The 57,671-nt window shown below is 35.4% G+C and carries 59 protein-coding genes and 4 pseudogenes (2 of these 63 cut by a window edge); 46 read left to right on the top strand and 17 right to left on the bottom strand.

Going from position 1 to position 57,671, the window contains the following annotated elements:
• A protein-coding gene (locus PY770_RS06950) for an NCS2 family permease (protein WP_275045907.1) crosses the window boundary here: on the bottom strand, positions 1–1,164 show its 5' portion. It extends 147 nt beyond the left edge of the window; the window shows 1,164 of its 1,311 coding nt (coding positions 1–1,164); the start codon lies at positions 1,162–1,164; its stop codon lies beyond the left edge, outside the window.
• A gap of 156 nt (positions 1,165–1,320) precedes the next feature.
• On the opposite strand from PY770_RS06950, the gene PY770_RS06945 reads away from it, so the two are divergent.
• From PY770_RS06945 to addA, 3 genes are read left to right on the top strand one after another with little or no spacing between them, the layout of a single operon-like run.
• Positions 1,321–1,878 carry an NAD(P)H-binding protein gene (locus tag PY770_RS06945; protein WP_103450578.1) on the top strand — a complete coding sequence of 186 codons (558 nt, stop codon included), beginning with the start codon at positions 1,321–1,323 and terminating at the stop codon, positions 1,876–1,878.
• A gap of 9 nt (positions 1,879–1,887) precedes the next feature.
• Positions 1,888–5,445 (top strand): PD-(D/E)XK nuclease family protein, encoded by a 3,558-nt coding sequence (locus PY770_RS06940; protein WP_275045906.1) that lies wholly within the window; start codon positions 1,888–1,890, stop codon positions 5,443–5,445.
• Positions 5,438–9,163 carry a helicase-exonuclease AddAB subunit AddA gene (gene addA, locus PY770_RS06935; protein ID WP_163601176.1) on the top strand — a complete coding sequence of 1,242 codons (3,726 nt, stop codon included), beginning with the start codon at positions 5,438–5,440 and terminating at the stop codon, positions 9,161–9,163. The genes PY770_RS06940 and addA overlap by 8 nt, the downstream gene beginning before the upstream one ends.
• A 55-nt stretch (positions 9,164–9,218) precedes the next feature.
• Here the strand turns inward: addA and PY770_RS06930 are convergent, their stop codons facing one another.
• On the bottom strand, positions 9,219–10,064 hold the full coding sequence (locus PY770_RS06930) for a LysR family transcriptional regulator (RefSeq protein ID WP_163601175.1): 846 nt from the start codon (positions 10,062–10,064) through the stop codon (positions 9,219–9,221).
• Positions 10,065–10,175: 111 nt separating this feature from the next.
• Here PY770_RS06930 and PY770_RS06925 point away from each other — a divergent pair, with 111 nt between their 5' ends.
• The 4 genes from PY770_RS06925 (at position 10,176) to PY770_RS06910 (ending at position 13,064) form a co-directional block, all read left to right on the top strand.
• Complete coding sequence (locus tag PY770_RS06925) at positions 10,176–11,186, top strand: YeiH family protein (protein ID WP_163601174.1); 1,011 nt, start codon at positions 10,176–10,178, stop codon at positions 11,184–11,186.
• Between the two features lie 172 nt (positions 11,187–11,358).
• Positions 11,359–12,276 (top strand): ABC transporter ATP-binding protein, encoded by a 918-nt coding sequence (locus PY770_RS06920; RefSeq protein WP_163601173.1) that lies wholly within the window; start codon positions 11,359–11,361, stop codon positions 12,274–12,276.
• On the top strand, positions 12,273–12,821 hold the full coding sequence (locus PY770_RS06915) for a hypothetical protein (RefSeq protein WP_103428571.1): 549 nt from the start codon (positions 12,273–12,275) through the stop codon (positions 12,819–12,821). The genes PY770_RS06920 and PY770_RS06915 overlap by 4 nt, the downstream gene beginning before the upstream one ends.
• Positions 12,822–12,851: 30 nt before the next feature.
• Entirely contained in the window at positions 12,852–13,064 is a 213-nt protein-coding gene (locus PY770_RS06910) for a hypothetical protein (protein ID WP_163601172.1), read from the top strand.
• Between the two features lie 95 nt (positions 13,065–13,159).
• Here the strand turns inward: PY770_RS06910 and PY770_RS06905 are convergent, their stop codons facing one another.
• From PY770_RS06905 to PY770_RS06895, 3 genes are all read right to left on the bottom strand, one after another.
• On the bottom strand, positions 13,160–14,095 hold the full coding sequence (locus PY770_RS06905; protein ID WP_103423207.1) for a phosphate/phosphite/phosphonate ABC transporter substrate-binding protein: 936 nt from the start codon (positions 14,093–14,095) through the stop codon (positions 13,160–13,162).
• 112 nt (positions 14,096–14,207) lie between these two features.
• On the bottom strand, positions 14,208–14,669 hold the full coding sequence (locus PY770_RS06900; protein ID WP_103423208.1) for a DUF3021 domain-containing protein: 462 nt from the start codon (positions 14,667–14,669) through the stop codon (positions 14,208–14,210).
• Positions 14,666–15,109 (bottom strand): LytTR family DNA-binding domain-containing protein, encoded by a 444-nt coding sequence (locus tag PY770_RS06895; protein WP_163601171.1) that lies wholly within the window; start codon positions 15,107–15,109, stop codon positions 14,666–14,668. The genes PY770_RS06900 and PY770_RS06895 overlap by 4 nt, the downstream gene beginning before the upstream one ends.
• Before the next feature lie 226 nt (positions 15,110–15,335).
• On the opposite strand from PY770_RS06895, the gene trhA reads away from it, so the two are divergent.
• Positions 15,336–15,983, top strand: coding sequence for a PAQR family membrane homeostasis protein TrhA (gene trhA, locus PY770_RS06890; RefSeq protein WP_103428574.1), 648 nt, complete (start codon positions 15,336–15,338; stop codon positions 15,981–15,983).
• A 295-nt stretch (positions 15,984–16,278) separates the two neighbouring features.
• Here the strand turns inward: trhA and PY770_RS06885 are convergent, their stop codons facing one another.
• The gene (locus tag PY770_RS06885) at positions 16,279–16,638 is read right to left on the bottom strand and encodes an IS3 family transposase (RefSeq protein WP_103428575.1); all 360 of its coding nucleotides are present in this window, start codon (positions 16,636–16,638) and stop codon (positions 16,279–16,281) included.
• Positions 16,639–16,741: 103 nt separating this feature from the next.
• Complete coding sequence (locus tag PY770_RS06880; RefSeq protein ID WP_168848149.1) at positions 16,742–17,002, bottom strand: hypothetical protein; 261 nt, start codon at positions 17,000–17,002, stop codon at positions 16,742–16,744.
• A gap of 204 nt (positions 17,003–17,206) precedes the next feature.
• Between PY770_RS06880 and PY770_RS06875 the strand changes: the two genes are divergently transcribed.
• From PY770_RS06875 to guaD, 3 genes are all read left to right on the top strand, one after another.
• Positions 17,207–17,851, top strand: a complete 645-nt coding sequence (locus PY770_RS06875; protein WP_103428576.1) for a hypothetical protein — start codon at positions 17,207–17,209, stop codon at positions 17,849–17,851.
• 165 nt (positions 17,852–18,016) lie between these two features.
• Positions 18,017–19,351 (top strand): uracil-xanthine permease family protein, encoded by a 1,335-nt coding sequence (locus PY770_RS06870; protein WP_275045905.1) that lies wholly within the window; start codon positions 18,017–18,019, stop codon positions 19,349–19,351.
• A 62-nt stretch (positions 19,352–19,413) separates the two neighbouring features.
• Positions 19,414–20,745 carry a guanine deaminase gene (guaD, locus tag PY770_RS06865; protein WP_163601235.1) on the top strand — a complete coding sequence of 444 codons (1,332 nt, stop codon included), beginning with the start codon at positions 19,414–19,416 and terminating at the stop codon, positions 20,743–20,745.
• Here guaD and PY770_RS06860 read toward each other — a convergent pair.
• The 3 genes and pseudogenes from PY770_RS06860 to PY770_RS06850 all read right to left on the bottom strand — a co-directional run bounded on the left by PY770_RS06860 (position 20,746) and on the right by PY770_RS06850 (position 22,106).
• Positions 20,746–21,499, bottom strand: a pseudogene (locus tag PY770_RS06860) (ABC transporter permease).
• Positions 21,500–21,517: 18 nt separating this feature from the next.
• Positions 21,518–21,811 (bottom strand): DUF4162 domain-containing protein, encoded by a 294-nt coding sequence (locus PY770_RS06855; RefSeq protein WP_056958192.1) that lies wholly within the window; start codon positions 21,809–21,811, stop codon positions 21,518–21,520.
• Entirely contained in the window at positions 21,786–22,106 is a 321-nt protein-coding gene (locus PY770_RS06850; RefSeq protein WP_225362085.1) for an ATP-binding cassette domain-containing protein, read from the bottom strand. Before PY770_RS06850 ends, PY770_RS06855 begins: the two co-directional genes overlap by 26 nt.
• A 151-nt stretch (positions 22,107–22,257) precedes the next feature.
• Here PY770_RS06850 and PY770_RS06845 point away from each other — a divergent pair, with 151 nt between their 5' ends.
• The 8 genes from PY770_RS06845 (at position 22,258) to PY770_RS06810 (ending at position 26,817) form a co-directional block, all read left to right on the top strand.
• Positions 22,258–22,593, top strand: coding sequence for a MarR family winged helix-turn-helix transcriptional regulator (locus PY770_RS06845; RefSeq protein ID WP_275045904.1), 336 nt, complete (start codon positions 22,258–22,260; stop codon positions 22,591–22,593).
• A gap of 120 nt (positions 22,594–22,713) precedes the next feature.
• The gene (tnpA, locus tag PY770_RS06840) at positions 22,714–23,112 is read left to right on the top strand and encodes an IS200/IS605 family transposase (RefSeq protein WP_014081459.1); all 399 of its coding nucleotides are present in this window, start codon (positions 22,714–22,716) and stop codon (positions 23,110–23,112) included.
• Entirely contained in the window at positions 23,112–24,287 is a 1,176-nt protein-coding gene (locus PY770_RS06835; protein WP_275045903.1) for an RNA-guided endonuclease TnpB family protein, read from the top strand. The genes tnpA (PY770_RS06840) and PY770_RS06835 overlap by 1 nt, the downstream gene beginning before the upstream one ends.
• 137 nt (positions 24,288–24,424) lie before the next feature.
• A complete protein-coding gene (locus PY770_RS06830) occupies positions 24,425–24,610 on the top strand; it encodes a hypothetical protein (RefSeq protein WP_275045902.1) in 186 nt (61 codons plus the stop codon).
• A gap of 21 nt (positions 24,611–24,631) precedes the next feature.
• Positions 24,632–24,979, top strand: coding sequence for a hypothetical protein (locus tag PY770_RS06825; RefSeq protein ID WP_014082519.1), 348 nt, complete (start codon positions 24,632–24,634; stop codon positions 24,977–24,979).
• A 4-nt stretch (positions 24,980–24,983) separates the two neighbouring features.
• Entirely contained in the window at positions 24,984–25,775 is a 792-nt protein-coding gene (locus PY770_RS06820) for an alpha/beta fold hydrolase (protein ID WP_103428579.1), read from the top strand.
• Positions 25,776–25,905: 130 nt separating this feature from the next.
• Positions 25,906–26,061, top strand: a complete 156-nt coding sequence (locus PY770_RS06815) for a hypothetical protein (protein WP_275045901.1) — start codon at positions 25,906–25,908, stop codon at positions 26,059–26,061.
• Between the two features lie 6 nt (positions 26,062–26,067).
• The gene (locus PY770_RS06810; RefSeq protein WP_163601055.1) at positions 26,068–26,817 is read left to right on the top strand and encodes a type I phosphomannose isomerase catalytic subunit; all 750 of its coding nucleotides are present in this window, start codon (positions 26,068–26,070) and stop codon (positions 26,815–26,817) included.
• 49 nt (positions 26,818–26,866) lie between these two features.
• Here the strand turns inward: PY770_RS06810 and PY770_RS06805 are convergent, their stop codons facing one another.
• The gene (locus PY770_RS06805) at positions 26,867–27,808 is read right to left on the bottom strand and encodes an L-lactate dehydrogenase (protein ID WP_139555047.1); all 942 of its coding nucleotides are present in this window, start codon (positions 27,806–27,808) and stop codon (positions 26,867–26,869) included.
• 186 nt (positions 27,809–27,994) lie between these two features.
• On the opposite strand from PY770_RS06805, the gene PY770_RS06800 reads away from it, so the two are divergent.
• The 8 genes from PY770_RS06800 (at position 27,995) to citG (ending at position 35,736) form a co-directional block, all read left to right on the top strand.
• A complete protein-coding gene (locus tag PY770_RS06800) occupies positions 27,995–29,278 on the top strand; it encodes a 2-hydroxycarboxylate transporter family protein (RefSeq protein ID WP_139555048.1) in 1,284 nt (427 codons plus the stop codon).
• Between the two features lie 62 nt (positions 29,279–29,340).
• Complete coding sequence (locus PY770_RS06795; protein ID WP_163601056.1) at positions 29,341–30,483, top strand: NAD(P)-dependent malic enzyme; 1,143 nt, start codon at positions 29,341–29,343, stop codon at positions 30,481–30,483.
• 29 nt (positions 30,484–30,512) lie between these two features.
• Positions 30,513–31,571, top strand: a complete 1,059-nt coding sequence (gene citC / locus PY770_RS06790; RefSeq protein ID WP_163601057.1) for a [citrate (pro-3S)-lyase] ligase — start codon at positions 30,513–30,515, stop codon at positions 31,569–31,571.
• Positions 31,561–31,854, top strand: coding sequence for a citrate lyase acyl carrier protein (gene citD, locus PY770_RS06785; RefSeq protein ID WP_275045900.1), 294 nt, complete (start codon positions 31,561–31,563; stop codon positions 31,852–31,854). The genes citC and citD overlap by 11 nt, the downstream gene beginning before the upstream one ends.
• Position 31,855: 1 nt before the next feature.
• On the top strand, positions 31,856–32,770 hold the full coding sequence (gene citE / locus PY770_RS06780; RefSeq protein ID WP_163601058.1) for a citrate (pro-3S)-lyase subunit beta: 915 nt from the start codon (positions 31,856–31,858) through the stop codon (positions 32,768–32,770).
• Positions 32,760–34,298, top strand: a complete 1,539-nt coding sequence (gene citF, locus PY770_RS06775; protein ID WP_103428586.1) for a citrate lyase subunit alpha — start codon at positions 32,760–32,762, stop codon at positions 34,296–34,298. Before citE ends, citF begins: the two co-directional genes overlap by 11 nt.
• A 60-nt stretch (positions 34,299–34,358) precedes the next feature.
• Complete coding sequence (gene citX / locus PY770_RS06770) at positions 34,359–34,883, top strand: citrate lyase holo-[acyl-carrier protein] synthase (RefSeq protein ID WP_041817977.1); 525 nt, start codon at positions 34,359–34,361, stop codon at positions 34,881–34,883.
• A complete protein-coding gene (gene citG / locus PY770_RS06765; protein WP_103450555.1) occupies positions 34,876–35,736 on the top strand; it encodes a triphosphoribosyl-dephospho-CoA synthase CitG in 861 nt (286 codons plus the stop codon). The genes citX and citG overlap by 8 nt, the downstream gene beginning before the upstream one ends.
• 44 nt (positions 35,737–35,780) lie before the next feature.
• On the opposite strand, the gene PY770_RS07185 is transcribed toward citG, so the two are convergent.
• The 3 genes from PY770_RS07185 to menB form a co-directional block, all read right to left on the bottom strand.
• Positions 35,781–36,290, bottom strand: a complete 510-nt coding sequence (locus PY770_RS07185; RefSeq protein WP_103428588.1) for an MFS transporter — start codon at positions 36,288–36,290, stop codon at positions 35,781–35,783.
• A 259-nt stretch (positions 36,291–36,549) separates the two neighbouring features.
• The gene (locus tag PY770_RS06750; RefSeq protein ID WP_163601059.1) at positions 36,550–37,977 is read right to left on the bottom strand and encodes an o-succinylbenzoate--CoA ligase; all 1,428 of its coding nucleotides are present in this window, start codon (positions 37,975–37,977) and stop codon (positions 36,550–36,552) included.
• Positions 37,978–37,991: 14 nt separating this feature from the next.
• Positions 37,992–38,813, bottom strand: a complete 822-nt coding sequence (gene menB / locus PY770_RS06745) for a 1,4-dihydroxy-2-naphthoyl-CoA synthase (protein ID WP_103428590.1) — start codon at positions 38,811–38,813, stop codon at positions 37,992–37,994.
• Between the two features lie 82 nt (positions 38,814–38,895).
• Here menB and PY770_RS06740 point away from each other — a divergent pair, with 82 nt between their 5' ends.
• On the top strand, positions 38,896–39,264 hold the full coding sequence (locus tag PY770_RS06740) for a PaaI family thioesterase (RefSeq protein ID WP_103428591.1): 369 nt from the start codon (positions 38,896–38,898) through the stop codon (positions 39,262–39,264).
• Between the two features lie 62 nt (positions 39,265–39,326).
• Positions 39,327–39,890 (top strand): LOG family protein, encoded by a 564-nt coding sequence (locus PY770_RS06735; RefSeq protein ID WP_275045899.1) that lies wholly within the window; start codon positions 39,327–39,329, stop codon positions 39,888–39,890.
• Positions 39,891–39,899: 9 nt separating this feature from the next.
• Here the strand turns inward: PY770_RS06735 and PY770_RS06730 are convergent, their stop codons facing one another.
• Complete coding sequence (locus tag PY770_RS06730; RefSeq protein ID WP_163601061.1) at positions 39,900–41,045, bottom strand: glycerate kinase family protein; 1,146 nt, start codon at positions 41,043–41,045, stop codon at positions 39,900–39,902.
• A 389-nt stretch (positions 41,046–41,434) separates the two neighbouring features.
• Between PY770_RS06730 and PY770_RS06725 the strand changes: the two genes are divergently transcribed.
• Positions 41,435–42,751, top strand: coding sequence for an APC family permease (locus PY770_RS06725; protein WP_056958158.1), 1,317 nt, complete (start codon positions 41,435–41,437; stop codon positions 42,749–42,751).
• A 22-nt stretch (positions 42,752–42,773) separates the two neighbouring features.
• Here the strand turns inward: PY770_RS06725 and PY770_RS06720 are convergent, their stop codons facing one another.
• The gene (locus tag PY770_RS06720; RefSeq protein WP_103428592.1) at positions 42,774–43,184 is read right to left on the bottom strand and encodes a hypothetical protein; all 411 of its coding nucleotides are present in this window, start codon (positions 43,182–43,184) and stop codon (positions 42,774–42,776) included.
• A 194-nt stretch (positions 43,185–43,378) separates the two neighbouring features.
• On the opposite strand from PY770_RS06720, the gene PY770_RS06715 reads away from it, so the two are divergent.
• The 7 genes and pseudogenes from PY770_RS06715 to PY770_RS06685 all read left to right on the top strand — a co-directional run bounded on the left by PY770_RS06715 (position 43,379) and on the right by PY770_RS06685 (position 49,368).
• Positions 43,379–44,350, top strand: coding sequence for a GMP reductase (locus PY770_RS06715; protein WP_056958154.1), 972 nt, complete (start codon positions 43,379–43,381; stop codon positions 44,348–44,350).
• A gap of 106 nt (positions 44,351–44,456) precedes the next feature.
• A pseudogene (locus PY770_RS06710) lies at positions 44,457–44,797 on the top strand (winged helix-turn-helix transcriptional regulator).
• A 5-nt stretch (positions 44,798–44,802) separates the two neighbouring features.
• A complete protein-coding gene (locus tag PY770_RS06705) occupies positions 44,803–45,573 on the top strand; it encodes a zinc-binding dehydrogenase (RefSeq protein ID WP_163601062.1) in 771 nt (256 codons plus the stop codon).
• A 96-nt stretch (positions 45,574–45,669) separates the two neighbouring features.
• Positions 45,670–47,169, top strand: a complete 1,500-nt coding sequence (gene xylB, locus PY770_RS06700; protein ID WP_163601063.1) for a xylulokinase — start codon at positions 45,670–45,672, stop codon at positions 47,167–47,169.
• Positions 47,170–47,389: 220 nt separating this feature from the next.
• Complete coding sequence (locus tag PY770_RS06695; RefSeq protein WP_275046103.1) at positions 47,390–48,691, top strand: Y-family DNA polymerase; 1,302 nt, start codon at positions 47,390–47,392, stop codon at positions 48,689–48,691.
• Positions 48,684–49,004: pseudogene (locus tag PY770_RS06690) on the top strand (acetyl-CoA carboxylase). The gene PY770_RS06695 and the pseudogene PY770_RS06690 overlap by 8 nt, the downstream one beginning before the upstream one ends.
• Entirely contained in the window at positions 48,997–49,368 is a 372-nt protein-coding gene (locus PY770_RS06685) for a hypothetical protein (protein ID WP_163601054.1), read from the top strand. The pseudogene PY770_RS06690 and the gene PY770_RS06685 overlap by 8 nt, the downstream one beginning before the upstream one ends.
• A 46-nt stretch (positions 49,369–49,414) precedes the next feature.
• On the opposite strand, the gene PY770_RS06680 is transcribed toward PY770_RS06685, so the two are convergent.
• Positions 49,415–50,005 (bottom strand): cadmium resistance transporter, encoded by a 591-nt coding sequence (locus PY770_RS06680; RefSeq protein WP_103428597.1) that lies wholly within the window; start codon positions 50,003–50,005, stop codon positions 49,415–49,417.
• Between the two features lie 237 nt (positions 50,006–50,242).
• Here PY770_RS06680 and PY770_RS06675 point away from each other — a divergent pair, with 237 nt between their 5' ends.
• The 9 genes and pseudogenes from PY770_RS06675 to PY770_RS06635 form a co-directional block, all read left to right on the top strand.
• Positions 50,243–51,034: a 2-keto-4-pentenoate hydratase gene (locus PY770_RS06675; RefSeq protein ID WP_156843514.1), complete on the top strand. Its 792-nt coding sequence runs from the start codon at positions 50,243–50,245 to the stop codon at positions 51,032–51,034.
• Between the two features lie 397 nt (positions 51,035–51,431).
• Positions 51,432–52,106 (top strand): aggregation-promoting factor, encoded by a 675-nt coding sequence (apf, locus tag PY770_RS06670; RefSeq protein WP_139589997.1) that lies wholly within the window; start codon positions 51,432–51,434, stop codon positions 52,104–52,106.
• 247 nt (positions 52,107–52,353) lie between these two features.
• On the top strand, positions 52,354–52,752 hold the full coding sequence (tnpA, locus tag PY770_RS06665; protein ID WP_014081459.1) for an IS200/IS605 family transposase: 399 nt from the start codon (positions 52,354–52,356) through the stop codon (positions 52,750–52,752).
• Positions 52,752–53,928, top strand: a pseudogene (locus PY770_RS06660) (RNA-guided endonuclease TnpB family protein). Before tnpA (PY770_RS06665) ends, PY770_RS06660 begins: the two are co-directional and overlap by 1 nt.
• Positions 53,929–54,108: 180 nt before the next feature.
• Positions 54,109–54,540: a hypothetical protein gene (locus PY770_RS06655; RefSeq protein WP_103429007.1), complete on the top strand. Its 432-nt coding sequence runs from the start codon at positions 54,109–54,111 to the stop codon at positions 54,538–54,540.
• 60 nt (positions 54,541–54,600) lie between these two features.
• A complete protein-coding gene (locus PY770_RS06650; RefSeq protein ID WP_225362439.1) occupies positions 54,601–55,533 on the top strand; it encodes an alpha/beta hydrolase in 933 nt (310 codons plus the stop codon).
• A 198-nt stretch (positions 55,534–55,731) separates the two neighbouring features.
• A complete protein-coding gene (gene galU, locus PY770_RS06645; protein WP_103429152.1) occupies positions 55,732–56,610 on the top strand; it encodes a UTP--glucose-1-phosphate uridylyltransferase GalU in 879 nt (292 codons plus the stop codon).
• An 11-nt stretch (positions 56,611–56,621) separates the two neighbouring features.
• Positions 56,622–57,407 (top strand): DUF4422 domain-containing protein, encoded by a 786-nt coding sequence (locus tag PY770_RS06640; RefSeq protein WP_103429006.1) that lies wholly within the window; start codon positions 56,622–56,624, stop codon positions 57,405–57,407.
• A 23-nt stretch (positions 57,408–57,430) separates the two neighbouring features.
• On the top strand, positions 57,431–57,671 hold the 5' portion of the coding sequence (locus PY770_RS06635) for a hypothetical protein (protein ID WP_103429005.1). The gene runs 170 nt beyond the window's last position; 241 of the gene's 411 nt are visible here — the first part of the coding sequence; its start codon is at positions 57,431–57,433; its stop codon lies beyond the right edge, outside the window.

Raw genomic sequence — 57,671 nt, 5'->3', positions numbered from 1 at the left:
TAAAGGCATTCCAATTGTAATTAAAAATGCAGGAGCTGCAAGTTCAAACTTGTTCCAGTTAACTTGTGATAATGACTTAGCCATTAATACTCCAACCACAATTAAAGCAGGTGCGGTAATTTGTGAAGTAATTACTCCAAGCAAAGGTGAGAAGAAAGTTGCAAGAATGAACATGATTCCGGTAATAACGGCGGTGAATCCAGAACGACCACCAACTGCAATTCCGGCAGAAGATTCAACGTAGACACCCATTGGTGAGGTTCCTAATAATGAACCAAATAACATGGTAGTAGAATCTGCAGCTAAAGCCCGACCAGCACGGGGAAGTTTGTTGTCTTTCATATAACCAGCTTGTTCTGCTAAACCAATTAAAGTTCCAGCAGTATCAAAGAAAGTTACCAATAAGAAAGTTAAAACCACCACGAAGAGTTGGGGCGTATTAATTTTGTCAATGTGAGTAAGTGCAGCTAAGAAAGTTGTATGAATACTTGGAATTCCAGCAACAAGATGAGTTGGGATATGGATGATTCCCGTAAGCATTCCGATAATTGATGAAATTACCATTCCAATGAAAATAGCTCCAGGAACTCGGGCACTCATTAAAACGAAAACGATAATAATTCCCACAATTGTAAGTAATGAAGTTGGACTGGTTAAAGATCCCATGCTAATCAAGGTACTCTTGTTAGCAACCACCAATCCACCGTTGTTTAAACCAATAAAAGCAATGAATAACCCAATTCCACCAGCAATTGCAGCCTTTAAATCAGCAGGAATTGAATCAATAATCTTTTCTCGTAACTTTAAGGCAGTTAAAATCACGAATAAAACAGCGGCAATGAAAACACCACTCATTGCAGTTTGCCAAGGAACATGCATTCCGATACATACTGAGTAAGCGAAGAAGGCATTGATTCCCAAACTTGCAGAAATGGCAAATGGATAATTTGCAATCACTCCCATTAAAATACAACCAAAAGCAGTTGCAAAGGCAGTAGCTGTGAAAACAGCTCCTTTATCCATACCTGCTGCCCCTAACACTTCTGGGTTAACAAATAAAATGTAAACCATCGAAATGAAAGTTGTAATTCCAGCTAGGGTTTCTGTTTTATAGTTGGTCCCTAGTTCTTTAAATCTAAAAAATGAAGCAATTTTATCAGCCATTAAAACTTCTCCTTTGATAAAAACGTTCGTTATTTTGTCGTTAAAATACCTATCTATCATATACTAAACGTTATGATTTAGCAAATTACGAACGATAATCTTAAAAACTAGGAGTAAAAAAATAGTGGTAAAATAGAACTACTAATGAGGTGAACGATGATGAAAACGATTCTTTTAATTGGAAATAATCCAGCCGAAAAACTGGTAGCTAAACGACTACAAGATCAATTCAAGTTGATAGAAATAACCAGCGGAGATTTGACGGAAGAAAAAGCCTACGCGGATTTACCAAAGGATTTAACAAAAATGGTTTCTTTTGTCGGTCCCATGGATGCGGATTTGGCAATGGAATCTTTCTTTGCAGCGGTCCGGCAACAATCAATCAAACTAGATCAAGTCGTCATGATTTCGACAGCAGGAATTGATAATGAAGTTGTTGGTCAATTAGATTATCCTGGGATAGCGGATGTGACAGAATATCTTCGAGAACAACGATATGCCATTAAAATAATTGATGAAGAAGAAATTCCTTACACCATTTTTCGTCCAGTTAACGTAATTAATGAAAAGTTGGGAACACCTTTCGCAATTAATGAAGGGGAAAAAGTTCCTGCTGGTAATGTTTCACATGAAACCATTGCTGATTTTGTGGTTCAAGCAATTCAAACATCTAAATATCAAAATCAATCTATCGCATTACTCGAAACAAAATAGGAGGCAAAAATGTCACTTCAGTTTATTTTAGGTAAAGCTAGTGATGATCACTTTAGTAAAGTGGTCGACAATCTCCGCAAAACTAGTGAAGATCGAGAAATTAAAAGTTTTTACATCGTACCAAATAACGTTAAATTTGAATCTGAATTAAACACCTTAAAAAAACTGAATGCGAAAAATGCAGCAACCTATGCTCAAAACCAAGCTCAAGTTTTTTCGTTTTCTCGATTAATTTGGTATTTTTTGAATGGTGAAGCAGATTATCAGCTTCCGCAATTATCGCAAACTGCCATTAACATGATTATTTATCAGATTATCGAAGATCATGAAGAACAGTTAACGATTTATCGTGGAGAAGGTAAACAAGCGGGTTTTATTCAACAAATTGCAAACCAAATTTCTGAATTACAACAAGGAAATTTAAGCCCGGATGATTTAGACCGGTTAGCAGAATTGGATGCCAATCAAATTAATCCTGAATTGCGTAGCAAGTTACATGATATTAGCTTAATTTATCGTGAATTTGTGCAACAAACGGATGGTAAATATACCTATAATGGTGCCAATTTTGAATTGTTACGCGAATACTTAGCTAAGTTACCAGATCAAGAAATTTCAAAAATGCATTTTTATTTTAGTAACTTTGAAAAATTTAGTGCGCAACAATTACAAATTGTGCAGTTATTAATCGCACGTGCGCACGTGGTAATGGATTTAACGCTGGATCGAAAGTATGACCAAGCGGGACCAGATGAAAATAAATTCTTTTATCAATCAGCTAAGGTTTATCATTATTTTTATCAATACGCTAAAAATATTGGTGCCCAGATTTATACCGATCAAACGGCTACGAAACGCTCCATTAATTCAGGGTTAAATCAGTTTGAGGAATACTGGATTGCAAGTAATGAAGCTGGAAAACCAATTCCAGCCAAAATTGCGCAAAATGATGCCATTGAAATTTTAAAAACCAATAATGCTTTTGAAGAATTAAGCCAAATTGCCATTAAGATTCGGCAATTAGTCGCAACCGGAAAATATCGTTATCGTGATTTTTTAGTGGCTACGCGTGATTTGAGTCAATATCAAAATATTATTAATCCGATTTTTACTATGCAACAAATTCCATATTTTACTGATATCCAAAAACATATGGATAATCATCCATTGGTTGAATTAATTGATGCCCTTTTCTCCATTTATCGTCCTAATCGGGCCCAAAACTATAGTTATGATGATGTGATGCGTCTTTTGAAAACTGAGTTACTCTTGCCTAAGAAAGATGAAGATCACTATTTATCATTATCCCAATATCGCCAAGATTTAGCTTTGTGTGAAAATTTAGTGCTTAAAAATGGATACACAGGGAGTCGTTGGACCCAAAAAGAAGACTGGATGTATGCGACTACCACTGGTGATGAAAATGAGTTAATTGATAAGAATGTCGAAATTTCAAAAAAAATTAACGTCATTCGCCATTTTATTAAAGACACGTTGCCACCGTTTTACCGAAAAATCAAAAAGGCCCAAACTGGTCGAGAAGCAGCTTCAATCTTGTACCAATTTTTAACTCAAAATGGAGTAGCAAGCCAGTTAAAAAACTGGCAAAATCAAGCCACTGAAGCAGGAAATTTACAAGAAGCTGGGCAAGCAGAGCAAGTTTGGAATCAGTTCTGTAGTATTTTAGATGACTATGTAACGGTCTTAGGCGATCACGAATTTGTGATGGATGATTTTCTTGAATTATTGAAGGCCGGTTTTGTGGGTGCTAGTTATTCCCAAATCCCCTCCACTCTTGATCAAGTTGCCATCTCTGAAACGGGAAGGATTCAATTACCCGACAAAAAAATTACCCTTGTCATGGGAGCAGACGATGTTAATATGCCTGCTAAAATTGACAATCATAGTTTGTTAAACGATAGTGATCGAGACCAAATGGATGATTTTTTAGCTGACGACCAGTACATGGTTGATACCAGCGAGTTGCAAATGGTGAGTGAACCATACGAAGATTATTTAGTCTTTATGACCCCAAGTGATAAGCTCTATTTTTCTTATAATCTTGGCGGAAATGGTGATAATAACTTACGCCAAATTTCTCCTTATGTTGATCGAATTCAAAAGCAATTCAACTTACCAATTCAACAATTTAAGAGTCAACCTCATGCCGATAGTAACGAAATTGAACGATTCTTGGGATCAGACCGGACGACTTTAAATTACCTTGTTCAAGCTGCTTTAGATGGGAAAAAAGCACGGCAACCACTAAGTCCTGCTTGGAAAACCGTTAAACAACAACTAGAAAATAATCCAGCTACTGAAATTCGTGATTTGACTAATAATTTACTGGGAAGTTTGCACTATAAAAATCAACCAGTTGATTTGCGATCAGAGATTGTCACTAACTTATATGGAAATAATCTCACTACGTCAATTTCAAAACTAGAGGAATTCTACACGGATCCTTACGAATACTTTTTGAAATACGGACTTCGTTTGCGAGAACGTGATGAATTTGAAATTAGTCCCGCTAATACTGGGCAGTTTTATCATGAAGCCCTTGATCAATTAATTAAAAAGGTCCGGAAAGAAAATATTGAATTAACTAATTTAGATAATCAAGCAGTACATGAGTTAGTTGAAGAAGTAACTCGTAAAATTATCGAAGCAGATGTTAATTATCAATATGAAATTTTAAAGAGTTCGCAACGGATGGAATATATTACTAATCAATTGATTGCGACAGTGCAACAGATGGCCGAAACTCTGCGTAATCAATTCCAAATTTCCAAGATGCGTCCTCGAGCAACTGAAATTTCGTTTGGACCGGGGAAAAAATATAAACCACTTCATTTTAAAGTGGATGATGATAAGCAAGTTAATGTGCAAGGCCGAATTGATCGACTTGACTCTATCAATGTGAATGGTATTGATTATCTCGGGGTAGTTGATTATAAATCAAGTAATAAGAAAATTGATATGTCAGAAATTTATGATGGCACCGCCATGCAAATGATGACGTATATGGATGCTGTTTTAGAAAACATTGATTTATTAGCTGACAGTGGTGATGCTCGTTTAGCCGGAGCCTTATATATGCACATTTTCGATCCAATTTTAAAACCAGGTGATGTTAAGAACTGGGAAGAAAAAGTGCAAATCGAAGACGCTTTATTGAAAAAGCATAAGTACAATGGTTTATTGGTTAACGATTTAGATTTGTTAGAAAATGTTGGTGAAAATAAAATTAGTGATGTTTATCCATTCAAGTTTAAAAAGGATGGTACTTTAGCCAAGGGTAGCGGAACGATTTCGCAAAGTAATTTAGATAACATGTTAAAGCACACCGAAAAATTAATTCAACAAGCTGCGAAACAAATTTTTGCGGGTAAAATAAGTTTAGCTCCTGCTGAATATGAGGGAAATTCGCTAATTCAATACTCACCATATAAACCGGTCATGCAGTTTGATCCAATGTTAAAAGAAAATAATTACCGAGAAATCGCTAAATTAAGCGACGAAGAAATTTTTGAACGAGTACGAAAGGAGCTAGAATCCCATGGCTAGAGAATGGACCGAAGGACAGAAACACGCCATTTATGATGATTTCGCAGGAAATGCTTTGGTTTCAGCCTCAGCCGGATCTGGGAAAACTAGTGTTTTAACTGAGCGGGTAATGGACAAAATTACGGGAACGGAACAACGTCCTGGAATTAATGTTGACCAATTGTTAATTGTGACGTTTACCAACGCAGCGGCCAAAGAAATGCGGGACCGAATTGGAGCCAAACTGCGCGAAAAAGTTAATGACGCTAACACTGATGAAGAGAAGCATTACTTTTTAAAGCAATTACGTAAATTAAATTCAGCGCATATCGAAACGATGGATGCTTTTTGTCAGTGGCTGGTAAAAAAGTATTACTACATCATTAATTTAGATCCTGATTTTCGAATTTTAACGGATGTTAGTGAGCTCGGAATCATTCGTGACCGTGTTTGGAATGATTTACGTGAGCAACTTTACGCTGATGACCGCGATGGTAGTTTTGCTCGTTTAACGCGTAATTTTTCCAATGATCGAAGTGATGAAGGATTAACGGATGTCTTGTTTAAGCTATATGACTTTGCCAATGTCAATCAAAATCCACAACAGTGGATCGATCAATTAACTGATTTTTATCAAATTGATGGCAGTTTAACTAACAGTAAGTTATATCAAAAATATTTATTGCCAGACATTGAAAACAAGCTTAATCAAATGATTAGTGGGTACCAGCAACAAATTGAAAAAGCAGAAAATAACGGGATTACTAAATTAGCCGATTTCTTACAAGCGGAAGTTGCTAAGTTTCAAGATTTAAAAAATGCAGTTAAGACGTTAGATTGGGATAGTTTACGTAAAGTTTTAAATGAATTTAAATGGGATCGTTTTCCTAGTATTTCGAAAAAGACAGCGGATGAGGCGCAATTATTGGTTAAAGACCAAATCAAAGGTGTCCGAGATACTACCAAGAGTACTTTAATGAAACTTACGCAAAAATATTTTTTTGCGAATGAAGCTGATAATTTAACTGCGATTGAAAACTCTCAAAAAATCATTGCTAAATTAGTTGAGGTTGAACATCAATTTACAGAGGCCTATCAAACTGCCAAACGAAAAAAGCATGCTTATGAATTTATTGATATCGAACATTTTGCGTTGGATATATTAACGGGAACGGATGAAGATAGCCAAAATTTACGGCATGAATTTCAACAATATTTTGCTGAAATTATGGTCGATGAATATCAAGATAATAATCACTTGCAAGATGCAATTTTGAATTCCATGAAAAATACTCAGCATGAGAATATGTTCATGGTGGGTGATGTAAAGCAATCTATTTATCGTTTCCGGTTGGCCGATCCTAGTATGTTTATGGAAAAATTTAATGATTATCCCGTTAGTGAAAACGATACGCGGATTATGTTGCCAGATAATTTCCGTTCGGTAAAAAATGTTGATGATTTTACCAACCTAATTTTTTCTCAAATTATGAATGTTGATCTTGGAGAAATCGATTATACAGACGATGCGCATTTAAAATTTGGCGCAAAAGATTATCCAGATATTTTGGATACCAAAACAGAGTTAATGTTGTATGCTGATGATGAACAAGTAAATGATGAAAAAGAGCAATTAGTTACTAACGAACAACGTCAAGTTGAAATGATTGCAGAAAAAATTACGGACATGATGGATAATCATTATCAAGTTTATGATCGTAAAGCTCAGACCACTCGTGATTTAGAATATGGTGATATCGCCATTTTATCAGCTACCAAGCATAATAATTTTGATATTTCGAGTATCTTTGCTGATTACCAAATTCCAGTTGCGATTGACGGTTCGGAAAGTTACTTTAAGACGACTGAAGTGCAAATCATGATGTCATTATTACAGATTATCGATAATCCATATCAAGATATCCCACTAGCGGCTGTCTTACGTTCTCCGATGGTTCAAATGGACGAAAATCAGATGGCGTTTTTACGGATTAATCATAAAACCGGGAACTATTTTCAATCAGTTCTGGAATTCAAGAATAAATTTGATCAACAAGCAAACACGGAATTTGGTGAGATTGTTTTACAAAAAGTAAAAGTCTTTTTAAACCAATTAAATGATTTTAAAGACTATGCCATTAAGCATAGTTTAGCTGAGTTGATTTGGTATATTTATGATCAAACTGGTTTTCTTGATTACGTTGGAGGCATGCCAGCTGGGAAGAAACGCCAAGCCAATTTGCATGCGTTATATCAACGGGCCGAAGAGTATGAACGCAATGGTTTTAAAGGATTGTTTGCGTTTGTGCAATTTGTGAAACGACTCCAAAATCGCGATAACGATTTAGCAGAAGCGACGGCTGACGTTGATCCAAATTCCGTAACCGTTAAAACCATTCATGGAAGCAAGGGATTGGAATATCCCGTTGTAATTTTGATGGATGCAACTCATGGATTCAATCGCATGGATTTAATGAATAGCTTTATTTTGGATGATAACCTCGGTTTAGGAATTCAGTATTTTGATGCGAAACGGCACGAAAAAATTCCAACGCTTCAGTATTTAGCAATTAATAATTTAGCGGAAAAACGGATGCTTGCTGAAGAAATGCGGAAACTCTATGTGGCCTTGACGCGAGCTAAGCAAAAATTGATTATTACTGGAATTGCTAAATCTGATAAAAAACACAGTGCAGAAGATGCCATGCTCGAGTCCTGGGATAAAGCCAGTCAAAGCGATGAATTAGTATTAAATGAATCGCTAAGAAGCGATGCCAAAAACTTCATGGATTGGATTGGAACAGCCCTTGCTCGTCATCCAATTTATAGGGAAGCTTTTGGAATTGATAATGATGTCCGTTTATTAACTGGAGATCAAGCAAACTTTACCGTGCAATTTAAGGAGCTAAAAGATTTTCAGAGTGGATTACCTAAATATGCTGAAGTTGAAATTTCGCAAAAAGAAGTTAAAGCGGGAGTTACTGCTGATTATATCAAGCAGATTATGAACTTTAAGTATGAATATCCTGATGCAACCAAGACCACGGCCTATCAATCAGTATCTGAAATTAAAGGGCAGTTTGACGATCCTGATATCATTCAATTAGGGAGTTTAGCGGCGAAAAATGAAGTTTTAAAAAATACGCGTTACAATAATGAGACTTTTGCAGAACCCCAATTTTTACAAACAGCTCAAGCACCAAATTCACGAGAAATCGGAACCGCGACTCATTTAGTTTTTCAAAAGTTAAACGTTTATGAACGAGTTGATTTAGATGCCATTAGCACTTTAATTGTTCAGTTAGTTGCTGATAAATTATTGACGCAAGCAGTCGCTGATAAGATTAATCGCGATGCCATTTTAAGCTTTTACCAAAGTGAGTTAGGCAAACGGATCCTCCGTCACCCCGAAAATTTACATCGCGAAGTTCCATTCTCTTTGATTATTAATGCCGGCGAAATCTTCTCGGAATTTCAAAATGATGCGGACCAAAAGATTCTAGTCCATGGGATTATTGACGGCTATTTTGAAGATCCAGAACAAGGGACAACGTTGTTTGATTACAAAACGAGTTTTGTAAATCCTAATCATCCTGATGATGATATTCAAAAAATTCGTGAAACTTATAATGGGCAACTTAATTTATATGCCAAAGCTTTGGAAGATATTTTAAAACAACCAATTCAACACAAGTATTTATATTTATTATCAAATCAAGAATTTTTAGAAATCGAATAAAATAAAGTAAAGAACTCAAGTAAGTTAGATAAAATCTAGCTCGCTTGAGTTCTTTTTATTTTTCACTACTTTTTTGTTCATCGCGAATTTGTTTTAAAATTTCGTGCAATTGCCGTTTTAATTCATTTAAAGCATCAACCTGATACGTAGGTTGGGATAAGAAATAGAAATCCCGTTTGAAATTAGGTCCGAGTTCATGATACGGAATTTCATCATTTAAAACGGTTTCGGAAGTAATCGTCTGCCCAATTCCTTGTTGTAAAAATTTTAAAATCATTTCATTACTTTCAATGGTAAAAACTTGTTGTGGGGTAATGTTATTGAGTCGCAAATATTCATCGGTAAAGTGGCGCACACCTGAACCTGATTCACGTTCCAACCAAGTTGAATCCGAAAAATTACCAGCATGGACTAAATAATCCTTGAAGAAGGCAAACCGTTCAATTCCAGTGGTCGTAATTGGCTTTTCGATGAAGCCAAAGTCAAATTTCCGTTGATTTAAACCTTCTACAATATCAGTAGAATTAGACATTTTAAGCGTTAAGTTAATATTTTTGGGTAAATGAAGATCTCTAAAAATAGTCGCAATCGTAGTTTCCGCAATCGTATTGGAAACGCCAATCCGACAGTCAATTTCATCCGAATCCATTTTACTGATTTTGTGTTCTAAGTTACGGGTTTGCTCCCAAATTTTTAAGCCCGTCGTATATAATTCATCGGCCACTGGGGTTGGTTTGATTTCGCGCTTTCCTTTGCGAATAAATAATTTAACGCCTAATTCAGTTTCTAGTTGTTTGATTTGTTGAGATATGGTGGATTGGGAAACGAATCGTTGCTGCGCCGCCCGTGAGAAATTCAAGGTTTCATAAACACTTTTAAAAACCGGAAAATATTTTAACATTGTTACTCTCCATTTATTAGTTTTTTAAATAATAGTTATCTATATTATCTATTTCTATAATAACAGGTTTCCTGGTAAACTAAGAAAGCAATCAACGAGAGGGGTAACATTATGACAAAAATTAAACCAATTTTACCAGGATTAATCGTTTCATTTATCATCGCAGTAATCAGTCAGGGATTAGCTTTAGTAATTCCAAACCTGGGAGGCGCTACGATTGCGATTATCGTAGGAATTATCCTAGGAAATACCATTATTAAACAACCAATTTTGAATAAAGGAACGCATTATTCAGAAAAAGCCTTATTGGAATATTCAGTAGTGCTACTTGGATTAACGATTAGTTTTCAAACCATCGCGAAAGTCAGCTGGGTTGGTTTCTTATTTGTCATTATCCAAATGGCAATTACCATTATTTCCGCTATTTTAATTGGAAAGATGCTTCATTTCAAAGAAGGAATTTATCTTTTGATGGCTGGAGGAAACGCCGTTTGTGGTTCTTCCGCAATTGCTTCGATTGCACCCGTAATTGACGCTAATGACGAAGACAAAGAAATGGTAATTACTTTAGTTAACTTGATTGGAACGGTCTTAATGTTAGCATTACCAATCATCAGTACCTTTGCTTTTGGTGCCAACGATTTACTTCGGGGTGCCATGATTGGTGGAACGATTCAATCAGTGGGACAAGTAATTGCTAGTGCCAGCATGGTTAACTCATTAACGGTCGATTTTGCAACGTTGTTCAAGATTATGCGGATTATGATGATTGTAATTGTCGTATTTATTTTTGGACGGATGCATCAAAAAACGATCCAAAACGAACTGGAAGCAGATGCTGAAATTAGTGGAAACGGATCAGGGAGTTCATTACCTTGGTACGTAGTTGGTTTCTTGGTTTTCTGTGTGTTAAACAGTTTGATTCATTTACCCAGTTTTATCGGACTTACGGCCCATACTTTGAGTAGCTGGTGTGAAATTACCGCTCTTGCGGCCATTGGTCTACGTTTGAACTTAAAAGCTTTCATTCAATCAGGAAAGAAATTCTTGATTTACGGAGGAAGCATCGGCTTAATTCAAATTGTTGCTTCAATTATTTTAATTACCTTATTACTTAAATAAAATACAAATCAAAAAAGCCTTGTTTCGAATAAAATCGAAAGCAGGGCTTTTATTTTTGTGAAATAATAACGTTAAATAAAAAATATCCTTTGTAGTTTGTTTTTTTATAATAAAATTAATTAAATTTTAGTTAATGTACGCAAATATTAGAACGCTTTAAAGGAGGTACGATATGAGTGAAATTCTTAAAGTTGTTGATTTGAATTATAAATATAAAAAGAATGAAAAATACGCTTTGAAAAACGTAAATTTTTCAGTTCAGACTGGAGATTTTATTGCGTTAATTGGTTCTAATGGTAGTGGAAAGTCGACTCTCATGAATAATTTAACTGGATTTTTAAAACCGACATCTGGAACAGTGGAATATTTTGAAATTGGTTTTAAAAATTATTCACAAAAACAACCTTTTTCTGCGATTGGCTATTCTCCCCAAATTCAAATGATGGATTGGTTTAGTAATGTATTTGATAATGTGATGCTGGAGTCCTTGCTATTTGGGAATTCAATCAAAAAATCTAAGGAATTATCTAATCTTGCATTAAAAAAGGTTAATTTGGATTCAGCAGCGTCTAAGAAAAAATTGCCTGAAACTTTGTCAGGAGGGCAACAACAACGGGTTCAATTAGCCAGAGCGGTAGTTCATAATCCTGATTTTTTAATTCTTGATGAACCAACCGTTGGATTAGACGTTGAGTCTGCGAAACTTTTCTTAACAAATGTCAAAAAATTTGGTGTCACGGCTTTAGTTTCCTCACATGACATTAATATTTTGGAAAAATATGCTAACAAATTATTATTTATCGATAATGGGGAAATAATTTATTTTGGAGATTTAAAGAAATTTATTCAAAAGTACAATCAGCAAGCCTACAAGGGAATTTATTTTAAAACGGATGACCGAGATAAAATTGAAGCTGAATTAAAACAACAAGGACTTAATTTTGAAGCAGATGAGGGTGGCATCATTGTGAACGATGCTATCTTGAATTCTGTAATCCAAATTATTATTAAATATGGAAAAATTGAGTCAATTTCTGACTTTCAAAAAGGTTTGCGTGATATTTATTATGAAATGAAGGTGAGCCAATGATTAAAGCAGAAAATTTTCGTCAAGCTAGCCATATGGGTTTCTTTTCGGCAATTAAATTCATGGTTTTGGTTAAATTTAATGCTTATAAAACCTCAATTGCACAAATGATTCGTCAAATCTTTAGTCCAATTTTATATTTTATTTTCCTAGCTCAAGGACTAGGTGCCCTAATTCCGACTGTTACTTTTATGGGAGAAAAGGTAAACTATAAGACTTATGTATTTTTAGGAATCTTTGCTTATATCTTGGTTACTGCGTTTAGTGAAAGTATTTATCGAACTACAGTTGATAAACGTTATGGATTATTGGCCTTAAAATTACAAGGTGGGATTAAACCATTTTATTACGTTTTTGGTGGCGGAATTTTTATGGAAATTAGTATTTTAATTCAGTGTTTAATTTTGTTAGTTGTAGCAATGTTATTTGGCGTTCGAGTTTCCTTTCCCTTATATTTATTAGGAATTCTATTTGCAATTATTTCCATGTATTTTTGGAGATCATTGGCAGTGCTAATTTCAATTGGGATTAAGGACTATCGTACTTGAGATTTAATCCTAACTTTTGGAGTACTTCCTTTGTCATTTGTGGCACCTGTATTTTATTCATTGAATAAATCACCACTTTTGATTAAAGTTATTTCAGGATTTAATCCCTTGACCTGTCAAATTCAAGCGATTCGAAGTATTGTTTTTGGTCATTTCTCCAGTTTTTATATTGGAATTTCACTTGGATTAACGATTATTACGGTCATAGTTAGTAACGTAATTATTAATGAATTAAATATTTAAATATTTCTCTTACTTAAAGATAAAATGAGAATACAAAAAGAAGACCTGTAATCGGATAATTCCGATACAAGTCTTCTTTTAATAAAAATGATTAATTATTTGTTTTTGTTTAAATTATTTGCTTGTTTAATGTAAGATTTCATTGGGGCAAAGTCTTTGTTGCTAGTCTTAACATAACCATTGTGTTGGTAGATGTTGAAGAGAACTTCGCGACCATGTTTTGTTTTGGCAATGTCCATGAAAGCTTTTTGAATCTTCTTGTCAAGTTTTGGTGAAAGACCTTTACGAGCGGAAATCGTATCGTTTGGAATTGGAGTTGATTTGTAGAGAACCCGAGTATCAGTCATGGCTTTTGGATCATCTTTAGCAGCAATACTACGAGCACCTTCAAAGACGAAGGCAGCATCGGCATTACCGTTTACAACTGACATAACTCCTTGGTCAGCACCTTTAACTGTGAATGGTTTACAATCTTTATTTAAGTTAATACCTTCGTGTTGCATTTCAACAGCTGGGTAAATGTAACCAGCAGCAGAAGTAGTATCTTGGGTAGCAATCTTCTTACCCTTTAAATCTTTAAGGGATTTGATGTTACTATCTTTACGAACAACAACTTCGGCATAGTAATGATTAGTAAGTTTTTTGGTAAATCCTTCATTAGCATCACGAGTTTGACGTTGGGCTTGTAGCAAAGGAACTACCCCGTATTGTTTGTGAGCTAAAACGTAAGCAGCTGATGGTAAGAAACCAACATCAAGAGTTTTTGAACCAAGAGCTTCAACCATGGTATTAGTTGTAGTTGCCACAGTCATTTTAACTGGCATGTGTAATTGTTTAGAAAGTAAAGATTGAAGTGGCTTGATTTTAGTATCCATTGAACCGGCATTAACTGATGGAACGAATTGAACAGTTAAAGTTTTTGGATCTGAAGATTCAGCGTTTCCTTTTTTACCACATCCAGTAAGGCCTACTGCTAATAATGACATTGCTGAAACGACAAGCAAGGTTTTGACAATTTTATTGACTTTCATGATATTCTCCTTTGAATTAGGTCATTTAGGTTACAAAAAGATAATAACAATAAAAGTGAACTATTTCAAGGATAAATCTAAAAATAGTTCACTTTATCAGAAAATATACGAATTAATTGGCTTTTTTGTGCGCGTTCATCTCTTGATTTATTAACTTTAAGGTTTGTTTAGCCTTATAAAAAGAAAGTCCCCACATCCAGATGTAGATGAAAACGAAAATAATCGTAAAGGAAATCATGAAATTAAGTTGAAGTGGAAACCAACCTGCCAAGATTGCGAGCGGGGTAAATAAGAGATAAGTAATGATGAAATGAACAATCGTTTTTTTGGTAATTCCCCAAGTTTCAATGTTAAAGATGGTTGATGAGAGACTAAAAACTAGTCCGATTAACGACCAAATGATGACGGAGACGGCAGTTGCATTTAAGTTATTGCCAAATTGTTTTACAAATTGATCACTGGAAGGTTGAAAATAACTGAGGTGATAGTAAAAAGAAATACATAGAGCAATCATGAAACCATAAAAAGTACCTCCGACAATACCAATCATAATTTTTTGGAATATTTTTTTCATGATAAATCCTCCTTGATGGTTTTGACAAATCGACGTGATGCGTAAGTCAACGTTCCGTTGGTTAAATTAATTTGGTAACGACCAGCTTTACTGAGCGAAAAATAGTCAATTTTATTGATGTTAACGATTTCAGCACTGGAAATCTGGAGAAACATTTCCTTAGGAAGTTGATTATGTAGAAAATAAATTCGTTCTTTAATTCTATAGTGATGTTGATTATCTGTTTCACAAATTACGGCTCCATTTTCGGTGTAAAAACGAACGATTTGCGGTAAGGAAAGCACAAATTGTTGCCGATTTTGGTAACCAGTGATGAGCCATTCTTGAGTTAATTTTTGAATTGATTCAGCTAATTGTTGTAATTCAGTACTTTTTTGTGCTGCATTAATTTGAATGAAAGGTTCGATGAACTGTTTGGCGATGCTGAATTTTACTTTCAAAATGAATTTCCTCCTTTAATAACTTTTATATTAAAGGTTAATTTTGAAAATGGAATAGTTACTAAATAATTGGTTGTTTTAGAAATCTAATTGGTTCTTTTCCCTCAATTTGTAACATCAAAATCGTTGATATAATAAAGTTTTAACGTTAATTCAGCATGATTTAACTTTTCGTAGTGAATCTTTGTTATGCTTTACTCAAAGAACAAATTAAAAGAGGGTTAATATGATAGAAAAATTTAGACAAAGTCGCAATTATCGAATTTTAGACGAAATTTTAAGTGCCATGACACATGGGTTTGGAGTGGCCTTAAGTATTGCTGGATTAGTGTTAATTATCCTAAGAGGAGTAGAAGTTGGTGGTGCAATGCGAATCACTGCTTTCTCAATTTATGGATCAATTCTGGTTCTTTTTTACTTAGCGTCAACGTTATTTCATAGTCTTGTGTTTACGAAAGCCAAAAAGGTTTTTCAAATTTTCGATCATTCGGCAATTTATTTACTAATTGCGGGGACTTATCTTCCCTATTGTTTAGTCACAATTGGCGGAATTTTAGGATGGACCACCTTAATTATTATTTGGGCGATGGCGATTGCTGGAATTATCTATAAGTCACTTTATGGAAACCAATATCCAATTGGTTCTACCGTTATTTACGTAATTATGGGGTGGATGTGTTTAATCGATATTTGGCCACTTTGGAACAATTTAAGTCATTTGAGTTTTTGGCTCTTAGTGCTTGGGGGAATTGCTTTTACCTCAGGTGCTGTGATTTATAGTTTTAAGAAAATTTTATTTGGCCACGTGATCTGGCATTTATTTGTAATGCTTGGCACTGTCCTTATGTATTTCTCCATTTATCTAAGTGTTTAATGTTTGACTCATAAAAACGAACATGGTTAAATTTAGATATTAGTTAAGGAAGGAGAAAGTGAATGACAAACGAAAAGAACTTGCTTAAAGCAGCATACTGTACTTGTACGAGATAGTAATGTTCGCGTTAGATGCGGATGTTAAAACATCTGTATCTAAGTAGAGTGGTTTTGTCATACTCAGTTAGATGCAAACTTAAGGTTAATCTAACTGTGGTTTTTGCATCAGCAAAAGGCTTTCTTAAAAAAGAAACCAGTTAGGTTATGATGGGCTACAATAAAGTTAGACATTATATTTAAGCGATTTTTAGGAACTTATTCCGATACTCTATCGGGGTAAGTTCTTTTTTTCTTGAAATTCTTTCATAATTAAACCATTTTTTATAATCTGAACACACTTTCTTTAACGTAGTTAAAGAGTCTATTTTTTCTCTGTACAAACATTCTTTTTTCATCAAACCTATCTGACTCTCAACAGGAGAATTATCAAGGCAATTACCTTTTCTAGACATACTTTGTAAAACATTTTGTTTATCAATCCATTTTCTATAAGATTCTAATTGATAATGTGAGTGAATTATGGCACCAGATAAGCATGGATTATTTTTATAGAAATTTATTGCTTTTAATTTAAATTTACAATCATATTTAGTCATAATAAAGAGGCCTCAATTTCAGTTAGATTTTGTCTAACTTTATTGAGGCCCCTCAAATTGGATTATCCAATTTAACGGTTTTTAATTTCTCTATCTTATTTTATTAAGCATCTTCCTTAGCACTTTTGAAGAAACAAACGTATTCAAAAGCTACCAAAAGAACCAATGATAATGCTGCACCGGGAATTCCAGCAACAGAGTAAAGTCCTAACACAGCAGTTAAACCAATGGTGGTTACTGTGGTAATTAATGACCATTTTTGAAGGGTTGAAAGTTGGTTGATTTGACCAGAAAAACTAGTTCCTAAAGCACCGGCTCCGATAAAAGCAACCATTCCAACTAAAGCATGTAAAAAGATAATCATAAGTATTTCTCCTATTCATTTTGGGAGAATTATTGGTACTATCTTCGGTTATTCTACTATAGTATCATAGGAGTTGATGAGATACGGAATATATTTTAATTAACGACTATTTTTAATTATAAAATTGATTAAATTAGACTTGATTTATCATGATATAAGTACCACAATGAACTAATAACAGTCGTTAAGAAAGGTGATTTAAGAATGACAAGTAGACATTTAAAAAATAATGCAAGAAGAAATATTATTATTGCTGCAATCACAGTGGTCGTGATTTTAATTGGAAATATCAGTTTTGGTGCCTACAAGATGAATGCCAACCAGGTTACTAATAATAAAAGTGATTTGAACAAGACTGCTAAAGATTCTAAAGCATACGACGGTTCAAATGATCACAATTCTAGTTCTAAAAAGAAAAAAACCGATAAAGATAAACAAGCTTCAGCAACTACAACCACTTCAGCTGCTGATCAAACTAATGCAAATAATAGTGATACCAATTCAAGCACTAATCAAAGTTCTACAAGTAATAATTCTGCTTCAACTCAAGTAGCTAATGCTAATAACAGTAGTTCAACTAGAGCAACTAGTAATGGAGTTAACCAAAAAGCTAACATTTCAGGAGCATCAACTGTGTTAAGTGCTGGTGCAGCTAAACAAATGATTTCTAACATGAATATTCCAGCTGGAAATGTGACTTCAAATGAACCTGGATCATACACTGTTACAAGTGGTTCAAACCAGTATACTATCGTTCAAGATGGGAAATCAGTAACGATTTACCAATCTCAACCAGATGCTAATGGAAATATGCAAGTGGTAAACAAAGACGTCGCTGCAATTAATTAAATTAATAAATTAAGAAAACCCTTCTTAGGGTTCTTTTTTTACAATCATTCGTTTAAAGTCGAAGCATATTCAAATTTAATATTAAAAATGCTTGTTTACAAAATTAAATACGAATGTTATTATAGTTTTATTGGAAATCGTTAACTAAAAAGGGGGGGATGATCAATGGCGAAAACAGATAGTGAAAGTTCATTAATTTATGGTCCAAATGATAAAGTTCCAACAGGACAGTCTATACTACTAGGTTTACAACACGTTTTAGCAATGGATGTTTATGTGCCACCTGTAATTATTGCCGGATTATTGGCAATGGGTGTCGCTGAAAAAATGAGTTTGATTCAAGCAACTTTCATAGCTGCCGGAATTGGTACGATTCTTCAAACTAAATTCTTCATGAAAATGCCAATTTCTGCTGGTCCATCATTTGTTCCAATTGGTGCAATTGTAGGTGTTTACCTTGCTAGTGGTGCTAAAGGTGGAATGGCCACCGTTATCGGATCATTAGTAGTCGGAGCCTTATTAATGGTCTTACTTGGAATGACAGGAATTTTCCAAAAAGTAATTAATGTGCTAGTTCCTTCCATTGTTGGGGGAACCATTATCACAAGTGTGGGGCTTTCCTTAATGCCAGGTGCCTTAAATGATAATATCTTCAAGGCACCTGGTCACATTAACCAAAACATTATTTTGGCTTCTGTAACAGGGGTTGTTCTTCTATTCGCAGTTTTCTTGGGTCTTTATTTCCCCAAAGCTAAACATTTCTTTAAAGTTGGCTCAATTATTTTAGCTCTTGCAGCTGGAACAATTACTGCAACTATGATGGGACTCTTTGATTGGAAAGTTGTTTCTCAAGCAAAATGGTTCACTTTCCCAAGTTTTAACGTTTTCCATTATGGAATGCAATTTAACTTCTCTGCCATTTTAACTTTCATTGTTATTTACGCAGTTATTACGGCTGAAACAACTGGTACTTGGTTCGCTATGAGTGCCGTTACTGATGAAAAAATTACTCCTAAACAATGGAATCGTGGAATCATTGGTGAAGGAATTAGTTGTATTATTTCTGCTTTACTTGGAAGTACCCCAGTTACTAGTTATTCAACTAATGCCGGTGTTATTTCAATTACTGGAATTGCCAGTAAAAAAGTTTTCATTAGTGCCGGAATTTGGTTCATTGCTCTTGGATTCTTAGGTAAAGTTTCTGCTTTCTTATCGGCAATTCCTGCTCCTGTAATTGGTGGAGTATTTGCGATTATCTGTGCCACAATAATGTTAAACGGATTGAAAGTTATCAAGGGAATTCGCACTACTGAACGTGATCTATATGTTGTGGGAATGCCAATTATTCTTACCATGGCTATGATTTTGATTCCAGCATCAACAGTTAAAGCGGCTCCTCAAATGATTCAATATGTTCTTGAATCACCAGTTGCTGTTGCAGCCATTGCTTGTGTGATTTTAAATCAAATTATGCCTAAACGATTACAAGAAGAAAAATAAATTAAAATTAAATAGCACAATGCCGAAAAGCATTGTGCTATTTTTATAGAAAGATTTATCTAATGAGATTAGCAATTAAGGGATCGGGATATACTTCAGCCAGCAAAACAGAAATTGAATTTTTAAATCAGGTTTTAATTGTAGTTAATGATCAAGGAAAAATTGAAAAAATTATCAATCAACATGATGATGATTATGCATCACTTTTACAACTAGCAAAGTCTCAAAATAAATTAGTTGAATTATCCGAAAATCAATATTTTTTACCAGGATTTATTGATACCCATATTCATGCTCCCCAATGGCCTAATGCAGGATTAGCTTTAGATAAGCCACTAAGTGAATGGCTTAACGAATACACCTTTCCGTTAGAAGCTAAGTATCAAGATTTGTCATTTTCAGAAAAAGTTTATGATAATTTAACGAAAAATTTAGTAGATTTTGGGACAACCACCGCGGTCTACTTTGGAACCATTTATCCAGAATCAAACCTAGTTTTAGCGAAAATGTGTAATAAAAATCGGCAACGGGGATTGATTGGACAAGTTGCAATGGATGATCCTGATATGAATCCAGAATATTATCTTGACAAATCTGCCGCTGACAGTATTGCTAAAACCAAACGTTTTATTGATGAATTACAACAACAAAATCAAACGAATATGATTAAACAAACTCCAGTAATTACTCCTAGATTTCTACCTAGTTGTAGTCTGGAAGCCTTACGCGGACTAGCTAATTTAGCTAATCAATATGATTTACCCATTCAATCTCACTGTAGTGAAAGTAACTGGGAAAATGGTTATGCGCTGGAAAAATATGGAAAACGTGACGCAACTGTTTTAGATGAATGTGGTTTAATGAATAATCGCAGTATTATGGCCCACGGAACGTTGTTGAATGATTCTGATTTAAACTTATTTGAAACAAATGGGGTTACAGTTTCACATTGTCCAATTTCAAATGTGTATTTTGGTGATGGAATTTTACCTGTCAAAAGGATTTTAAATCATCATGTTAATCTTGGTTTAGGAACAGATATTTCAGGTGGCTTTTCACCTAACATGTACGATAATGTGAAACAGTCAATTTTATCTTCACAACAATTGCAAAGTGGAGTCGATACTAGAATTGATGCACAAAAACGTGGGGTTCCAGATAGTCGCATTACAGCTAAAACAGCTTTTTACCTTGCAACGGTTGGAGGAGCAAAAGCCATTAATCTACCAACTGGTGAGCTTAAACCTGGTTATTTAGCTGACTTACAAATTGTCGAAAATCAACCTAAACCATTCCAACCAGCTACTTCTGATGATATTTTTGAAAATCTAATGTACGCGACTACGCAAAATGATATTAAAACTGTTTACGTGGAAGGTTTGCAAGCCAAATAATTAACTTTTGTGGTTATAAACCAAAACTGTTAGGGGAGCAAAAATTGCAATGATAAGAACACCAGCTCCAAAAATAATCCAGGCTTCGTTTGACCAAATTCCTTGATTTAGCATGGTCCGTGATGCACTAATCACGTAAGTTACCGGGTTTAAATGTACGATAACTTTCATAAAATTAGGCAAAGTTTTGACTGGTACAAAGGCATTTGATAAAAAGATTAAAATTAGCATCGTCATTAAAGAGATACTTTCGACCATGGTCGTGCTTTTAGCGATGAGACCGTAAAAAGCAAAGATCCAGCTGATTGTCCAACCAAGAAAAACGTCTAACAAAACGACGATGACTACCCAGCCAAAACCGGCAGCTGGACGCCATCCCATGAGATATCCAGTTGCTAAAGAGGCAATTGCTGCTACGACAAGTCGTAAGATATCAGCCACTAATTGACCAGCTAGCGGTGCAAGGTTTGAAATTGGCAACGATTTAAATCGGTTATAAATCCCGGTATGCATGTCTTCACTGATTTGGGTACCAGATGCGGCAGAAAGTAAAGCTTGCATTAAAATTCCGGGGACAATAATTGGGAGATAATTATGCACGTTTCCCGCAATGGCACCCCCGAAAAGATAACCAAACATCAACATAAAGAGGACTTGGTTGCACGATGACATCTAGTAATTCATCGGGATTGTGTAAGGTTTTTAAGAGATTGCGATAAGCAATCGTTGCAGTATTTGAAATTAGATTCTTCATATTTTTTCTCCTTTTTAATTAGTCTTTTCCAACAGTCATAGCGAAGAACACATCATCCATTGAAGGTTGTTTAACGTTAAGATCACTGATTTTGAGATTAGCTTGGGTAAGTTGATGAAGAATGATGGGAACTTCATTGATGTCACTAATTGGAATGACGACTGAGTTTCCATTTTGTTGTACTTTTTCTTTTAAATCAGATTGAATGCTTTGTACGGCTTTTTCTGCTTGATTTTCATCTTCAAACTTAAGGTTTAATTTTTCATTTCCCACTTTTGCTTTAAGTTCATTTGGGGTTCCGTATCCGACCATTTTCACGAGCCGATAAATCTTTATCAATTGAGGCATCTTGGGAAGTTAACCCAAATAAGGAACGGACCTTTTGGGGTTCTTTTTGTGTATCATAACCCATGATGGTAATTGATCCACTAGTTGGCTTTAAAAGGGTGGTCATCATTCTGAACGTGGTTGTTTTCCCCGCTCCGTTTGATCCTAATAAGGCGAAGATTTCTCCTGGTTTAATGTTAAATGAGATATCATCGACGACTTTCTTTTGGTTAAAAGTTTTACTTAAATGGTTAACTTGAACAGCATATTTTTCTGACATAAGTTTTCCTTTCTGTTTTTTAATTATGTTAAGGGTCCTTGACTAAAATTGTTGTAAGGGTCCTTGATTAAATTATCAAATTTGTTTTACTGCTTGAATCTTATTTTGATTGGTATAATTGAACTATTGAGAATCATTGAGGAGTGAGACTATGGATGAAATGCTTGAAAAACACCGATTAGCAGCTAAATTATATGAGTTTTCAGCTTTACAAGATATTGCCAATGAACAAGCAGAACGACATTCACCGGTCTTTAAGGGACAAAATAAGATTTTAATTGCGTTGAGTGAGGGTGATAACATTTCGCAAAAGGAATTGTCGCTGCGGTTAGGCATTAGCGTGCAAGCCACGAATGAATTTGTAACTAAGCTGCAAAAAAAGGGCTATTTAACCAAGACTAAATCACCAACGGATGGTCGAGTACAATTAATTGAGTTAACTGAAAAGGGACGTAAAGAAGCTAAAAAGAGCTTATTTTATCCATAATTGGCGAGAATACCCCCACTTCGACAAGTGGGGGATGAATCGCCTCCTTAAAGCACGATAGTGCTTTTTCTTTTGCGCTATGGTATATTTAGTATATGTTAAAGAATCGTGGTGATAACAATAGAATTAGATAGAAATCAGCACTCAGTATATCTACTCAATTATCATTTAGTAATGGTTGTTAAATATCGGCGTAAAGTCATTAACGATGAAATATCTGAGTATCTGAAACATCGTTTTGTAGTAGTTGGTCAGTCTTATGGTATTAATCTTCAAGAGTGGAACCATGATATTGACCATGTTCATGTCTTGTTCCGCGCAACACCGCATACGGAGATGGCTAAGTTCCTGAACGCTTATAAATCATCAAGTTCTCGAATGGTTAAGAAACTATTTCCAGAAATTAAGCGTCAGTTGTGGAAATCCGCTTTTTGGACCCAAAGCTATTGTTTAATTAGTACTGGTGGTGCACCGTTAGAAGTAGTAAAAAAGTACATTGAAAGTCAAGGGAGAAAGTAATGGTTCTTAAAGCCGTGAAAATGCGTATATATCCTAATTCCGAGCAACGTGACCGTTTAATGCAAACCTTCGGTTGCGCTCGTTTTGTGTGGAATCAGATGCTTAATATGCAAATTGAGCGGCAAAAGAACAATCCAGAAGCCAAGTTTGTCAATGCCTTTGGCATGAACAATCTTCTAAAACGATTAAAAGAAGAATATCCCTGGTTGAAGCAAGCAGAATCAACATCCTTGCAAAGTACTAATCGCAATCTAGCCGACGCCTTTCAGCGTTTTTTTAAAGGGCAAAATAAGTTTCCACACTTTAAGTCACGAAAGTATGCACAGAGCTATAACTCGAAATGTGTTAACCACAACATTAAAGTGATTGACAATCACCATATTAAGTTGCCTAAATTAGGGGTAGTTTACTTTCGATCAGGACGTTTGCCACAAGGCAAAATCAAGAACGTTACTGTTCGCCTAACTGTTGCTAATCAATACTACATTACCGTTTTAACTGAATGCGAAAACCAAACATTAGCTAAGACCGGTAAGCGCGTTGGTGGTGATTTAGGATTAAAATCATTACTTAATCTATCCGACGGTTACAAAGAGCCAATTCACCATTTTGAAGATAAGTATCGTAAGAAGCTACACCATTGGGAAAAGTTGCGCAGTCGACGCTACCTATTAGCTAAACAAGCCATTGCTTGGGATTATCACAATAAGGTCTTAGCTCCACGGCAATTAGACGACTTCAAAAACTACCAAAAAGCTCGTGTCATGGTTGCTAAATATCGTCAAAAAATCGCCAACCAACGGTTGGATCAGTTACAAAAGTTCACAACCAAGTTAGTTAAACAATATGACATCATTGTGCTAGAAAAACTTAACATTAAGGGCATGTTGAAAAATCATAAACTAGCTCGAGCGATTACCAACGCTAGTTGGTCTAAGCTAGTTAGTATCTTGCAGTATAAATGTGATTGGTACGGTAAAAAACTCATTCAGGTTAATCCAGCATATACTAGTCAAATCTGTATTAACTGTGGGAAAAGCAACCATCGGTTAGGTTTAGATAAATCGGAATGGTTAGATGTTCGTGAATGGGATTGTCCCAACTGCGGGACCCACCTAGATCGCGATATCAATGCAGCTCAAGTAATTCTGAAAAAGGGGTTAGCTACCCAATAATTAAGCTATTTAGGCCTGGGACGGGCCTTGGTCAATAATCGTAACCTCTGCTCGAAAGTTCACTTAGAACCGGTAGAGTAAGTATGCGATGTTCCCAGAATCTCCCACTTCAAGCGTCAAGCCGTAGGCTTAGCTAAGTGGGAGTAGTTCAAATTCCCGAATATATAGACTATTTAAATGACGAAGAACAACGCCAATTGGGTAAGCTTTTGGATAAGTTAAATAGTGGAATTCAAAATCATCTTCAATTAGATGGAATTAAAAATATTGGAACGAGAATTCGTTTTAGTCAGTTGAAACGGAAAAATTATGATGATCAGTAATTAAATGAAAGGAGCATCACTATGAGTGCTACTTATTTTAAGTTAAAACGCAAAGAAATTTTTAACAATCAAGTTCTTTTGGATTTGGCCTATTTATTAGTTGATCGTTGTCACGTCCATGTCATACATGTGGGTTTGTTTAATCATGCAGAAAACGTTAGTTTAAACACTAAGATTGATAAAGTTTTAGATAGTGAATATACACTTGATTATTTGCGGGAAAAGAATCCTGAAATTAATTACATTAAACTAGCTAGTGCTGATTCACAGGGGTGGATCCAAATTAATAGGAATGGAAAAATTGCGACTAATCAAGCGAAATTATTTAAGCAAATGAAACCAGTTATCAAAGCATACTTTAAAGGATAGACAAATGAAATTTTATACTTCAGATCAAATTGAATTAGATTATGATGATTTTGGGGCAAAATCTGATCCGGTAGTCATGATTCTTTCAGGTATCGGAGCCTACAAAGAATACTGGAAAAAAACGATTGCTGCTTTAGTGGAAAATCATTATCGGGTAATTAACATTGATGCCCGTAACCAAGGAAAGTCAGAACATACCAATCAAGGACTACGAATTTCTCGGCATGCGATGGATTTATATGAGTTACAACAAAAATTGGAAATTACTGACTCCATTTTAATGGGAAATTCAATGGGAGCCTCGACGATTTTTGCCTATGTTTCCTTATTTGGCTCATCCCAATTACGTGGGATTATTGATGTTGACCAAAGTCCAAAAATGATTAATGACGAAACGTGGCAATATGGGTTTAAAGACATTACGTGGGATGATTTCCACTTTGCGTTAGCACAACCCTTTGGCAAAGCCACTCATTGCAATATTGATGATCAAATCTTTAAGCAAATTCAACAATTAAAAGCTGATTTTCCGTATGATGCAGAATTAAACTTTCCGTTTTTAATTGATCATGCCACCCAAGACTGGCGGAGTGTGATTGTGCATTTGGACTGTCCCCTCTTAATTGTCAGTGGGGCTGATTCTCCTTACTTCAATCCAAAATTTGCTAACTTAAGCGAAACTTTATCAAGTCAGGTTACAGCCACTTTAGTTGAAAATGCAGGTCATCTGGTGATGGTCGAACAATCAGCTGTATTTAATGAAGAAATGTTACAGTGGTTACAAAAAATAGGCTAAAAAGAAATAATGAAAGCGATTACATGTTATGCTGTGCTTGATTAGAAAATAATTTAATCTAAAGAGGCAAACTATGAATAAATAAACTAAAATTGCACCACTTTTTTTAAAACCAATTTTTCATCAAAAAATGTGGGGTGGTACGAATCTAAAAAAATTCAATCTAGCCATTCCATCCGATAATACCGGAGAAGCCTGGTTGGCATCAGCATATGGCGATGATTTATCTCAAATTGTTAATGGCCCTTATCAAGGACAAACTTTAAAACATGTTTGGAATGATTAACCACAATTGTTTGATAATCACCGTCCAGATCAATCATTTCCCTTATTGGTTAAAATGCTGGATGCACAACAAAGTCTTTCTATTCAAGTTCATCCAAATGATGAAAATGCCCGTAAGTTTTTTGCGGAGCCAAATGGGAAAACAGAATGTTGGTATATTTTAGCTGCCAAGCCTGATTCAGTGGCTTACTATGGTCATCAAGCGCAATCAGCAGCTGAAATGCAAAAAGATATTAAAAACCATCAATTGGGGAGTCTGTTAACTACGATTAAAGTAAAACCAGGTGACTTAATTTATGTGCCAGCTGGGACATTACATGCTTTAGGTGCTGGAATTGTTGCTTTAGAAATTGAACAAAGTTCTGATAATACGTTACGTTTTTATGATTTTGCAAGAATCGACCCTGTAACTGGTAAACAGCGTCCTATTCAAATTGATAAGGCAATTGCAGTTACTAATTTTCCTAATCATATTCCTGACGAAAAACTTACTCAGCCAGTCGTTGATTTCGATAATCCAGCCATCACTAGTATCTTACGTTCTCCATATTTTCAAATTAGTAGAATTAAAGTGGTTGGGAAAACGCAAATCACCCACCAGCATTATTCAATTAATGTGGTAACTGAAGGCTCAGAAACACTAGTGTGTGATAATCAAGAATACCAAATTGAAACGGGAATGACTTTTATCATGCCTACACCAATTAAAAATTATTGTTTCAAAGGAAACTTAACTATCATTCAGGCTAACGAATAAAAAAACTCGCACATCGAATTCGATGTGCGAGTTTTTTACTTGGTTTAAATTATTCGATACTATCTTTGATGATTTCTTTAATTTCTTTAGCGGATGCTTGCATTTGGTTAATTCCGTTTTGACTAAGTGGAATTTCAATAACTGAAGCAATTCCTTGAGCGTTAATGACAGCGGGAGTCCCTAGATATAAATCATCTAGTCCATATTGGCCTTCAATAGGAGCACCAATTGCTAAAACAGCATTTTCATTACGTAAAATGGCGCGTGAAATTCTCATTAAAGCAGAAGCAACTCCATAAAAAGTTGCACCTTTTTTGTTAATGATTGAGTATGCTTTATTGCGAGTTTTATCTTCTAATTCTAATAAATCTTCCTTAGATACACCACGTTTAGCAGCGTAATCTAATAATGGAACATTTCCGATTGTAGCTTCGTCTAAGTCGGCGAATTCTGAATCTCCATGTTCACCTAAAACATAAGTATTGACACTTTCGGGAGCTAAATTAAATTTATCGGCAATAGCGACTTGGAAACGACCAGTATCAAGAGAAGTTCCAGAACCAATTACTCGAGATTTGGGGAATCCTGATAATTTTTGAGTAGCGTATGCTAGGATATCAACGGGATTAGATGCAACTAAGAAAATCCCAGTAAAACCAGAAGCAACAATTGGTTTAACGATGGTTGCTAAAATTCTAAGGTTTTTATTAACTAAATCTAAGCGAGTTTCACCTGGCTTTTGAGGGGCACCGGCTGTAATGACAACCAAATCGGCATCTTTACAATCAGAATATTCTCCAGCGTATATTTTAGTTGGAGAAGTAAAGGGAGTAGCATCTTCTAAATCAAGTGCATCTCCAACTGCTCGTTCTTTATGTCTAGTTACAATTACAAATTCTTCAGCTAATCCTTGCTGAACCATTGCAAATGCATAGGCAGAACCAACGGCCCCATTTCCAATTAAAACAACTTTTTTATATTTTTGGGTCATTGCAAATTCCTCCTCAGTAATAGTTTAATAATATCACTATTTGTTAATTATACGATATGTTTCACACAACAATGTTAAGTAAAATTTAGTGGTAATCTATGAATAGAACTGTTTACATTGTGATTAATAACACATATAATTAGATAGATGATTGTTTAATTATTCACAAATTTGGAGGATACTGCTATGAAAAATATAGTAAATAAACTTGAAAGTATTAAGATTGATGGAATGGGTTTAATTGCTTATGCACTTTCTGCAATAATCTTTTTATTAGTTCTAAACTTTAACTTGCTACCTAAGAATATGATGGGTGCATTGTTTGCAATGATTATTTTAGGAAACGTTTTATATTACTTAGGTTCACACCTTCCTATTTTTAAAAGTTATTTAGGTGGTGGTGCAGTTTTTGTATTATTCGGTTGCGCAATTTTAGCTTTGACGGGAATCGTCCCTAAATCAGTCGTTGTTACAGTTGATACATTTGTCACAAAGACTGATTTTATTGACTTCTTCATTGTTTCATTGATTGTCGGTGCCATTTTAGGAATGGATCGAAATGTACTTTTGAAGGCATCAATTAGATTTTTACCAGTGGCCTTTTTATCAATGGCTATTGCCTTCTTCGTTACAATTGGAATGTCTCAATTAATTGGAAAAGGTTTTAGATATGGTGCTTTAAACGTTGCCTTCCCAGTCATGGGTGGAGGGATTGGTGCAGGTGCGATTCCGCTATCTCAAATTTATCACAATGCTATGGGTGGAACTGCTGCTGACTATTTATCAAACTTACTACCTGCTGTTATTTTAGGAAATATCTTTGCCATTGTTGGCGCTGGTCTTCTATCTAAATTAGCAGAACACAGTAAGTTTAATGGTCACGGAGTTATGCTACCTGGCGATACTGATAAAAAAGTTCGAATTAATCCTAAAATTGATTTCCAAAAAATGGGAGTTGGATTAGTTTTTGCTCTTTCATTTTTCATGATTGCAATTATGCTTAACGGACTTTTCCCTAAGATTAATGAATATGCTTTCTTGATTTTATTGGTAATTATCGTTAAAGCAACTGGTTGGCTACCTAAATACTATGAAGAATCAGCAGTTACATTTAGTAGTTCAATCACTAAGAACTTAACACATGCCCTATTGGCTGGGGTTGGTTTGACTAAATTAGATTTAGTTATTTTAACTCACTCATTAACCTGGCAATTTGTTCTTCTAGTATTAACAAGTTTAATTTCAATTTCCATTGCAGCTGCTCTTTTTGGAAAATTATTTGGACTTTACCCAGTCGAATCAGCAATTACTGCTGGTATGATCAACAACTCAATGGGTGGTGCCGGAAACATTTCTGTTTTAGCAGCCTGTGACCGGATGAACTTAATCGGTTTTGCTCAAATGGGTAACCGACTCGGTGGAGCGATTATGTTAGTAATGGCCGGGATTTTCGTTTCCTTATTTGGATAATTAAATTAGTAATAAAGTAGTTTATAATAAAAATGGATACTAAAAAGGGAGGTAATTACTGAATGGATGAAGAAATTTTTAAGATACATGCAAAACATACCGGAGTTTTAGGTATCGAATCTGATTTTGATGTTTCAAACAAAAAAGAATTGGGTGAAGCTTACACTCCAGGTGTTGCCAAAATCTCTAAAGCAATTGAAAAAGACCCTACTTTGAAAGATAAGTACACAATGAGTGGTAAATTAGTTGGGGTTGTTTCTGATGGAACTGCTATTTTGGGACTAGGTAACATTGGACCTGCTGCAGGATTACCAGTTATTGAAGCAAAAGCCTTGCTATACAAGGATTTAGCTGGTGTTGATGCTTTACCAATTGCCATTAATCCTAGTGATGCCAACACAATGAAAGAAAATCTTAAAGCAATTTCATTGTCGTTTGCCGGAATTCATCTTGAAGATATCGCCGCACCTAAATGTTTTGAATTAGAAGAAGCATTGAGCAAGGAATTAGATATTCCTGTTTATCATGATGACCAAGAAGGAACTGCAATTGTCGTACTTGCCGGATTAATTAATGCTGCTAAAGTGGTTAACAAAAAGTTGACTGATTTAAAAGTGTTGATTAACGGAGTTGGTGCTTCTGGAGTTGCAACTGCTCGTCTCTTAAATAAAGTAGGGATTAAGCACCTTACTTTAGTTGATATTGACGGTGTTGTTAAACCTGATAGTGGTAACTACAATAAATATCAAGTTGACCTTGCTAAAGAATCAATTGGTACAGAAGGAAATACTTTAGACGACGTAATTGACGGTCAAGATGTCTTTATCGGATTGTCAGTTGCCAACGTTCTGTCTGTTGACCAAGTTAGCCGCATGGCTAAAGATCCAATTATTTTTGCCCTTGCCAATCCAGTTCCTGAAATTGATCCTAAGGTTGCCAAAGAAGCAGGTGCTGCTGTCGTAGCTACTGGTTCAGGTAAATACCCTAACCAAGTTAATAATATTTTAGCTTTCCCAGGATTATTTAAAGGATTACTAGAAACAGGTATCAAGAAGGTTACTTATCAAATTGAAGAAGTAGTTGCTCGTGCTTTAGCAGACTTGATTCCAAACCCAACTCCTGATGAAATTGTTCCAGGAGTCTTTGATAAAAAGGTTGTACCAACTGTTACTAAGTCAATTGAAGATTACAGTGCTAATCATTAAAGTATCTTTTGATGGGAATGTAGTGATTAATGAATAATTTAGAACTGAGAAACCTCAACTTAAAAGATCCAGATCAATTTGAACAATGGAGTGCTTTTTTAAAATCACTCGGAATTGGTAATTTTAGTTCAGTTGAAACTGATCCTTTAGATGGAACGATTGGATTATTTGAAAATAATCAATTAATTGCAACTGGTTCATACGCAGGTAATATTTTAAAGTACATTGCGGTTTGTAATAAAAGTAGTAACAACGGAGCGTTATTTAACCGTGTCATTTCAGAATTGCTCAACATTTTAGCACAAAAAGATATTTTCCACGTGCTGGTGTTTACCAAACCCAAGTATTGTAAGAGTTTTGAACAAGTTGGCTTTTCTTTAATTGTTAAAAGTGATGATGCTGCCTTTTTGGAAACTGGGGATCAAAGCATTACCAGTTATTTGGCAGACTTACCGAAGTTTAAAGACACCGAAAAAATTGGTGCGATTGTCATGAATGCGAACCCATTTACTAATGGGCATCGTTATTTGATTGAACAAGCTGCTAAAAACAGTGACCACGTTTACGTTTTTGTAGTAAGTACTGATAAGTCATTATTTACGACCAAAGAACGCACGGAAATGATTAAAGCTGGAACCAAAGACTTAGATAATGTCGTAGTTGTTCCTGGTGGAGATTATTTAGTGAGTTATGCAACTTTTCCTGCTTACTTTTTAAGTTATGAAAACGACAAAATTGTTTATCAAACTACCATTGATGCGTTAGTATTTAAGCAATGGATTGCTAAGCAATTATCAATTTCAACCAGATATTTGGGAACTGAACCGGAGTCAAGAACGACCAAGATTTATAACGAAGTACTTGAAGAAGTTTTGCCTCCCGATGTTCAGGTAAATGTTATTCCACGATTATGTGATGATAATAATGGTGAAATAGTTTCTGCTCGGACGGTTCGTTTAGCAATCGCTAACGATGAAATTGCTAAAATCAAAGCATTGGTTCCGCCAACAACTTATGATTTTATTATTAAAAACAAGCAAGTATTGCAGGATAGGATTAAGAAAGGAATGAAGATCAGTGGAAATTAAAAAAACAGCAATTGCTGGAACACTTGAATCATCAGATATTCAAGTTACAGTAAGTAAAGGTAACGACGGCATTAAAATTGACCTTACATCTGATGTAAAGGAAAGATTTGGTAATAATATTGTTAAAACAATTGAAGAAATTGTTAACAAATTTGGAATTGAAAACATCAACATTAAAGCGGTTGACCAAGGTGCCCTTGATTGTGTAATTAAGGCTAGAACCATCACTGCAATTCAACGTTCACTTGGTACTAGTGAAGAACCAGATTGGGAGGTCTTATAATATGACATTTAAAAAAGATCGTTTACGTAGAACAATGATGTTTGTTCCCGGTAATAATGCTGGAATGTTAAAAGATGCCGGAATTTACGGTGCTGACTCAATTATGTTTGACTTGGAAGACTCTGTTTCTTTAGCCGAAAAAGATTCAGCCAGAAACTTAGTTTACGAAGCCTTAACTACAGTTGATTATGGCGATGCCGAATTAGTTGTTAGAACTAACGGTCTTGATACTGACTTCTTTGAAGCTGATGTTAAAGCCATGGTTAAAGCTGGAATTGACGTAATTAGAATTCCTAAGACTGAAAATGCTGGCATGGTTAAAGAAATGGAAGACCTTGTGATTGCTGCTGAAAAACAATTCGGTATCCCAGTTGGTCAAACTCATTTAATGGCTGCCATTGAAAGTGCTGAAGGGGTCTTAAACGTTCCTGAAATTGCTAAAGCTTCTGATCGAATGATTGGGGTTGCTTTATCAGCCGAAGATTACACCACTGATCTACAAACTCACCGTTACCCTGATGGTAAAGAACTTGAATTTGCTCGTAACATGATTATCAATGCTGCGCGTGCCGCTGGAATTGCAGCCTTCGATACTGTTTACACTGATGTTGACAATACTCAAGGTCTTATCAACGAAACTGAATACATTCACGAACTTGGTTACGATGGTAAATCAGTTATTAACCCTCGCCAAATTCCAGTTATCAATAAAGTCTTTGCACCAACTAAGGCACAAATTGAAAACGCTAGGAATGTAATTACTGCAATCGAAAATGCAAGACTTGCTGGTTCAGGAGTTATTGCAATGGGTGGTCAAATGGTCGATCGTCCAGTTGCATTGCGTGCTGAAAGAGTTATGAAGCTTGCCAAAGCATCAGGATTAGTAGATAAGGGAGGCCACTACATTGGAAAATAAACTTGGAAGAATTTTACCAGATGATTTAATGAAGAAATATGACTACAAACCATTTGAAACTACTGAAATTGGTCATCCAATTATTCAAAGAACTGCTCCTAAAGTCCGCGTTTCAGACGGTGATGGTAAAGTAACTAATGACCTTGCTAAAATTGTGAAAGACAACGTAAAAGATGGAATGACAATTTCTTTCCATCACCACTTTAGAAATGGTGACTTTATTTTCAATACTGTGATGGAAGAAATCATGAAACAAGGAATTAAAAACTTAACCCTTGCTCCTTCTTCTTTAACTGGTGCCATGAATGATGTTACTATAAAAGCTATCAAAAATGGAACGGTTACTAATATTACTACTTCAGGGATGCGTGGTGAATTAGGGGATGTCGTTTCTCACGGTGCCCTTGAAACTCCTGTAATCTTCAGATCTCATGGTGGTCGTGCTCGTGCTATTGAAAATGGTGACATCAAAATTGACGTGGCCTTTTTAGGAGTACCTAACGCTGACCGTTGTGGTAACGCAAACGGTATGTATGGGGAAGAAGCCTTTGGTTCATTAGGTTACGCCTTAATGGATGCTGCTTATGCTGACAAAGTTGTCTTATTAACTGATAACTTGGTTGACTATCCAAATACTCCTGCTTCTATCAAACAAACCCAAGTTGATTATGTGGTTGAAGTTGATAAAGTTGGTGATCCAGATAAAATCGGATCAGGTGCTACTAGATTTACTAAAGACCCTAAGAACTTGAAGATTGCTAACATGGTTAGTGATGTAATTACTAACTCAAGTTACTTCAAAGACGGATTCTCATTTCAAACTGGTTCTGGTGGTGCAGCTTTAGCCGTTACTAGATACTTGAGAAACGCTATGATTGACCAAAATATCAAGGCTTCATTTGGTTTAGGTGGAATTACTAAACCAATGGTTGACTTACTTGAAGAAGGTTTAATTGGTAAGTTGATGGATGTTCAAGACTTTGACAAGGCAGCTGCCAACTCAATGAAAGAAAACAAAAACCAACAAGAAATTGATGCTTCTTGGTATGCTGATCCAGATAACAAGGGTGCCATGGTTGATCAACTTGACGTATCAATCTTAAGTGCGCTTGAAATTGACACGAACTTTAATGTTAACGTTTTAACTGGTTCAGATGGTGTGATTCGTGGAGCCGTTGGTGGACACCAAGATGCTGCCATGGCTAAAATGACTATCATTTGTGCCCCATTAACTCGTGGAAGAATTCCTTCAATCGTTAAGAGTGTTGATACAGCAGTTACTCCTGGTAGTTCAATTGACGTCTTAGTTACTGATTACGGTGTTGCCGTAAACCCTAACCGTAAAGATCTTCAAGAACAACTTTCAGATATTCCTGGAATTAACCTTTACACGATTGATGAACTTGCTGAAAAAGCACAAAAAATCGTTGGTCAAGAAGAACCACTTAACTACACTGATAAAACAGTTGGATTAGTTGAATACCGTGATGGTAGTATTATTGATTCAATCAAAGAAGTTAAAGATTAATTTAAAGTAAAAAGGATTCATCTGATTAGGTTCGGATGGATCCTTTTTGAATGGAGTATTATGAAAACAATTTTTAATGAAGGAAAGCCTCAATCAATTACTGATGTGCTGCAAAATAAAGATCACCGTAATGCATTACAAAATCGATTAATGGAAACCTATCCCAATGATACAATTATTACGATTAAATTAAACATTCCCGGCCCCATTAAAAATAATGCTGCTTTACAAAGTTTATTTGAAACAGGATCCACTAAGTTTGTTCCAGTCTTCCAACCAATCAAGAAAGTCGCTTTGAATTCGGATGCCGGTCCTGAATTATTGTTAGTGAATACGATGAATGCCGAGTCAGCAAAAAAACAAGCGATTGAATTTGAAGATCAGCTTAATTATGGTCGCTTATTTGATATTGATGTTTTAAACAAACAACATGGCCATTATTCTCGAGTTGAATTAGGAATGCAGACCCGAAAATGTTTGATTTGCAACGAAAACGCGAAAGAATGTGCACGAAGTCGAAAACATTCGGTTGCAGAACTCCAAAATAAAATCTCTGAAATTTATGCTGAGGAAATCGATGATTAAAAATGATAAAATCTTAGCCACTAATGCCGAAACAGCAACTAATCTAGCAGTGGAAGCAATGTTAGATGAAGTGGTGACATGGCCGAAACCAGGGTTAGTTGATCCCATTAGTAATGCTGGGCACACTGATATGAATGTCTATACGTTTATCAATAGTTCGGTGACGATGATGCCTTATTTCAAAGCCTGTTGGAACTTGGGTAATCAATTTCAAGAATCTGATTTAACCGAATTATTTCGGCAATTACGTCCGATTGGAGTCACAGCAGAAAAGACTATGTTTGCGGCTACCAATGGCGTTAATACACATAAAGGAATCGTCTTTATCTTAGGAATTATGGTAACGGCATTAGGTTACGCTAATCAAAAAAAACTTAATACTGTGTCTGATTTAATTAACATTGAAAAACAAATGACTACGGGATTAGTGAAAAATGATTTAGAAAAAGCCTCAACTGGTCTGTTAACTGCAGGCCAAAAGCAATTTCAACAATTAGGTTTAACCGGAATTCGGGGAGAAACCGAAGCCGGGTTTCCCTTAGTCATTGAGTACGGCTTACCAATTTATGAATCAGCTCAATTACCGCAAAATGAGCGAAATTTAATCGCGTTGTTGGCAATTATTGCGCATAATTATGATAGTAATTTGATTAAACGGGCGCATAATTCTGATTTGGTAACGCAGGTACAAACGGATGCGCAACAAATTGTGACTAATTATCAAGAGACTGGTCGTTTAGATAAAGACCGGTTAGAAAAACTCTGCGATAAATGCGCGACTCACAATTTAAGTTTAGGTGGATCCGCTGATTTACTGATTCTGACAATTTTTTTGGAGAAATTAATAAAATAGTCCAACAAAAAAACGATTGAATTTTATTCAATCGTTTTTTGTGTTTATTTATTATCTTTTTTATTGTTGTAATTTTTAACTAATGTTTCTTCAATTGATTCAAGTGATTTGTTCCGAGTTTTTGGAACAAATTTTGCCGCGAAGAACCATGATAAGAATAAGAACACTGCGAAGATGGCGAATGGTCCACCAACATTGTTATGGAATAAAGCTAGGATAGTAAGGAAGAATTGTGAAACAATGAAGTTTGCAAACCAGTTAGTTGCTGATCCAAGGGCAGTTTCAATTCCACGAACAGATAGTGGAAAGATTTCACCAATTAATAACCAAGCAATTGGACCCCATGAAATGGCGAACCCAATTGATAGGGCACCGATTGCTGAACCAATTAAAACGGATGAAGTGATGAATCCAGTTTGTTCAGTTCCAAGATGGAAGTTGCTTTCGATTAAAGGTGAGGCACCGGAGATAATCCCAGTATCAAACCCGAATAGCAATCCACCTAAAGCACCAAAGATGAAAATAAACGCAATACTTAAATGAAATTTTTTCATGATGATTCCTTCGTTCGTAAGAAAATTATAAGTAACTTCTTAATGGCTTCGTTGTAAACGCTTACAGTAGCAACTACAGCCCTTTTTAAAAATGAATTTATTCACAAGTGAAAAATTTTATAGTAAGATGTAAATGTTCCCTAGGGAATAACATATTAGCTATTCTCACGTAATGTGACACATATTACGTAACAAAAAACAGCCGAGTATGATTAAATCATAATCGGCTGTTTTTCTAAGTTTTTTATTTCACCTAAAATTAAATTTGTGATTGTAATTTTTTACGCTGCAACTTTCCGTTATGTGTTTTAGGTAGTTTATCAACTACAATGAATTTTTTTGGAACCTTGTATTTCGCTAGATTACTGGTTAAATAAGCAGTTAATTTTTTTAAATTAATCATGGAATCGGTGACAATGAAGGCAACCGGAACTGCATCCCAAGTTGAGTCTGCTTTGCCAACTACAGCTGATTCAATGATGTTAGGAAATTGGTTAATAACATTTTCAATTTCTAGGGGATAGATATTTTCTCCTCCCGAGATAATTAATTCAGATAAACGACTTTTAAGATAGAGAAATCCATCTGCATCAAGATAACCTAAGTCACCAGTCGCAAACCAACCGTTGTTAGTAATCGGTGCTGAATGATTTAAATACCCAGGAGTTATATTATCAGCTTTCAATAAAATTTCGCCAATTTGATTTGGTTTAGTAGCACCTTTAATTTTTAGATTAACAGGAAAAAGCGGTTTACCAACCGAGCCAAGTTTTCGGATGGCATCAGCAAGGTTAAGGGCGACAACTTGCGAAGCAGTTTCGGTCATTCCATATGATTGAATGACATTGATGTTAGAATCCTTACAGATTTCCAAAGTTTTACGATCAATTGCACCACCGCCTAGTAACATATAGGAAAATTTTTCACTGTAATCACTATCTTTCAGACTGAGTAGTTTTTTTAACATATATGGAACAACTGAAATAATCGTTCCCTTACCATTTAGCAAGTCTTGATTGATTAATTCAGGATTAAAATGTTCATATAAACGAACGTTCATTCCATAAATTAAACTGCGCATCATAATTGAAAAGCCACTAATGTGAAAAAGTGGAACGGCACATATCCACGTGTCTTTAGCAGTCACTGGCAAATTTAAATCAGCTCCAATGGCACTTGACCAATGATTACGAAAAGTTTGCATTACACCTTTGGGATTGCCAGTCGTTCCAGAAGTATACATAATACTAGTAACTTGATCTAAATTAAATTCATCTTTAATGAAAGAAGAGGCATCCGCACTAATCGAATCGTGTAAATCATTTAACGAAATTAGCGTCATTGATTTCAATGGTTGCAACTTACTTTGAAATTCATCTTCATAGATTAATAAATCAACATTGGCATCGTGAAGTTGATATTCAATTTCAGGTAATGCCAAATTCTTATTAATCAAGACCATTTCAATCCCTAATTGTTGTAAGGCCAAAATGGTGAAATAAAGTTGGAGAGTATTGTTACCCAAGACGGCGACTCGCTTTGCGGTTTGTACTTTTTGACCGACTAAATGAGTACAAGTCTCTAAAACAGCCTGTTGTAATTCAGCAAATGTCCAATTTTGCTCATGATAGGAAAGGGCCATGCGTTTTGGTGTTAATGATGCTCTCTTTTTTAGCCAATTATCCATCTTGCAAACCTTCTTTAAGGAAATTTAGGGAATTTATCAAAATCAGGATCCCGTTTTTCCATGAAAGCATCACGACCCTCTTTGGCTTCGTCACTAGTATAGTAGAGTAACGTTGAGTCACCAGCAAGTTGTTGAATTCCAGCTAAGCCATCGGTAGCCGCATTCATAGAAGCTTTGATTAAACGAAGTGACATGGGTGAGCGTTTCAACATTGTGTCACACCAAGCTAGAGTTTCAGTTTCAACATCAGCAAGGGGAACGACTTTGTTAATCCAACCCATATCGTAAGCTTCTTGGGCCGTATAAGTTTTACACATGAACCAGACTTCTTTAGCCCGTTTCATCCCAATCGTATCGGCCAATAAACCAGAGCCATAACCGCCGTCAAAACTACCGACTTTAGGACCTGATTGAGCAAATTTACCATTATCAGCAGAAATGGTTAGGTCACAAACCAATTGCAACACGTTTCCACCACCAACTGACCAGCCTCGAACCATCGCAATCACAGGTTTAGGAATGATGCGAATTAAGTGTTGTAAATCAAGGACATTCAAACGAGGAATTCGATCTTTACCAACGTAACCACCGTTTCCTCGAACTCCTTGGTCTCCACCAGAACAGAAGGCGAGATCACCTTGTCCAGTTAAAATAATTGCTCCAATGGTTGAATCATCACGACAACGAGCAAACGCATCAATCATTTCTTCAACTGTTAGCGGTGTGAAAGCGTTACGTACCTCAGGACGATTAATGGTAATCTTAGCAATTTTACCTGTTCGTTCGAATAAAATATCTTGGTAATCGTTTTCAATTGTTTCCCATTTTCTAACCATAAAGAAGACCTCCAAATTGTTTTGTTGTAAAATTATTTGTATAAGATGAATTAAAAAGCTGATTAGCTGAAAGGATTAACCCGTGAACTTAATCGATTTGTTTAACATTCAGACGGAATTATTAACCCCAACCGAAGTTGTTTTAACGATGGAAATTAAACCAGAACACCAACAACCCTATGGCGTAATGCACGGAGGAGTTAGTTGTGTCTTGGCTGAAACAGCTGCCAGTATGGGTGCCAACCAAAATCTGGACACTAGCAAACAAGTTGCAGTTGGCTTGGATATTCAAACCACCCATCTCAGATCGATGAAACTCGGACAAATTCAAGCAATTGCCCAACCAATTAAAGTTGGGCATCAAATTCAAACTTGGCGAGTAAAAATTTTCCATCATGATCAACAAATTAGTGAATCAACGATTAATCTTTTTAATCAACAGGTTAATTAACCGTGCACTATCCATTATAACGAGATGTGGTTGATTATGTAATTAATTAAGGAGGATTTACAATGAAAGCAATTGCCGTGTATTGTGGTGCAGCCATGGGTAACGAAGCAATTTATGAAAATGCCACGATTAAATTAGCAAAGTGGTTAGTGAAAAATGACTACGCCTTAGTTTATGGAGGCGGTAAATTTGGATTAATGGGCGTACTAGCGAAAACTGTTTTACAAAATGGTGGAACAGTTTACGGAGTATTACCTCAGGAATTAGCGGAGCATGGCACTGCCCTAGAAAGTGCGACCAATTTGGAAGTCGTTGAAAATATGTCAATTCGTAAACGACGGATGATTGAGCTTTCCGACGCCTGTATCGCACTTCCTGGTGGTCCAGGAACATTAGAAGAAATTTCTGAAGCCTTTTCGTGGGCACGCATTGGTGATAATAATAACCCTTGTATTTTATATAATGTAGCTGATTATTATCGTCCTCTAGAAAAAATGTACGATGAAATGACAGCCAAGGGATTTTTAACTAAAGCTGATCGAGAAAAGTTACTCTTCTCTGAATCACTGACTAAAATTGGACAATTTATTGATGGATATGTTCCACCTAAAATTCGGGAGTATTAATTTTATTTTTTACTTAAGCTGAATTTTTAAAGTTCTCACAATGTTTTCCGTGGTTCTCGTAATATTTGCGGGACCATTTTTTAATGCCGTTTTTAGTTCGCCAGTTTGGCCTAAAATACCAAAAATAGCGGTAATCCCACAATGATAAAGTTGATCAATTCCTTCTCCTAGATAACCAGCTTCCACAATGACTGGTTTTTGAAATGATTTAGCAACTTGAGCAACACCAAAGGGAGTTTTTCCAAATTTAGTTTGAAAGTCAATCCCACCTTCACCGGTTAGGACGATGTCAGCATCTTTGATTTTATTTTTCAAATCAACTGCATCAATTACAATTTCAATTCCTGGTTTTAAAGTAGCATTGGTGAAAATGATTAATCCAGCTCCTAAGCCACCTGCGGCTCCACTTCCAGAAATATTTTTGACGTCAATGTTTAAAGTTTGTTTCACGACATTGGCATAATTAGTTAAGCCACTTTCTAATTGTTTTACCCCAGTATGAAGAGCACCTTTTTGTGGTCCAAAAACTGTTGCTGCTCCATTTTTGCCAATTAAAGGATTAGTGACATCACTAGCCACTACAAATTCCGTTTGTTTAATTCTTTGATCTAAATCTTTAAGGGAAATCGAATTAATTTGGTTCAGACCAGCACCATTTGGCGTAACAATTTGCTGATTAACATCATAGAATTTAACGCCTAAAGCGGCAGCCATTCCAATTCCGCCATCAACGGTAGCACTTCCACCAATTCCAATGATAATTTTTTTAACGCCATGATTTAAGGCTGCTAAAATCAATTCACCTGTTCCAAAAGTAGTGGTAATAAAAGGATCTCGTTTTTCTGGCGGAACTAATTCAAGTCCACTGGCTTTTGCCATTTCAATGACTGCTGTTTTTCCATCACCTAAAATTCCAAAATAACTTTTTACTTTTTGACCAGGAAGCGGGCCATTCACTGTCACAAACTCTTTGTGGCCATTCGTTGCGGCGATTAAAGCATCAACCGTTCCTTCGCCACCGTCAGCCATAGGGACTTTTTGAACTTTAGCATCTGGCAGAATGTGTTTAATTCCAAGTTCCATTGCATCACAAACTTGTTTAGCCGTCATACTTTCTTTAAATGAATCCGGAGCTAGTGTAAAAGTTAAAGTCATTCTTATTTCTCCTTTACTGATTGTTAGGTTAAGCTTTTCTACCTTTATTGTGAGTCGTTTTACCTTGATGTCAATTAAAGAACTTAGCAAAAAATAAAGATTGACGGGTCATTAAATAAATGGTTTAATCATATATATAAAAAGCAGAAAGGAACATTCCAATGAATTTTAAAATGATGATCCAATTGAACTCATCCTCTAGCTTTGCTTTGCAAGTCGTATCTAAGCAAGGTTAGTTTGAGTTGCCTGGTTAGATACACGAGTTTCTAACTAGGTCATCATTAATATTCTCGGATGTTGCTACGAATATCTAAATGAATCTTAAGCCTAGTTAGTTCACTCTAACTAGGTTTTTTTATTACTTATTTGTTAAAAAGGAGCGTTTTAAAATGACAGAACAAAAATTGAAACGAAGTGTAGGACCGTTTACCGCCTTAGCGATGGTAATGGGAACGGTAATTGGTGGCGGAGTATTCTTTAAAACGGCTAGTGTCGTGGGTGCCACCCACTCAGTTAGTTTGACTTTATTGGCTTGGATTGTTGCTGGAATTTTAACCATCTGTGGTGGTTTAACTGTTGCTGAACTAGGGGCAGCGATTCCAGAAACTGGCGGAAGTGTTCAATACATGCGCCATACTTATGGACCATTGAGTGGTTTTCTGCTTGGTTGGGCAGAAATGTTAATTTACGTTCCAGCTAATATGGCTGCCTTAGCAATTATTTTTGCTACCCAAGTGATTGTTTTACTTCATCTCAGCATGGGACTTGCAATTCCGATTGCGATTGCCGTGGTTGGAATTATTACTCTTTTGAATACGTTTGGGTCAAAAGTGGGAGGAACGGTGCAATCAATAACTCTAATTTTTAAATTAATACCCATTTTCTTAATCGTAGTGGTTGGTTTATGCATGCCAGGGCATGTTGATGTAACATTTATCCCAGTCGCTCCCAGTAATCATGCTAATCTTTTAACGGCCTTTTCAGGTGGGTTGCTTGCCACAATGTTTGCTTATGAAGGTTGGATTAACATTGGTGATATTGCTGGTGAAATGAAGAGTCCTAAAAAGGATATCCCTAAAGCAGTAGTAGTTGGTTTAACTTTTATTATGATTATTTATGTATTGGTCAACTGGATCTTTTTGAAAAATATGCCAATTGATGCAATTGCGGGTAATACCAATACTGCCTCACAAGTGGCTGGAAAGTTGTTTGGTGAGTTTGGTGGGAAATTAGTTACGATTGGAATTTTGGTCTCAGTTTTTGGAACCATTAATGGCTACACCATGACAGGAGCTCGAATTCCATATGCCTTAGCGAAAGATGATTTGTTACTGTTCAGTAAGCAATTTAAGCAATTAAATCAAGCAGCAGCACCATATGTAGCGAGTCTATTTATTTTAGTAATCGCCATTATTATGATTATTCTCGGAAGTTTTGACATTCTAACTGATATGTTAGTTTTCGTAATGTGGATTTTTAATTGTCTCCTATTCTTATCATTGTTTATTTTGAGAAAACGCGAACCAGACTTAGAACGTCCTTACAAAGTATTGTGGTATCCTGTAGTGCCAATTGTTGCGATTATCGGGGGGTTATTCATTGTTGTAACAACCTTGATTAATCAAACTGGTTTAGCAATTGTAGGATTAGCCATTACGTTGTTAGGAATTCCGGTTTATTATTTACACAAAAAATTTAAGATATAAAAAAATGTTCCCTAGAAATTAATTAGGGAGCATTTTTTACCTTTTGTTTATTTTTTACATTAATTGTAATGGGATGTGAATTAGTTAGTTCCTTACCTGACGAATAAATGGTGACATCTGTGTTTTGCTGTTTGGGTAAAACAACGGTCGTTTTGTAATCACTTCTTGATTTAGCTACCTTGAGTTGAGCTTCAGGATTGGTTGCTTGGAAATGAATTTGATTGCCAATTACCAATGAAGTATGGATGACAAACTTTCCGTGTTTATTAGTTTTGTAATGATGTTGATTTTGCACGTCAATCGTCATTTGAGAGCGTTCATTCATACTAGCGCTGACTTTTTGATGATGTTTTGGTTTGAAAATTCCAGTTAGTAAAACTAGATTAAAAATAATCACTAGGTAAAGCATTATCGTAGTAAATTTTGGCTTCATGGTTGAACTCCTAGTACTCTGTTTGTTTGAATTTTAACATATTGAGTAATTGATGCAAATTCACCCTTTAATATTTACGAACTATATTGTAACATTCTTGATTTGTTGCCATTTTTCGGATAACATAATAAAAGTAATGCGAATAATATTAATAATTAAAACTGAAAAAGTTCGTTATGACTGGAGAATAAAGCATGAAAGTTTTTGATTACGAAGATATCCAATTAATTCCTAACAAATGTGTGGTTAACTCGCGTAGTGAATGTAACACAGAAATGAAATTTGGCGACCGGACTTTTAAATTACCAGTGGTCCCAGCTAATATGCAAACCGTAATTAATGAAGAATTAGCCCTTTCATTGGCAAAGAACGGCTACTTCTACGTTATGCACCGTTTCCAACCAGAAAAGCGGCATGATTTCATTCGTTCTATGCATGATCATGGTCAATTTGCTTCCATTAGTATTGGGGTAAAACCTGGCGAATACGACTTCATTGATGAATTAGTCGAATCAGGTGATTTTCCTGAATACGTAACGATTGATATTGCTCATGGTTACTCAGATTCAGTGATTAAAATGATTAAGTACATTAAAGAAAAAGCTCCTTCAATCTTCTTGATTGCGGGAAATGTTGGAACTCCTGAAGCTGTTCGTGCCTTAGAAGATGCTGGTGCCGATGCCACTAAAGTTGGAATTGGACCCGGGAAAGCATGTATCACTAAAATCAAAACTGGTTTTGGAACTGGTGGTTGGCAATTAGCAGCCATCAACGCTTGTTCAAAAGGTGCACGGAAACCAATTATTGCTGATGGTGGAGTTAGAACTGACGGTGATATTGCAAAATCAATTCGTTTCGGTGCTTCAATGGTTATGATTGGCTCAATGTTTGCCGGACACCTTGAATCACCTGGTAAAAAAGTTGAGAAAGACGGAAAAGTGTTCAAAGAATACTTTGGTTCTGCTTCAGAATACCAAAAAGGTGCTTACCACAATGTGGAAGGTAAAAAGTTGCTCGTAACTTCTAAAGGAAGTATTTACGATACTCTTCAAGAAATGAAAGAAGACCTTCAATCATCAGTTTCTTATGCTGGTGGGCGTGATCTTTCTGCTTTGAAGACCGTTGATTATGTAATTGTCAAAAACTCCATTTATAATGGTGATTAAATAAAATAATTTAAGGATTTACTCTGATGTTGAGTCAGGGTAGGTCCTTTTTCTATACGAACAAAAGTATAGTAGAATTGAAGATAAAACAAACGAAGGTGTTTAAATGAATAATAGACATTTATATAATTGCGAAGCTGGTTGTCCCGTTGAAAGTACGTTTCAAATAATTTCAGGAAAGTGGAAAAGTGTTATCTTATATCATTTATTTAAAAATAAAGTTCTAAGATACAATGATTTATTGAAAAAGGTGAGTAATTGTTAAAACAGAATGCTTTCCTTGCAGTTGAAGGAATTGGAAAATGATGGGATTATAACTAAAAAAAATATCCAGTTGTTCCTCCAAAAACCGAGTATCAAGTAAGCGAGTTGGGTAAATCATTGGAACCTGTAATAAATGAGATGGAAAAATGGGGTATTTCATATAATGAAAGAAATGCCAAGTGAACTTGATGTTTCTTAGTAACAAAAATTACCGTATTGTAAAAGTTGAAGCTGTTTCAGTTAATCCCGTGGATGTTTTTACCAGACGTGGACAAAAAAAGCAGTTAACAGAACCTAAAGTAATTGGCTATGATGCTTATGGAAATGTCGTAGAAACGGGTAGCAAAACTAGCTTGTTTAAGCAGGGCGACAAAGTATTTTATGCTGGAGCATATGACAGACCAGGCAGTGACAGTGAATATCAAGCCGTTGATGAGAGAATTGTCGGGCACGCTCCTAAACAACTTTCAATTGCAGAAAGTGCAGCCATGCCACTAACTAGTTTGACCGCTTGGGAATCATTATTTGAACAAATGAACATCAATATTAATGATGTGGACAATAATCGGAAACAATCAATTTTGATTATTAATGGTTCAGGTGGAGTCGGATCGATTGCCACACAATTAGCTCACTTAGCTGGCTTAAAGGTGATTGCAACTGCTGGAAAAGCAGAAGCCAAGGCATGGGAACTCAGCCATTGGGTTGATTACGTAGTTGATTATCATGAAGACTTAGTTAAACAAGTTAATGATTTAGGCTTTAAAAAGGTTAACTATATTTTAGAACCAAGTAACTTGAATTTTTATTGGCCGGTGATTACTAAATTGATTGCACCTTTTGGTAAGATTGTTTCTACGACTGGTTCTGGCAGAAACTTGGATTTCAGTTCCTTAAAATCAAGAATGGTGAGCTTTGGTTGGGAATGGTTGAAAGTAAACACATGCTTGGAAAAGTAGTAGTTAAAAATAATTAAGTCTTAAGCAAACTTTCAGAATCTTCTTCAACTATAATATAGATGAATAAATGTTGATGTTTTGAGAGGGGAAAGCAACATGGCAGAATGTGTATTAGGAGTCGATTTAGGTACGAGTGCCGTTAAGGTTTCGGCAGTTGATCGAGAAGGTAACGTAATTGCACAAGAATCATTTGATTATCCACTTAGCCACCCAAAATCTGGTTATAGTGAACAAAATCCCAATGACTGGGTAATGTCAACGACGGTTGCAATTGTCCGTTTGATTTTAGATGACAAAGTTTCAACTAGTGACATCAAGGGAATTAGTTATTCTGGTCAAATGCACGGATTAGTTTTGTTAGACAAAGAACATGACGTAATTCGTCCGGCCATTTTGTGGAACGATACGCGGACCACTAAGCAACGTCATGAAATTGATGACCAAATGGGCGATGATTTCGTTAAAATTACTGGTAATCGTCCTTTGGAAGGCTTTACTTTGCCTAAAATTTTGTGGGTTAAAGAAAATGAACCAGAAAACTGGAAGAAAACAGCTGTAATTTTGACGCCGAAAGACTATGTCCGTTATCGGATGACTGGTAAATTAGGCATTGATTACTCAGACGCTACTGGTACCACGTTACTAGATATTCACACTAACGAGTGGAGTAAACAAATTTGCGAAAAATTTGGAATTTCGATGAGTGTTTTGCCACCATTGATTAAGTCAACAACTGATGTTGGGACAATTACTAAGGAATATGCTGAATTTTCTGGTTTAAAAACCACTACTCAAGTCTTTGGTGGTGGAGCTGATAACGCCTGTGGTGCCTTAGGAGCTGGAATCTTATCGCCTAAAGTAGTGCTTTCAAGTATCGGAACTTCTGGAGTAATTTTAAAATACGAAGATCGACCCGTTGATGCTTATCATGGTCGCGTACAAATGGAAGACCATGTCGTTCCTGGCGCTTATTATTCAATGGGAGTAACTTTAGCAGCCGGTTATTCACTTAGTTGGTTCAAAGACACATTCTGTCAGGACATTCCCTTTACAAAAGTGATTAGTGGAGCCGCTAGTTCTACAGTTGGTGCAAATGGATTGCTATTTTCACCTTACATTGTTGGGGAACGAGCTCCGTATGCGGATGCTGATATTCGTGGAAGTTTCTTAGGAATTGATGCTACGCAAGACCGCAATGATTTTGCTCGAGCTGTCATTGAAGGAGTGACCTTCAGTTTTCGCGACATTTTAAACATTTATCGGGAACAAAATGCTGATATTGATGAAATTGTTTCGATTGGCGGAGGTTCGAAGAGTGATTTGTGGCTTCAAATTCAAGCCGATATTTTCAACACACCCGTTAAAAAATTGGCTAATGAACAAGGTCCAGGCATGGGAGCTGCCATGATTGCAGCCGTTGGTTTAGGTTGGTATCCAGACTTTAAGGCCTGTGCAGAAAAATTCGTGCACATCGCTGAAGTGCATAATCCAATTTCAGCAAACGTGGCAAAATACGATCAACTATATGAGATTTATCAACAAGTTTATCTTCAAACTGCTGAAATTAGTCATGAATTACAAAAATTTAAAAAATAAAAATTATTAATAAATCAAAAGAGCACTCAGGGGGTTAATCTGAGTGCTCTTTTTATATGAGTAGTAATATGTCTTCTTTTGATTACTGAAATTATATCACACAATTATAATCCTAAAATTAGTTAATCGTCATTCTTTATGTATTTTAATCTTTTAAATAAACTAGAACATATGTTCGTATCTATGATATAATTACTTTGTAATTAAAGGAGATGCGATGATGTTTTTTGATAAAGAGCCCAAAGGAGTATATTTCTTAATCGATAACAAGTCTTTCTATGCCAGCTGTGAAGCAATTCAGCGAGGATTCAATCCTTTAAAAGTTCCATTAGTAGTGATGAGCGAAGCAGAAAATACTAATGGGGGACTGATTTTAGCAACATTACCTGAAGCCAAAAAGTTATATAATTTAAAGGCCAATGTTTCGCGGCAAAGAGATTTACCCACTGATCCTAGATTACTAGTGGTACCTCCACGGATGAATTTATACATAAAAAAGAACCTTGAAATTAACCAATTATTTAGTAAATTCACTCCAGAAGAAATGATTTGGCCTTATTCAATTGATGAAAGTATCCTTGATATGACGAAATCTTGGCATTTGTTTGGTAACTCGGTTAGATCTGTGGCGAGATTAATCCAAAAGACAGTTAGACAAGAATTGGGACTATATACGACGGTTGGAATTGGCGATAACCCAGTACAAGCGAAGCTAGCTCTGGATATTTATGTCAAACATAATCATGATTTAATTGGTGAAATTCATTACCAAAATGTTCCGACTAAAATTTGGTCAATTCAAGATTTAACTCAAGTTTGGGGAATTGGGAAACGAACCGCTAAACATTTAAATCGTCTAGAAATTTATACTATGAATGATTTAGCACATGCGAATCCTTACCTTTTGAAACAAGAAATGGGTATTATTGTAACGCAAATCTTTGCTACCGCTCGGGGCGTTGATCGTTCGAAACTTACCGAAAAACCAGTGGTTAAATCTAAAAGTTTAGGTAATTTCCAGGCTTTACCGCGTGATTATCAAAGCCAAGCTGAGATTGAAAATGTGATTAAAGAAATTGGTGAGCAAGTCGCATCTCGAGTACGAAGTCATCATAAATTAACTAGTCGGATCTCCTTAGGAATTGGCTTTTCCTTTCATGATAGTGAGATCTATGGAAAATCGGGATTTCATCAAATGCTTTCGATCGATGAAACTGATGATAATCAAGCAATTGTTATACAACTCTTATACTTATTTAGAAATAATTGGGAAGGTCAATCAATTAGAAACGTAGCAGTTTACTGTAGTAAGTTAACCAATAACACTGGTAGGTCGTTAGATTTATTTGCGAAAGTTGATACCCAAATTAAGACGTCTAAGCTAAATCAAATTATTGATGAAATTCATCATAAATATGGTTTTTCTAAATTAGTTTTTGCCAATAGCCTAGATAAAGGCGGAACAGCACTTGAAAGAGCTAAATTAGTGGGTGGACATAACGGAGGAAAAAGTTATGAATAGCAATCTAAAAATTATTCTGGAACGAATTGATGGTTTGTTTAAAAGGATTTCTCGAACTCACTATTGGATTGAGATTGCTAATGATCCTTATGATAAAACTTACAACTTTTTCTTTAATAGCCAACGGCGCGGCCAGCGGTTAAAATTAATACCTTTACACTCAGTTAATACCTACCATTTAGAATACTTGGAAGCATTAATTGCTGATTTTAAATTAGAGCACTAACTAACCATTAAATTTGTCGGATTTTGTGGACTTAAATGGCCAAGCTCACAAAGATTAATTCAAAGAAAGCGTGATGTACTTGAATAAATATCATTTTAGCCAAAAAGTAGTTGATCAGTTTTTTGAACATGATTACCAAGACCGTGGTATGACCAAGTGGCAAGGTTTTTATCTATCTGATCATACAGTGGCAATAAAAAAACAAAGATATAAAAATAAACACGTTGCCAAAATAAAGAACCCTCAGACCATCGCCCTAATTAAACAAAGATTATATTATGCAATGAAGAATAATTATGAAGTTACGATTCAGTTGAATGAATTAGATTCAGAGTTAAAGCCAATTGAGGTTAGCGGACAAATCGAATTTTTAAATGATGATGAATTTCGGTTAGCCCAAAAGAATGAAATGTTATTAGAAAACATTCGAAACGTTACTTTGGGAAATTAAAAAAGAAACCTGCTACCAAGGCAGGTTTCTTTTAGAATAGAATGAGTTATTTAAGAAAATGAGAAATAGTTCCACATTGAATTAGGACTGAAATTCCTAGATACATGTAAATGGTACCCGTTAGATACTTGCTATACCGATTTAAGAATTGTTCAAGTCGTTTATCTTTGCTAATTACTACAGCTAAGCCAAAGAAAATTACAGCCATCGTTAACATGACACAAAAGGCAACAACTAATTCAAAAGTTGATTTGCGAATAAAAATAGGAATATAGACTGCGATGTTATCAGCTCCACAGGCTGCTACAGTAATGATTACGGTATGTAGAATTAATTTAAACCGTGATTTATTATCTGCTTCTTCCAGAGAATTGTTGTTACTTTTACCAAAGAAACTGGTTAAGGAAAAGTAAATCGGAAATAATCCTAAGAAACCAAGCATCCAAGTTTCTGGAACGGCTCGAAGTAAAATAGCAATTGTCATTGGTGTAACAGTAAGAATGGTTGTTCCAATCATATCCCCAATTAAAATGGGACTTTTGAAATGATGCGCATGGATTAGTAATACTAGCACTAGAATATAATCTGTGTTAGTTGAGATATAAGACACGATTGAATTTAAAATAATTTCTAACATATTAATCCTTAAATGAAAAGTTTACTTCTTATTATATTATACGAATTTTTAATCCTTATAATAAAAACAATGAATTTGTTTAAAATTAACTGTTTTTATTATAAAAACGAACAATAAAGCAAAAGTCATGTAATCATACGTCAAAAAAACTAATTGACAAAGCAAAAAGTTGTGTTATATTAATATAAATCGAACGTTAGACTTTGACTAAAATTTGACGTAAAGGATGTGTTTATGATGACTGAGAAAAAATTAACTCGTGATGAAGTAGATAAACTGGCCAAAACTTTATATAAGGCCTATGCAAAGCAAAAGCCATTAGATATGCATGAATTTCCAGAATTTGATGATGATTCTGCATATGCAATTCAGCGAGAGATAACTGATTTAAAAGCGAAAAAATTAGGTGGTTATAAGATTAGTCTTACAAGTGAAGAGACGCAGAAAATGTTTGCTGCTACGGAACCACTATATGGTGCTCAACTGGATGAACGATTCTTTAAATCAGGCGTTAAGCTAAAACAATCGATGTTTATGGAACCGTTAGTTGAAGTTGAATTAGTTTTCACTGCTAAAAAGGAATTAGCTGCTACAGATTCTTTAGAAGAGTTGATGGTAAAAACGACCGTTGCACCAGCCGTCGAGTTGCCAGATTGTCGTTTTAAAGACTGGTTCCCTGCATTACCAAAGCATTTAGTGATGGCGGATGCAGCAGTTGGTGGAGCAGTTGTTTATGGTGATGAAGTTCCAGCCGAAGATTTCACTTTAAGCGAGTTAACTAAAATACATACAGAATTGTTCCGTGATCGAACCAAGGTTGCAGAAGGAAAATCTAGTGAGGTCTTAGGCAATCCCATTAAAGCATTGAAATGGTTAACCGAAAAGTTAGCCGAAACTAATCAAGTCGTTCATGCCGGTGAACATGTCTCAACTGGTACTTTCTTGTTACCAGTTCCATTAACACCAGGAAATTGGGAAGCTGAATTTGACTATTGTTTAAGTGATGTCAAATTTGAAGTAGAAAAATAGAAGATAACTATAGGATAGATTATAAGTATCGCAAAAGCCACAGCTAATGATAATAGTTGTGGCTTTTTTGTGTTTCAGGTAATTTTTTACTATTTCTAAGCATCATATCAGACTTTTTACGAATCTAATAGGTAGAAGGGAGCATTTGAAACTTGATTTTTTTCATTAATCTACCATATAAAGAACAAATCCCAAACAGAAATTAAATTACAGAATGTGATAGTAAGATTACAGCATTACAAACGACTTCCTTTTCTTAACCCCACTGTAATGCGAGTGTAATAAATACACTTTATCATGGGTACTGTTGATTAGTTGATGTCACTTATTCATTAACTGAACAACATTCTTAAAACAGAAAACTAGAAACAGTTAATCAAAAAGGAGATTTTATTTTATGAAGTTTAAAGGTTTAAAGACAATTGCAGCCGTAACTGCTGTATCTGCTGGGGTTTTATTTGCCGGTGCAAACAGTGCTAACGCCTCAACTCGCGTAACAGTTAAATCAGGTGACACTATCTCAGAACTTGCTAAAACTTACAACATTTCAATGCAAAGTATCAAGGATGCAAACAACATCCAAGATATTAACAAAATTTATGTTGGTGAAGTTTTTGATATCGATAACGGTGATGTTCAAGTTGTTGCACCAGCTACTACTGATACACCAGCAGCCGCAACTCCTTCTGTAACAGCACCAGTTCAACAAGCTACTGCACCAGCAGCCCAAGCGCCTGCACAACCTGCAGCACCAGTTCAACAAGCTACTGCACCAGCAGCCCAAGCGCCTGCACAACCTGCAGCACCAGTTCAACAAGCTGCTGCTCCAGCTACTAGTTCAGTAAGTGGTAGCGATGCTGCTGCTAAAGACTGGATTGCCGGTCGTGAATCTGGTGGTAACTACGGTGCCCAAAACGGTCAATTTGTTGGTAAATACCAATTATCAGCATCATACCTAAATGGTGATTACTCTGCTGCTAACCAAGAAAGAGTTGCTGATAACTATGTAACTTCACGTTATGGTTCATGGTCAGGTGCTCAATCATTCTGGCAATCACATGGTTGGTACTAAAATTAATTAAAACTAGCTTTAAAGGATCATTCCAACTGGAATGATCTTTTTATTTTTGCTAATCTAATTAGACAGTTAATTTAATTTTTATGCTACAATTAATAGCATCATTTAAGTTTATCCATAATTGGCGAGATTACCCCCACTTCGACAAGTGGGGGATGAATCGCCTCCTTAAAGCACGATAGTACTTTTTCTTTTGCGCTATGGTATATTTAGTATATGTTAAAGGATCGTGGTGATAACAATAGAATTAGATAGAAATCAGCACTCAGTATATCTACTCAATTATCATTTAGTAATGGTTGTTAAATATCGGCGTAAAGTCATTAACGATGAAATATCTGAGTATCTGAAACATCGTTTTGTAGTAGTTGGTCAGTCTTATGGTATTAATCTTCAAGAGTGGAACCATGATATTGACCATGTTCATGTCTTGTTCCGCGCAACACCGCATACGGAGATGGCTAAGTTCCTGAACGCTTATAAATCATCAAGTTCTCGAATGGTTAAGAAACTATTTCCAGAAATTAAGCGTCAGTTGTGGAAATCCGCTTTTTGGACCCAAAGCTATTGTTTAATTAGTACTGGTGGTGCACCGTTAGAAGTAGTAAAAAAGTACATTGAAAGTCAAGGGAGAAAGTAATGGTTCTTAAAGCCGTGAAAATGCGTATATATCCTAATTCCGAGCAACGTGACCGTTTAATGCAAACCTTCGGTTGCGCTCGTTTTGTGTGGAATCAGATGCTTAATATGCAAATTGAGCGGCAAAAGAACAATCCAGAAGCCAAGTTTGTCAATGCCTTTGGCATGAACAATCTTCTAAAACGATTAAAAGAAGAATATCCCTGGTTGAAGCAAGCAGAATCAACATCCTTGCAAAGCGCTAATCGCAATCTAGCCGATGCCTTTCAGCGTTTTTTTAAAGGGCAAAATAAGTTTCCACACTTTAAGTCACGAAAGTATGCACAGAGCTATAACTCGAAATTGTGTTAACCACAACATTAAAGTGATTGACAATCACCATATTAAGTTGCCTAAATTAGGGGTAGTTTACTTTCAATCAGGACGTTTGCCACAAGGCAAAATCAAGAACGTTACTGTTCGCCTAACTGTTGCTAATCAATACTACATTACCGTTTTAACTGAATGCGAAAACCAAACATTAGCTAAGACTGGTAAGCGCGTTGGTGGTGATTTAGGATTAAAATCATTACTTAATCTATCCGACGGTTACAAAGAGCCAATTCACCATTTTGAAGATAAGTATCGTAAGAAGCTACACCATTGGGAAAAGTTGCGCAGTCGACGCTACCTATTAGCTAAACAAGCCATTGCTTGGGATTATCACAATAAGGTCTTAGCTCCACGGCAATTAGACGACTTCAAAAACTACCAAAAAGCTCGTGTCATGGTTGCTAAATATCGTCAAAAAATCGCCAACCAACGGTTGGATCAGTTACAAAATTTCACAACCAAGTTAGTTAAACAATATGACATCATTGTGCTAGAAAAACTTAACATTAAGGGCATGTTGAAAAATCATAAACTAGCTCGAGCGATTACCAACGCTAGTTGGTCTAAGCTAGTTAGTATCTTGCAGTATAAATGTGATTGGTACGGTAAAAAACTCATTCAGGTTAATCCAGCATATACTAGTCAAATCTGTATTAACTGTGGGAAAAGCAACCATCGGTTAGGTTTAGATAAATCGGAATGGCTAGATGTTCGTGAATGGGATTGTCCCAACTGCGGGACCCACCTAGATCGCGATATCAATGCAGCTCAAGTAATTCTGAAAAAGGGGTTAGCTACCCAATAATTAAGCTATTTAGGCCTGGGACGGGCCTTGGTCAATAGTCGTAACCTCTGCTCGAAAGTTCACTTAGAACCGGTAGAGTAAGTATGCGATGTTCCCAGAATCTCCCACTTCAAGCGTCAAGCCGTAGGCTTAGCTAAGTGGGAGTAGTTCAAGTCAGTAGATTAAATCAAGGAGTAGATTATGGAAAATACTTTATATTCTAAAATCAACATTATGTATTACTTAACTTTAGTAGCAGCAATTATCGAAACAATTGGAGCAATTCCAATTGTTGGTGGGTCAATTATTATCTTAAGTTTCGAATCACCACTAGTTGCATTAATCGGTTTGTATGTAGCTGGATTAATTTTTACGATTCAAGCACAAAATACGCCAGGTGCTAATCGTTATAACATTGAATTATCAAGTGTAAAAGTTAAGTTCATAACTGGAATTGTATGTGCTGTAATTGCCTTTATCCCCTTTGTTGGCTGGATTTTACACATCGTAATGGCAATTATCATGTGGTTGCAATATACTAGTCTAATGAGCATTAAAAATAAAGTTGCTAAAGATGACGTAATTGAAGATGTTAAAGCTGAAGACGTCAAAACCGATAACAACGATAAATAATCCATAAAAAATACCTATATTAAATAGGCATTTTTTATTTTAAGGAAAGTTGTGATTAATATGGAAGAAAAAGTTCAAAAAATGAAGCACAAACACGTGTGGGTTCGAGTGGTACTAAGCTTGTTAGTCATTTTAATTATCATCGGTGGAATCGCAATGTATTATTTGTTTAATTTTGCTTTTGCAAGAGGCGGATTCAGTGATCAAATTAGAAGTAAAGCTAACACAGAGTGGTATGACAGTCATCCTTCACAAACGTGGACACAAAAAACGAAAGATGGGCAAACCTTAAAAGCTCATTATTTTGCAGCAGATCAACCAACTAACAAAACAGTGGTAGTAGTTCACGGTTATGGTAGTTCAGCACGAAGAATGAGTACGTATATTCGGATGTTTCATAATGATGGTTATAATGTATTAGCTCCTGATAACCGTGGATTTGGAGATAGTACTGGGAAATATATTGGTTACGGATGGCTTGATCGTGTTGATGTGGCTAACTGGATGAAACAAGTTAATCAGTATGATCCACACGGTGAATTAGGAATATTTGGAATTAGCATGGGGGCCTCAACGGTTATGTACACGCTACCACTAGTTCCTTCTAATACAAAATTTGCGATTGCTGATTGTGGGTACTCAAGCATTAATGCTGAATTGAGTCATGAATTACATGATGTATTCCATTTACCAGCTTTTCCAATTTTACCAATTGCCAACTGGTATTCTAGATTTTTAGCAGGCTATAAATTTACTGATGGAAATACTACAGATACTTTGAAACATAATCAAATTCCTTTATTTATCATTCATGGTAGTGACGATAAGTTCGTACCAACCAAATTTGCTTATCAAAATTATAAAAATGATAAAGGTAAAGACAAAGAGATTTGGATTGTTCGTGGTGCAGAACATGCTCAGTCTAAACAAATTCAGCCAGCTGAATACCAACAAAAAATGGCTGATTTTGCAAGTAAATGGTTTAACAATTAGATTATAATCAGATTAAATGATAAAATTATTAATGAGTGCTTTAATGATAAGCTTGATTAATTGTGATGACATTCATAATCAATCATATTTTTGATATAACTAATTGATAATTTTTAAATAAATGAAAAATAAAAAAATAAAATCAAGAATTGAAAGATTCTAAAATTAAAAATTTCAAGTGTTTGAAGGAGTTTATTTATGAAAAAAGTTACAAAGGCTATTATTCCTGCTGCTGGTTTAGGAACTCGTTTCTTACCAGAAACTAAGGCAGTTCCCAAAGAAATGTTACCAATTGTTGATACACCAACAATTCAATACATTGTTGAAGAAGCTAAGGCTTCTGGTATTACAGATTTGGCCATTGTGACTGGTTCAGGAAAAGGCTCAATTGAAGATCACTTTTCATCTAATTATTTGTTAGAACAAAACCTTGAAAGAAAAGGTAAAGATGAAATATTGAAAGCTGTTCAAAAAACGAATGATATGAACATTTACTTTATTCGTCAAGCATATCCTAAAGGTTTGGGAGATGCAGTGTTGACTGCTAAAACATTTGTTGGGAACGATCCTTTCGTTGTCATGCTTGGTGATGATTTGATGACTGATAAAGTTCCTTTAACTAAACAATTGATTGATAGTTACGAAAAATCAGGTGCTTCAACGCTTGCTGTAATGCGAGTTCCACACGAAGAAACCGTTAAATATGGTGTGATCGATCCCATTGAAGAAGTTAGCGACGGTATGTACGACGTTAAACAATTCGTGGAAAAGCCAGCTCCAGAAGATGCACCAAGTGATTTAGCTATCATTGGTCGTTACTTGTTTACTCCAGAAATTATGGATGTTTTGGAAACTACGAAACCTGGTAAAGGTAACGAAGTTCAATTAACTGATGCCATTGATACTTTGAACAAAACCCAAAAAGTTTATGCTCATGAATTCAAAGGCGATCGTTTCGACACTGGTAACAAACTTAGTTGGTTAGAAACTAACATTGAGTTTGCACTACGTCGTCAAGATTTAAGTGATGATTTGAAGGCTTATATCATTGATTTAGCTAACAAATTAGAAAAATAGTGGTGATATAAATGAATATTAAGATTCTTGTTGCATCCCACAAAGATGCTTCCATGCCAAAAGATAAAAATTTATATATGCCTGTATTAGTAGGTGCTGACAAAAATTTTAATGGTCAAAAAGGATTTCAACTTGATAACGAAGGAATTAACATCTCAAGTAAAAACCCTAATTATAATGAATTGACCGCTATTTACTGGGCTTGGAAAAATTTAAAGAATACTGACGCAATTGGGTTAGTGCATTATCGAAGATTGTTCAGTAAAAGCCACCAAAGATTACTAGACAATGTTTTGACTTTAGGTCAAGTTGAAGAGTTGTTAAACAAAGCACCAGTTATTTTACCTAGAAAAAGAAATTATTGCATAGAAACAATCAAATCCCATTATTTACACTCCCACTATCAAGAACCATTGGATGTAACACGAGAAGTAATTAGTGAGAAATTTTCTAATTATGTACAGGCCTTTGACGAGGTAATGGATAGTAAATCAGCTCATATGTTTAACATGTTTATTATGAAAACTGATTACTTTGACAAATATTGTGAATGGCTTTTTGCAATTTTGTTTGAAGTTGAAAAAAGAGTGGATATTTCTAGTTATTCTGTTCAAGAAGCTAGAGTATTCGGTTACTTATCTGAATTATTAATGGATGTCTGGATTAAAACCAATCACGTTGATTACGTTGAATGTAATTGGATTCAGATTGGTGATCGACAACTAGTTAAGAAGGCAATTGGGTTTATTAAAAGAAAATTAGTTAGTAATGTTGGAAAAGATGTAACTCACTATTAATAATAGTTTTATAGGAGGCTTTTTTGGATAAAAAAGTATTATTAGTTACACCATTTATGACTGGTTTTGGCGGAACAGAGACGGTTATATCTAATTTATTTAAAAGATATAATGAGGATAGTTATCAAAAAGTTAAATTGGAATATATTAATATAGGTGGATTTACGGATGAAGATTGGCAAGAAAATATAAAAAATAATAAGGTAATTAAACTTTCTGACAATAAATATGTTAGAAAATTGCAATATTTAGCATTTTTACCAT

Origin of the sequence: Fructilactobacillus sanfranciscensis (assembly GCF_029023685.1) — a bacterium.
Classification (GTDB): Bacteria; Bacillota; Bacilli; order Lactobacillales; family Lactobacillaceae; genus Fructilactobacillus; species Fructilactobacillus sanfranciscensis.
The sequence above is the reverse complement of the archived record's forward strand: the minus strand, read 5'-3'. Positions and strand labels throughout refer to the sequence as shown.

Bases quoted from the DNA above. Each gene is read 5' to 3' on its own strand.
- citX (WP_041817977.1), top strand. From the start codon at position 34,359: ATGAAAACAATTTTTAATGAAGGAAAGCCTCAATCAATTACTGATGTG.
- PY770_RS06725 (WP_056958158.1), top strand. From the start codon at position 41,435: ATGACAGAACAAAAATTGAAACGAAGTGTAGGACCGTTTACCGCCTTA.
- PY770_RS06705 (WP_163601062.1), top strand. From the start codon at position 44,803: ATGTTTCTTAGTAACAAAAATTACCGTATTGTAAAAGTTGAAGCTGTT.
- addA (WP_163601176.1), top strand. From the start codon at position 5,438: ATGGCTAGAGAATGGACCGAAGGACAGAAACACGCCATTTATGATGAT.
- PY770_RS06825 (WP_014082519.1), top strand. From the start codon at position 24,632: ATGAGTGCTACTTATTTTAAGTTAAAACGCAAAGAAATTTTTAACAAT.
- PY770_RS06940 (WP_275045906.1), top strand. From the start codon at position 1,888: ATGTCACTTCAGTTTATTTTAGGTAAAGCTAGTGATGATCACTTTAGT.
- xylB (WP_163601063.1), top strand. From the start codon at position 45,670: ATGGCAGAATGTGTATTAGGAGTCGATTTAGGTACGAGTGCCGTTAAG.
- PY770_RS06925 (WP_163601174.1), top strand. From the start codon at position 10,176: ATGACAAAAATTAAACCAATTTTACCAGGATTAATCGTTTCATTTATC.
- PY770_RS06655 (WP_103429007.1), top strand. From the start codon at position 54,109: ATGGAAAATACTTTATATTCTAAAATCAACATTATGTATTACTTAACT.
- PY770_RS06870 (WP_275045905.1), top strand. From the start codon at position 18,017: ATGGCGAAAACAGATAGTGAAAGTTCATTAATTTATGGTCCAAATGAT.
- PY770_RS06650 (WP_225362439.1), top strand. From the start codon at position 54,601: ATGGAAGAAAAAGTTCAAAAAATGAAGCACAAACACGTGTGGGTTCGA.
- PY770_RS06845 (WP_275045904.1), top strand. From the start codon at position 22,258: ATGGATGAAATGCTTGAAAAACACCGATTAGCAGCTAAATTATATGAG.
- PY770_RS06805 (WP_139555047.1), bottom strand. From the start codon at position 27,808: ATGACCCAAAAATATAAAAAAGTTGTTTTAATTGGAAATGGGGCCGTT.
- PY770_RS06750 (WP_163601059.1), bottom strand. From the start codon at position 37,977: ATGGATAATTGGCTAAAAAAGAGAGCATCATTAACACCAAAACGCATG.
- PY770_RS06945 (WP_103450578.1), top strand. From the start codon at position 1,321: ATGATGAAAACGATTCTTTTAATTGGAAATAATCCAGCCGAAAAACTG.
- PY770_RS06885 (WP_103428575.1), bottom strand. From the start codon at position 16,638: ATGACTAAATATGATTGTAAATTTAAATTAAAAGCAATAAATTTCTAT.
- PY770_RS06735 (WP_275045899.1), top strand. From the start codon at position 39,327: ATGAAAGCAATTGCCGTGTATTGTGGTGCAGCCATGGGTAACGAAGCA.
- PY770_RS06720 (WP_103428592.1), bottom strand. From the start codon at position 43,184: ATGAAGCCAAAATTTACTACGATAATGCTTTACCTAGTGATTATTTTT.
- PY770_RS06730 (WP_163601061.1), bottom strand. From the start codon at position 41,045: ATGACTTTAACTTTTACACTAGCTCCGGATTCATTTAAAGAAAGTATG.
- PY770_RS06820 (WP_103428579.1), top strand. From the start codon at position 24,984: ATGAAATTTTATACTTCAGATCAAATTGAATTAGATTATGATGATTTT.
- PY770_RS06930 (WP_163601175.1), bottom strand. From the start codon at position 10,064: ATGTTAAAATATTTTCCGGTTTTTAAAAGTGTTTATGAAACCTTGAAT.
- PY770_RS06800 (WP_139555048.1), top strand. From the start codon at position 27,995: ATGAAAAATATAGTAAATAAACTTGAAAGTATTAAGATTGATGGAATG.
- PY770_RS06815 (WP_275045901.1), top strand. From the start codon at position 25,906: ATGTGGGGTGGTACGAATCTAAAAAAATTCAATCTAGCCATTCCATCC.
- citE (WP_163601058.1), top strand. From the start codon at position 31,856: ATGACATTTAAAAAAGATCGTTTACGTAGAACAATGATGTTTGTTCCC.
- PY770_RS06680 (WP_103428597.1), bottom strand. From the start codon at position 50,005: ATGTTAGAAATTATTTTAAATTCAATCGTGTCTTATATCTCAACTAAC.
- PY770_RS06900 (WP_103423208.1), bottom strand. From the start codon at position 14,669: ATGAAAAAAATATTCCAAAAAATTATGATTGGTATTGTCGGAGGTACT.
- PY770_RS07185 (WP_103428588.1), bottom strand. From the start codon at position 36,290: ATGAAAAAATTTCATTTAAGTATTGCGTTTATTTTCATCTTTGGTGCT.
- citC (WP_163601057.1), top strand. From the start codon at position 30,513: ATGAATAATTTAGAACTGAGAAACCTCAACTTAAAAGATCCAGATCAA.
- galU (WP_103429152.1), top strand. From the start codon at position 55,732: ATGAAAAAAGTTACAAAGGCTATTATTCCTGCTGCTGGTTTAGGAACT.
- PY770_RS06875 (WP_103428576.1), top strand. From the start codon at position 17,207: ATGACAAGTAGACATTTAAAAAATAATGCAAGAAGAAATATTATTATT.
- PY770_RS06915 (WP_103428571.1), top strand. From the start codon at position 12,273: ATGATTAAAGCAGAAAATTTTCGTCAAGCTAGCCATATGGGTTTCTTT.
- PY770_RS06715 (WP_056958154.1), top strand. From the start codon at position 43,379: ATGAAAGTTTTTGATTACGAAGATATCCAATTAATTCCTAACAAATGT.
- PY770_RS06695 (WP_275046103.1), top strand. From the start codon at position 47,390: ATGTTTTTTGATAAAGAGCCCAAAGGAGTATATTTCTTAATCGATAAC.
- PY770_RS06855 (WP_056958192.1), bottom strand. From the start codon at position 21,811: ATGGTCGGATACGGAACCCCAAATGAACTTAAAGCAAAAGTGGGAAAT.
- PY770_RS06795 (WP_163601056.1), top strand. From the start codon at position 29,341: ATGGATGAAGAAATTTTTAAGATACATGCAAAACATACCGGAGTTTTA.
- PY770_RS06905 (WP_103423207.1), bottom strand. From the start codon at position 14,095: ATGAAAGTCAATAAAATTGTCAAAACCTTGCTTGTCGTTTCAGCAATG.
- trhA (WP_103428574.1), top strand. From the start codon at position 15,336: ATGATAGAAAAATTTAGACAAAGTCGCAATTATCGAATTTTAGACGAA.
- PY770_RS06835 (WP_275045903.1), top strand. From the start codon at position 23,112: ATGGTTCTTAAAGCCGTGAAAATGCGTATATATCCTAATTCCGAGCAA.
- guaD (WP_163601235.1), top strand. From the start codon at position 19,414: ATGAGATTAGCAATTAAGGGATCGGGATATACTTCAGCCAGCAAAACA.
- PY770_RS06880 (WP_168848149.1), bottom strand. From the start codon at position 17,002: ATGATTATCTTTTTACATGCTTTAGTTGGAATGGTTGCTTTTATCGGA.
- citG (WP_103450555.1), top strand. From the start codon at position 34,876: ATGATTAAAAATGATAAAATCTTAGCCACTAATGCCGAAACAGCAACT.
- PY770_RS06675 (WP_156843514.1), top strand. From the start codon at position 50,243: ATGACTGAGAAAAAATTAACTCGTGATGAAGTAGATAAACTGGCCAAA.
- PY770_RS06920 (WP_163601173.1), top strand. From the start codon at position 11,359: ATGAGTGAAATTCTTAAAGTTGTTGATTTGAATTATAAATATAAAAAG.
- PY770_RS06640 (WP_103429006.1), top strand. From the start codon at position 56,622: ATGAATATTAAGATTCTTGTTGCATCCCACAAAGATGCTTCCATGCCA.
- menB (WP_103428590.1), bottom strand. From the start codon at position 38,813: ATGGTTAGAAAATGGGAAACAATTGAAAACGATTACCAAGATATTTTA.
- PY770_RS06850 (WP_225362085.1), bottom strand. From the start codon at position 22,106: ATGTCAGAAAAATATGCTGTTCAAGTTAACCATTTAAGTAAAACTTTT.
- apf (WP_139589997.1), top strand. From the start codon at position 51,432: ATGAAGTTTAAAGGTTTAAAGACAATTGCAGCCGTAACTGCTGTATCT.